Origin of the sequence: Xylophilus rhododendri (assembly GCF_009906855.1) — a bacterium.
GTDB classification, from domain to species: Bacteria; Pseudomonadota; Gammaproteobacteria; order Burkholderiales; family Burkholderiaceae_C; genus Xylophilus; species Xylophilus rhododendri.
The window spans coordinates 3,766,021-3,821,373 of record NZ_CP047650.1; the positions used below are offsets into that span (position 1 = coordinate 3,766,021).

Consider the following 55,353-nt stretch of genomic DNA (forward strand, 5'->3'; position numbering starts at 1 on the left):
CAAGGCGCCCGGCGCGCAGTGGGGGCGGGGCAAACGCAACCGGCGATTGTCGCATCGCCGGGCCCTGGCGTCACATGAGCCGTTCGATGGTGCCATCGGGGCGCGCCAGCAGGATGGCGCTCCATGCGTCGGTGTGCAGATCGAACTCCAGCGTCGACAGCGGGAGCGGCTGGTAGTAACCCGGCAAAGGCAGGAAGAAACGCAGCTGGTGCACATGGTCGCGGCTGTGGCCGCTTTTCGCCAGGAAACGCGCCACCTGCAGAGGCCGCAATGCGTGGGCTTCGAGCATGCGGCTGGGCTCGAAGGGGTTGTCGGTGTCGAGTTCCGGCAACTCCGCCGGCGCGATGGCGCCGCAGCGCGCGCGGCGGGCCACGTCCATCACCGCCGCGCCCGAAGCCGGTAAGACCGCCCCGGGCGGCTGGGTGGGCACGACCAGGATCGGCGGCGCGTTTTTGTCGCAGACATAAGGTGGGCGGCGGGCGTGCATGAGGTAGCCGAAGATCCGGCCGTCGTGCAGCAGCTTGTGGATGCGCACCTGCTTGCGATAGACCACCTTGACCCGCTGGGCTTCTTCTACGAAGGCTGCGGCCTCGATGTCGCCGGCGCTGGGCTGGGCGAAATCGATGATTGCGTGGCTCAGCTGTGTGACGAATTGCCTGTATTGCCGGTGCAAGGGCTGGTGTGCCTGGCTCGGAACGGCCGGTTCGAGCCGCGGGGCAGGGGGTGGAGCGGGCAGGCGGCGATATGCAGGCTTCAGACTGAAAAACTGAAAGGGTCCCATGGCGATGAAGGCGAGCTGAAAGGCCCATCGTGGCGGCCGGCCCGCGCGGCGCACAGGGTTTGCCGAAGCGATGTCGGCGGTGGCGTCATCTCGTCAGCAAGGCCTGGCCGTCGGGCTGAACCAGGACCACTTCATCGTAGCGGTCGTAGCGGGTCAGGCCGTCGTGGGAGGCGAGGACCAGTTCGTTTTCCATGGTCGACAGCCGCATGGGGCGGCCCGGCGCGGGCAGGAAGACATCCACCCAGTTTTTGTGCGCGGGGCTGTGGCCGGTCTGCGCCGCGAAGGCGGCGGCCTGCAGCGGCGATATGGCCCCGGCATCGAGCCAGGGATCCGGCAGCAAGGGGCCGCCGGTATGGATCAGCTCCATCTTTCCGGGCGCCGGGCCGCCGAGGCGCAGTTCCTGCGCCACATCGAGCGCATTGACCGGAGCGGCCAGGGCTCTTGTGCGGCCGGCGGCCGGAACCAGCAGCAGGGAGCCGTCGTCGCGCAGCTTGAAAGGCCGTTTGCCGGTGCTGCACACCACGCAGCCGATGACGCCTCCCCGGCCGTGGATCTTCTTGATGCGGACCTGCTTGCGGTAGAGCGACCGGGCCTGATCGATTTCTTCATTGAAGCGGGCTCTCTCCGCCTCGACGCCGACGGCGCCGGGTGCGCGGAAGTCGGTTTTGCGGTGCCGCGCCGCGCGGGGCAGATCGACACCATGCGCATGCTGGGGCGGGGCTGGCCGCGCAGGCGCCGCGGTCGGGGCTGGCTGATGAGCGCGTGGGCCGTGCGGGCGCAGGCCGAGAAAATGCAGGAGTCCCATGGCTGTGGAGGAAAGCTGAAAACTCCGATGCTCGCGAAGCCCGCATTTTCAAAAGCCGCGGCTGCGAAATCGGGAGGCCTCATCCGCAGTTTCGACCACCACATAGGCCAGGCTGCCATAGCGGCCGTCGAGCCTTCCGGTTTTCGGCGAGCTCAGCATGCGCAGCACGGCGTACAGCGCGACCTCGCCCGGCGCGGCCACGAACACCTCGACCGCGCGGCGGTGATGCAGGCTCGTGCCGGCGTGATGCACGAAACGCGCGGCATAGGCCACGCTGGGGCCCCTGGTGCCGATCAGGCGGTTGGGCAGGTCGGCCAGCAGCGGGTGGCGGGTGCAGAGCGTGAAGTCGAACTCCTCGCGGCGGATATGGCGTGCCAGGTCGATGGCGTCGTACTCGGCTTCGGCGCACACCGCAGCCGGCACCAGCAGGCAGGGCAGCGGGCTTTCGAACTTCGGCCGGTCGGGGCTGCTGCGTTCGCCACCGGCGATCAGCAGCACCGGTTTTCTTTTCTGCTGCCGCATCTGCGTGCGATGGGCGGGCGAGGAAAGCAGGCAGCCGAGCAGGCCGTCGGCGTCGCGCACCACGGTGAGACAGACGCGTGTGCCGAATTTCTCCGACGCCGACTCGACCTGCGCCAGGAAATGCGCCTGCGCCTCGGCCGGGGTCGGCACCGCCTGGCATTCCTCGGTCTGGCTGCCGGTGCTGCTGCGTGGGACGGGATCCGTCTGGGTGGCGGCGTCGGCCCGGCGGGGCAGGCTGTTCAGGCTGGCCGACGAGGTCGGCTCGCCAGGCGCGGCCGGCAGGCTCGCCAGCGTGGCGGCCGGCAGCGCCAACGATCGGCCGGGGCGTCCGAGCATCGCATGCAAAAGATCGCTGAAACCCATGGTGAAGTCATCGTGAAATCACCAGCTTCCCCCTTCCGGCATGCGGCTGCGCGACGGGTGCGCAAGCGCTGGCGTTATCGCGAAGCCCGTATATCGCGCAGCGGTCTCAGGCCGTCCGGGCCAGCACGACGCCGGCGTACCTGCCGGGCTGCTCGCGTTCGAGGGTGGACAGGTGCACGCTGGCATGCGGTGCCGAAATGAAGAAGGCCATCGGTTGTCCGCCTTTCTCGGCGCCTTTCATGGCGAGCCGGGCGCAGGCCTCGATCGACAGGCCGTGCGAGCCGAGTCTCAGGTTCTCGACGAGTTGTTCGCCACCGGCCGGCGGCAGTCCGATCCGGCCCGCGCGCACGGCCTTGGCGCATCCGACGATGCCGGAGGGCCCTGCCGCCGGCAGCCAGCGCATGGGCGTCCGGGTGGTCACCACCGGCTTTTCGGGGCTGGCGCTGCCGTTGGCGCTGGCGAACAGGACCGGGCGCACGCCTGCGCGCTGGCGGTCTTCGTCCAGCTTGGAGGTCACCGTGAAGCCGACGATCGTGCCGTCCCCGAGAGCCACGGGCTCGAAGCTCACCGCGTGGCCGAACTTGTGTTCGGCCGCGAGGATGCGGGCATCGAAGGCGCGGTTGTCTTTGGCCATGGCCGCGCGTTGCCGCGGGCTGGGGAACGAGCCGGCACGGTGGTGGCCGGCCGTGGGCGATGCGCTGAACTGGTTGCGCCAGGACTCGCCACCGAGTTCATGCAAGGCCTGGTGCCCATGCAGCAAGGGCGAAGCACCGCCGGGATCGGGCCGCTGCGGCCCGGAATGCCGATGCGGATGCACCAGCGCCTGGATGTGATGGCGCAGGCGGGAAATCAGGTGTTTGGGAAAGTGCGAAGACATGGCGGAGAGACGAAACGGTGGAAGCCGCAGATCGTCTGTTTCGCACCGGCTTCGTGTTTACGCCAACACGAAGCCCTGCGCGGGATGCCGAATTCTTCAGCCGCCCTTCGGGAAGCCTTGGCCGACAGGGGTGCGAACCCCTGTCGTTTGCGGCGAAGCGGACTGTCAGCCGGCGCAGACGACGTCGCCGTATTTGCGCCAGGCCAGTTCCTCCTGCAGATCCGACAGCGAGGCGTTCGAGCCTGGCGCCGCCACGAAGATTTCCACCTTCCGTCCGGGGCTCAGCAGTTTTGCGCGCCTGGCCAGCATCCGGGCCGCGTCCTCCGGCCCGAGCGCCTGGGAGCTGATGCGCATGTCGGGCAGGCATTCGGCCTGGCCCGGGGCCGTGCGCGGCACCGGCCTGGCCAGCTTGCCGCGGCGCAACAGGAGCGTGAGATCGAGCAGGCCGTTGGGTGTGGCCGGGACGTTGTGGAAGTTCACCGGCACGTCCGTCCAGATGGCGGGCCGTGCCGCCATGCCCCGGCTGGCGGCCACCAGCAGGGTGGGCCGCTCCGCCCAGGCGCGCGGGACATGGTTGCTGATGGGGGCCATCAGGTAGCCGAGGATTCTGCCTTGCTGGTTCGTGACCTCCTCGAATTGCACCCGGTCGCCGTACAGCTCCACGGCGTTGTCGATGCCGTTGCGGAATTCCTCTTTGGCCCTGAACAATTCGTGGCGCGCGTGTTGTGCCGCCGGCGGCAGGAGTTTCGGATGGACATTGGCAGGCGCCAGAGGCTGGCCGAACATCTGCCCTTGCGCGGGTGGAAGACCGACGCCAGGCAAGGGGCCTTGCATGGGCAAGGGGCCGAGACCGTACAAAGGATTCGGCGCGAACGGATAGCCGATCAGCTGGGGCGGCGGCATCTGGGCTTGCGGCGGAAACGGCGCCATGCCGGCAGGCGCGTAAGGCGCCTGGGCGACGGGGTAGGCAGACGGGAAGGGGATGGAAGGACTGAACATTGCTATTACCTGGTGGAGGGGAATCGGAGATAGGCGATGGCGCCCGCCGCGGGTTTCAGCCGGCGTTGCAGGGCGGAGATATGCACGGCCAGGTCGGGCACCGGCAGGAAGATGCGCACCGGCTGGCGCTCCTTGGGCCCGTCCGCGTCGAGCACGCAGGCGGCCTGATCGGGCGTGATGGCGCTGGAGCACAGCTGCAGGTTGGGGCCGTAGTCCAGCGGGCCCGGCCTCAGCGATTCGTGCGCCGGCAGCTCGCGCGCCTGGCGCACGAAATCTTCCGCCGCGTCGGGGCCCCTGGCGCACACCGAGAGCACCCGGGTGTTGAACAGCACATGGGAGCGCTGCGGATCGATCTGACCGGTTCCCGCGACCAGCACGATCGGTCGTTTGCCGTCCTTCAGCGAGGCTTCGTCGGATTCCGCGCTCACGCAGTAGCCGATGCGCCTGCCGTCCTCGTGCAAGACCTCCTCGAAGTTCACGGCGCCCGCATAACGCTCCTGCGCCGCTTGAATCGCTGCTTCGAATTGCTGCCTGGCCTGCTCGTGGCTCGGAGGGGCGAAGCTGACCGGTGCCTGTGCCGGAATTTGTGCCGGAATCTGCCCGGGCTGGCCTTGGACAGCGCCGGCCCACCAGGGCACGGCGAAGCCCTGCACGAAGGGCTGTGCCTGCTGCTGCGGCGGCCGGAAGCAGCCCGGTACCGGGGGAGCACCGTAGGCGGTGGGCAGGGCCGGCCCCATCGGAACGTTCGCCAGGTTCTGAAGAACCTGCGGGCCCGGCGGGTAGCCCATGGGGCCCGGCAGGGGCGGCTGATGGAAGGGCGGCACCGACCCAGCTTTGGGTGGCAGATAGGCGCGCGGCTGAAACTGCGCTTGCGGCCAGGAATTCCAGGGAAAGGTCATGGCGATGCACAAAGTGGAATGGACCGCCATGGTCTGCGCCCACCCCTGCGCCTGCAGGGTGGAACACGAATGCTCGCCGCAGGCACCGAAGCCGGTATCTCTATAATCGCGGTCTTTTCCGAGGAGCGTTGCAGCGCCATCAGGCGTGAGGCTCGGAATTCATCCCCCGCAACGACGCTCGCCCACCGGTTCCGTCGGCGAGCGAGTTCTCAAGAGACTTGTTCACGACGCCGTCCGGTGGCTGATCCACCTGCACATCGGAGTCATCCATGAACGCTTCTCTGCCGAAAACCTCCCCGGTCGACACCGCCATCGCCGACATCTCCCTGGCCGCCTGGGGCCACCGCGAAATCCGCATCGCCGAGACCGAAATGCCCGGCCTGATGGCGATCCGCGAAGAGTTCGCCAAGAGCCAGCCCCTGAAGGGCGCCCGCATCACCGGCTCGCTGCACATGACCATCCAGACGGCCGTGCTGATCGAGACCCTGCAGGCCCTGGGCGCCACCGTGCGCTGGGCTTCGTGCAACATCTTCTCCACCCAGGACCATGCCGCCGCGGCCATCGCCGACAGCGGCACCCCGGTGTTCGCCATCAAGGGCGAATCGCTGGAAGACTACTGGGACTACACCCACCGCATCTTCGACTTCGGCCCCAAGGGCTCGGCCGGCGAAGGCCCGAACATGATCCTGGACGACGGCGGCGATGCCACGCTGCTGATGCATCTGGGCCAGAAGGCCGAGAAGGACCTGTCGGTGCTGGACAACCCCACCAGCGACGAGGAACGCATCCTCTACGCCGCCATCAAGGCCAAGGTCGCCGAAGACGGCACCTGGTACACCCGCAAGGCCGCCGAGATCCTGGGCGTGACCGAGGAAACCACCACCGGCGTGCACCGCCTGAACGAGATGTCGGCCAAGGGCACGCTGCTGTTCCGCGCCATCAACGTCAACGACTCGGTCACCAAGAGCAAGTTCGACAACCTCTACGGCTGCCGCGAATCCCTGGTGGACGGCATCAAGCGCGCCACCGACGTGATGATCGCCGGCAAGGTCGCGCTGGTCGCCGGCTACGGCGACGTGGGCAAGGGCTCGGCCCAGGCCCTTCGTGCCCTGTCGGCCCAGGTCTGGGTCACGGAAATCGACCCGATCAACGCCCTGCAGGCCGCCATGGAAGGCTACCGTGTGGTGACCATGGAGTACGCCGCCGACAAGGCCGACATCTTCGTGACCACCACCGGCAACAAGGACGTGATCCGCCACGAGCACATGCTGGCCATGAAGGATCAGGCCATCGTCTGCAACATCGGCCACTTCGACAACGAGATCGAGGTCGCCTCGCTCGAAAAGTACCAGTGGGAAGAGATCAAGCCCCAGGTCGACCACATCATCTTCCCGGACGGCAAGCGCATCATCCTGCTGGCCAAGGGCCGCCTGGTGAACCTGGGCTGCGGCACCGGCCACCCCAGCTACGTGATGAGCTCCTCCTTCGCCAACCAGACCCTGGCGCAGATCGAACTCTTCGCCAAGTCCGGCGAGTACGAAGCCGGCAAGGTCTATGTGCTGCCCAAGCACCTAGACGAGAAAGTGGCGCGCCTGCAGCTGTCCAAGCTCAACGCCCAGCTGTCGGTGCTGACCGATGCCCAAGCCGCGTATATCGGCGTGGACAAGAACGGCCCCTACAAGCCGGACACGTACCGCTACTGATCGCGCGCAAGCGTCGCCTGGCCGATGCGGGCTGACCAGATCCTCGTCGAGCGCGGCATCGCCGCCTCCCGTTCGCAGGCCCAGCGGCTGATCGCCGCCGGCCTGCGCTGGCGCCTGGGCGCCGGGCCGTGGAAGGCGGTCGCCAAGAACGGCGACGAGATCGCCGAGGGCGCCGAGCTGGAGTTGGCCGATGCGGCCGAGGCGCGTTATGTGTCGCGCGGCGGTCTCAAGCTGGAGGCCGCCTTGCGTGACGCCGCCGTGAGCGCAGAAGGACTCGTCTGCCTGGACGTGGGCCAGTCGACCGGCGGCTTCACCGACTGCCTGCTGCGCCACGGCGCGGCCCGGGTGGTGGGTGTGGACGTGGGCCATGGCCAGCTCAACGCCGCTTTGGCGGCCGACAGCCGGGTGCGCGCCTTCGAAGGGCTCAACGCCCGTGCGCTGCAGGCGGCCGATCTGGGCGATGCAGTGCCCGACGGCGGCTTCGGCCTGATGGTGGGCGACCTGTCCTTCATCTCGCTGACCCTGGTGCTGCCGGCGCTGGTGCCGCTGCTGGCCGAGGGCGGATGGCTGTTGATGCTGGTCAAGCCCCAGTTCGAGCTGCAGCCGGGCCAGATCGGCAAGGGCGGCATCGTGCGCGATGCCTCGCTCTACACGCTGGTCGAGCAACGCATCCGCGTCGCCTGCGCCGCTGCCGGGCTGCGGGTGCGCCAGTGGTTGCCCAGCGCCATCGAGGGCGGCGACGGCAACCGCGAGTTCTTTGTATTTGCTGAAAGGTCGCCATGAGTGTTGACGTTTCCCCCGCTCGATCGGCCGCCGTGCCGGTCAGCTTCGAATTCTTTCCGCCCAAGACGCCCGAGGGCGTGGCCAAGCTGCGTGCGGTGCGCCAGGCGCTGTATGCACGCCGGCCCGAGTTCTGCTCGGTGACCTACGGCGCCGGCGGCTCCACCCAGGAAGGCACCTTCGGCACGGTGCGGGAGATCCTGGCCGAGGGCATGGATGCCGCCTCGCATTTCTCCTGCATAGGCGCGACGCGCGAATCGATACGCGGCCAGCTGCAGGAGCTGCGCGCCATGGGCGTCAAGCGCCTGGTGGCGCTGCGCGGCGACCTGCCCAGCGGCTATGGCGCCGGCGGCGAGTTCTCCTATGCCAGCGACCTGGTGGAGTTCATCCGCGCCGAGACGGGCGATGCCTTCCACATCGAGGTGGCGGCCTATCCCGAGACCCATCCCCAGGCGCGTTCGCCCGAGGCCGATCTGCAGGCCTTCGTGGCCAAGGCGAAAGCCGGTGCGGACACGGCCATCACCCAGTACTTCTACAACGCCGATGCGTATTTCCGCTTCGTCGACGATGCACGGGCGCGCGGCGTGGACATCCCGGTGGTGCCCGGCATCATGCCGATCACCAATTCGACCCAGCTGCTGCGTTTCTCCGACGCCAGCGGCGCCGAGATCCCGCGCTGGATCCGCCTGCGCCTGCAGGCTTTCGGCGACGACAGCGAAGGCATCCGCGCCTTCGGCCTGGACGTGGTGGCCGGGCTCTGCCGTCGGCTGCTCGATGGCGGCGCCCCGGGGCTGCACCTCTACACGATGAACCAGTCGGCCGCCTCGCTCGCGCTGCTGGACCGGGTGGGCCTGGGCGCATGAGGAAGGCGGCGGCCGGCGCTGCGTTGGCGGCCGGGCTCCTGGCCGTCCTGCTCGCCGGCTGTGCGGGCGAGCCCGCGCAGAAGCCCGCCGCGGTGGCCCCTCCCGCGCTGGCCGCACCGGTGCTGGCGCCCCTGCGGCCGCTGGACCGCCTGCCGCCGGTGGCCAAGTCCGATGCCGAATCCACGGTGGTGCCGGTGGTCTCCGACGGCTCCACCGATCCCGAGGAAGACGGCGCGGTGCCCGGCGTGGAGTTCGAACGCGGCGGCGCCTCCTGGTACGGCAGCCGCTTCCACGGCCGGCGCACCGCCAGCGGCGAACGCTTCGACCAGAACGATTTCACCGCGGCGCATCGGCAGCTGCCTTTCGGCAGCCTGGTCTGCATCCGCAACCTCGCCAACGACCGCACGGTGCTGGTCCGCGTCAACGACCGGGGTCCGTCCTCGCGCAAACGGGTGATCGACATCAGCCAGGCGGCGGCCGAAGAGCTGGCCATGGTGGGCATGGGCGTGCAGACGGTGGCGCTGTCGCGGCCGGTGCCGGGCCGGGATCGCTGCGAATAGGGCTTGGGCGGCGACTGTGGGAGCCGCTTCGCATGACGTGACGGAATCTCGGATTTGCCTGGGAGCAGCTCTGGCATGAATAGATGGAATGCGCATATCTCTGTTTGGTATCCGTAACCCTCCCCATCGCCGTGCTCCAAGACCTCGCGCCCATTCCCGCCTTTCCGTCCGTCCCGGCCTATGCGCCGTACGGTTATACGCAGCAGCCCGCCGTCGGCACGACACCGACGTCCGTACAGGCCCCGGCACCGACGGGTGTTCTGGCCGGGATCGTGCCCGCCGCGGGCAGCCAGGGTGGAGCGGCGGCGGCGGCTTCTGCCGCAGGGGCTTTTCAGCTGCCTCCGGCCCACCAGTCCCACACGCACTCCAAGGCCGAGCTGGCGCGCTTTCGCGGCGTTTTCAGGACCTGGCGCAACGACAACGGTCTGACCGGCGGCGAGTTCGATGCCCCTGGTTTGCCCGATGAGCTGGCATCACGGCTGCCAGCCATTCCCCAAGGCACACGAAGCATCAAGCATGCACTCAACAAGCTCTGCTTTCCCGAAGTGGAGGGCGACATCCGCAGCATCGCCACCAACCCGTCAGCACGGCGCGTCTTCCTGCAGGTCAACCGTCAGATGACGGAACTCGATCACGAAGGCCTCCTGCCGCGCGATGCGGCCGGCGGCGTGATCTTCGATGCGACTTTGCTGGCAGCGATCTGGCTCCAGGCTCGCGCGGACACCGTTGCCGATGCCACCGTCAATGTGCGGGACGAAGGCTGGGGCTCCTTTGTGCGCAACCACATGGCCAAGCTGGTGGCGACGCGTTATTACCGGGCATTCCTGAATACGGTGCAGGACCGTCAGCACGCGTTCGCGCAGCAGCTCTTCACGCGGCCGAATTCGCCCTACAGGGGCTGGGTCCTCAAGAGCGAAAACAACTTCACGCCGGCGGCCCAGCGCGGCAGCGCCACGGCCTACGGGCCGGCCGATACCTCGGAAAACCGCCTGAGCAGCCGGCTCGCCCAGCTGCTTCTGGCGTTCGCCGAGGAAGCGGGGCCGGAAATCCAGTTCCAGCCGGCCGTCGACGACTCCGGCGAGGTCGTGCTGGTGGGCGGCGCCAACACCGCCGCGAGCAACGAAGCTCTGCAACGCTACCTCGGCTTCGCTTTCGACGCGCAGGGCGTGGCCCGCCTGCCGCTGAACCAGGTGATCGAAAAGCTCAAGCAGGACTGCAGGGCGCGCTTCGAAACCATGCAGCCGCTGCAGGACAGGATGCAGGCGGCCGTGGACCGGGGCACCAGCCATCTGGACGTCCTGATGAATCCCGCCAACTACCGCAACTTCGATCAGCGCAATGCGGACCTGCTGCGCCGCATGATGCGTGTCGCCAGCTATCTCCAGCGCGGCCACGGGCGTCTGGAGATCCTGCGCAATACCCAAGGCGTTCATATCGAACAGGTGGCGCTGGCGCACGCGCAAAGGCAGGGGTATGCACTCTCCAGCCACCCCAGCGGCACCAAGGACATGTGCCAGGCCTGCATCCTGTCGATGAGCGTCACGCCGCTCAGGAACGATCCGGCGCAGCGCATGGCGACCCGGCTGTACGCCGCCGCGGGCGACGAACTGAAGGGCAACTGGCTCTACACCTCCAACGGCGCCATGCAGGGGCTGCTCAACCAGTATGTGAACCAGGATCCCAGCGTGCCCTGCGGTTTCACCTTCCGGCAGCTGATGGGCCACGGGCGGATCGGCGCGCACACGGTGCAGGGGTTCGCGGATTTTCTCGGGCGAGCGGCCTCGAATCTGGATAACCGGCTGGTGGTGACCGACCCCACGCTGCCCCCGATCACTCCCCCGGTCGCTTCGCCCCTCGCCGACGCGGTGATGCAGCGTTTCATGTTCGGTCGGGCCCCGGCGCAGATCGCCGCCGGGCCCTGAGGACGGTTCAGGCCGACGGCAGGGTCGGCCATGAACGCCGGCCACCGCCCGCTGGTTTGGCCCGTCTCGCGGCGGCCTGGCGGGCGTTCCGCAGTGCCTGCACGATCACTGCCTTCTTGAGTTCGGCGATGCGCACATCCTTGTCGAGCACGACCGCGTACTCGGCTTCCTCGGTGCTGCCGGACCTGGCGCGGGCCGCCTTGTCCCGCAGCACCCGGGCGGAGGCCTCGATCCGGCCGATCTGGGCGGCGATCCTGGGGACCTTATCGGCGAACGCGAGCCACTCGGGCCATGCGGCGGCCTCGTCCGCCGCGCGTGCATAGGCCGCGGTTTCCTCCTCCTTCAGCTCGCGTCGGGCCAGCACCAGGGCCTCGGCATAGGAGATGGGGCTGAAGAGTTCATGCGCAGGCCGACCCGACGACGGCGGGCTCCAGCCATAGCGCAGGTGCAGGCAATGGTGCACCGCATGCGCCAGCAAGGCGTAGGTCGTCATGGTTTCGATGCCGGCCATGGCCGTGCCCGGCGGGCGCCAGGTCGCGGCCTTGTGGTGGGCCGCCTTGAGCATGGCTTCGCGAAGCGCCGTCTTCGCGGCGCTGGCGACCGACTCGACCCGCCCCAGGCGCCGCAGGCGGTCGAGGTCGTCCAGGCGTGCGTGATACACATCCAGGCAGCCGGGCGGCTGGTCCCGGATCTCGTCGACCACCCGCTGGCGCAGGCAGGCGTCGGTACAGGCGGCGGCGACGAGTTCGCGGATCTTGCGGTCCCGGGCGAGCGCGCGGGGGTCCTGGCGGCCCAGCAAGACCCGGTCCATCAGCGCCAGGCGGCTCAGGAATTCGAGGAACAGCTGGTCCGGATCCGCCATGGCGAAGCCGTGCACTTCGGCGCCGGCAATGCGCGGATGCCACTGTTCCAGGCATTCGCGGTATTCCTGTTCCGCTTCCGTCTCGGCGGGCGGACGCTGCAGCACGGCCAGCTCCGACAGCGGTGAGTGGACTCTGGAAGCGCTGTTACGGGTCGGCGCCGAAGGTAGGGGTGGCGGGACGGGAGATACGGAAGGCGAGTTGGACAGGGATTTCGGAAACATGGCGGTCGGCTAGCGGTCGGTCTTCCACGCTAAGCCGGCGCCAGGGACGGGTATGTCAGGGATTGCGAAAGCCGGATCGCCAAACGAATGCACCACGCGAGGGCGGGTGAACAATCAAAGTGCATACAAAAAATGTGTACGAAGGCCTTGGTGCAATTCCGGCCGCTGTCACACAGATTTAATGGACTTGGGGCTGGCATGGGCTTTGCGTATGCTTACGAAAGTTCACACATCCCGCCTTAACCCCCCTGGAGAAGAGAGTCCATTCATGAAGAAGTCGCTTATCGCCGCCTGCGTCGGCCTGGCCTGCGTGTCCGGCGCCCATGCCCAGAGCAACGTCACCCTGACCGGCCTGGTCGACCTGTATGTCGCCTCGCAGAAGCGTCCCGGCGATTCCGGCCGCACCAATGTGCTGGACAGCGGCGGCATGACCACCTCCTGGTTCGGCATGACCGGCACCGAGGACCTGGGCGGCGGCCTCAAGGCCAACTTCAAGCTGACCTCCTTCCAGCGCGTGGACACCGGCACTCCCGGCCGCTTCACCGGCGACAACTTCTTCACCCGTGACGCCAACGTCGGCCTGTCCGGCAGCTTCGGCGCGGTGACCCTGGGCCGCGGCCTGGCGCCCAACTTCCTGCCGACCATCCTGTTCAACCCCTTCGGCGACTCGTTCAACTTCTCGCCGCTGGTGCTGCACAAGAACGTGGGCCTGTTCAACGGCACCAACTGGCCCGCGTCCACCCCGGCGGACACCGGCTGGTCCAACGAAATCATCTACACGACGCCCGATCTCGGCGGCCTGACCGTCAACCTGCACTACCAGTTCGGCGAGCAGAACAGCAGCACCAACAACGACAACCGCAAGAACGTCGGCATCAACGCTCTGTACTTCAACGGCCCGTTCGCGCTGACCGGCTACTACGAGTACGACCAGGTCAACAACTACAACGCCACCAACGGCAGCCTGATCACCACCGGCACCGCGCTGGACACCAAGAAGGACTGGCTGCTCGGCGGTACCTACGACGCCGGTGTCGTCAAGGGCTTCCTGACCTACAGCCAGACCAAGGCCGACGTCAGCACCCTGGAATTCAAGACCACCCAGGTCGGTGCCTCCGCCCCGATCGGCGCCGGCAAGCTGCTGGCCAGCGTGGCCAGCACCAAGATCGACAACGCCACCGCCACCATTCCCGGCAAGCGTCTGACCGCGACCGTGGGCTACGACTACTTCCTGTCCAAGCGCACCGATGTGTACGCCAACCTGATGTACGACAAGCTGACCGGCAACTACACCAAGGGCAACAGCGTTGCCGTCGGTATCCGCCACCGCTTCTGATTCAGGCTGGAAGGCCGGCGGCTGACGGGGGTCAGCCGCCGTTCTCGAGTGTGAACGCGGCCCTGGAGTCCTGCTCCAGGGCCGTTTTCATTTGCGGCAGGGCTTCGGACAGCAGGGCGCGCAGCGTGTGCGGCGGGTTGATCACAAACATGCCGCTGGCCGGCAGGCCCGGGCGCTTGTGGTCCACGCCCGGCAGGGCGGTGGGCGTGGGCGCCTTGCCGCCCTTGACGGTGAGCGTGGCATGCAGCCAGGGCTTTCTCGCCTGATTGGCCAGGGTCTTCAGGCGGCGCGGCAGGTCGTGCGCCTCGGCCCGGCCGATGATCGGATACCAGACGGCATAGGTGCCGGTGGCGAAACGCTTCAGGCTGTCGGCCGCCATGGTGGCGACGGCGGCGTAGTCCGACTTCATCTCGTAGCTCGGATCGCACAGCACCAGCGCGCGCCGCTGCGGCGGCGGGATGAATTTCTTCAGGCCCTCGAAACCGTCCTCGCTCAGCACGGCGATGCGGCGGCCGGCGTCGAGCTGGGCGATGTTGCCGGCCAGCGCCCGGGCGTCGGTCGGATGCAGTTCGAAAAGCTTGAGCCTGTCGTGTCCGCGCAGCAGGCGTTCGGCCACGAAGGGCGAGCCGGGGTAGACGGTGGCGCCGCTGCTCTTGTTGAACTCGGCCACCAGCGCCAGGTAGTCGGCCAGCAGCGGCGCCGGGGCGGGCGCGCCCTCGGCGGCGAAGAAGGCGCGCACCCGGGCGATGCCTTCGAGCGATTCGCCGCTCTTGGTGGCGTAGTCGCCGTCCAGCCGGTAGAGGCCGGCGCCGGCGTGGGTGTCGATCACCGTCAGCGCGGCGTCCTTCTGCACCAGGTGTTGCAGGATGCCGATGAGCGTGGCGTGCTTGAGCACATCCGCGTGGTTGCCGGCGTGGAAGGCGTGTCGGTAGCTGAACATGATGCTTCGATGGTAACCAGCCTTGCAGGACGCGCCGAATACTTTCTATAATGGAGGGCTTCGCAGCGTTTGGCAGGTCCCGCGGCGAAGGTGCCCTTTACCGGGTGCATACCGCCTAAGAGGTTTCCTTCAGAGAAACGCCGACCGCGGAAAAGGGCCGATGCCAGAACTCACTCGAAAGTCATACATGTCTACATTCAGCGCAAAGCCCGCTGACGTGGTGCACGAGTGGTTTGTGATTGACGCGACCGACAAGGTCCTCGGACGGGTAGCCAGCGAAGTTGCCCTCCGTCTGCGCGGCAAGCACAAAGCCATTTATACGCCTCACGTCGACACCGGCGATTTCATCGTCATCGTCAACGCAGCCAAGCTCAAGGTCACCGGCACCAAGTCCCTGGACAAGGTGTACTACCGTCACTCGGGCTATCCCGGCGGCATCACTGCCACCAACTTCCGCGATCTGCAAGCCAAGCACCCTGGCCGCGCACTCGAGAAGGCCGTCAAGGGCATGCTGCCCAAGGGTCCGCTCGGCTACGCCATGATCAAGAAGCTCAAGGTCTACGGCGGCGCGGAACATCCGCACACCGCCCAGCAGCCGCAAGCGCTGGAAATCTGAGGAGCCCCGAATGATTGGTGAATGGAACAATGGCACCGGCCGTCGCAAATCCAGCGTCGCCCGCGTGTTTCTGAAAAAAGGCAGCGGCAAGATCACGGTCAACGGCAAGGACGTACAGCAGTACTTCGGCCGCGAAACCTCGATCATGATCGCCAAGCAGCCGCTCATGCTGACCAACCATGCCGAAACCTTCGACATCATGGTCAACGTGCACGGCGGCGGTGAGTCCGGCCAGGCCGGCGCAACCCGCCACGGCATCACCCGCGCCCTGATCGACTGGGACGCGACCCTGAAGCCGGTTCTGTCGGCTGCAGGCTTCGTCACCCGCGACGCTCGCGAAGTGGAACGTAAGAAGGTCGGCCTGCACTCCGCACGCCGCCGCAAGCAGTTCTCCAAGCGTTAATCCGCTTTCGGAACTTCGCAAAAACCGCCCTTGTGGCGGTTTTTGTGTTTTCATGGGCGGCACCATTCGCCCTGCCGCGCGGACGGCCATCTTGTAACGCCCGGCTTGAAACCGGCCTTCTTGCTAGCATGTCCGTCTTGCGTCCCGCACATTCCCACTGGAGTTTCCCATGAGCGCTGTCGCCGAAGACATCACCACTGCTCCCACCGCCATGCCCGAGCCGATCCTGTTCACCGACAGCGCGGCCGCCAAGGTGGCCGACCTGATCGCCGAAGAGGGCAATCCCGACCTGAAGTTGCGTGTCTTCGTGCAGGGCGGCGGCTGCTCCGGCTTCCAGTACGGCTTCACCTTCGACGAGGTGGTCAACGAGGACGACACCACCATGAGCAAGAACGGTGTTTCCCTGCTGATCGACGCCATGAGCTACCAATACCTGCTCGGCGCCGAGATCGACTACAAGGAAGACCTGCAGGGCGCCCAGTTCGTGATCAAGAATCCGAACGCCCAGACCACCTGCGGTTGCGGCTCCTCCTTCTCGGTCTGATCCGTCTCCAGAAAGCGCCCCTCGCCGGGCGCTTTCTCTCTTTCGGGCCGCAAAGCCGCCGCAGGGCGGCTTTTTCGTTGCCGGCTCCTGCCTGATCCCGCCATGTCCTCCACCGCATCCGCTCCGCGCTCCAGCAGTTCCCCGCTGCTGTGGCTGGTCGCCGCCGGCTTCTTCATGCAGACGCTGGACACCACCATCGTCAACACCGCGCTGCCGGCCATGGCACGGAGCCTGGGCGAGAGCCCCCTGCGCATGCAGTCGGTGGTGGTGGCCTATTCGCTGACCATGGCGATGCTGATCCCGGCCTCGGGCTGGATCTCCGACCGCTTCGGCACCCGGCGGGTGTTCTTCACCGCCATCCTGGTGTTCGCCCTGGGCTCGCTGTGCTGCGCGCTGTCGCGCAACTTGGCCGAACTGGTGGGCGCGCGCATCCTGCAGGGCATGGGCGGCGCACTGCTGCTGCCGGTGGGGCGGGCGGCGGTGCTGCGCGGCGTGCCGCGTTCGCAGTTCCTGCAAGCCATGAGTTTCGTGGCCGTGCCGGGGCTGATCGGGCCGCTGCTGGGTCCCACGCTGGGCGGCTGGCTGGTGCAGTACACCAGCTGGCACTGGATCTTCCTCATCAACCTGCCGGTCGGCCTGATCGGCTGCGCCGCCACGCTGGTCTACATGCCCGACGGCCGGGCGGCCCAGCCGGGCCGTTTCGATCTCGTCGGCTACGGCTGGCTGGCTTTCGGCATGGTGGCGGTATCGCTGGCGCTGGACGGCCTGGCCGAACTGGGCCTGCCGCAGGTCACGGTGGTGCTGCTGGTGGTGTTCGGCCTGGCGAGCCTCGCGGCCTACTGGCTGCATGCGCTGCGGCGGCCCGACCCGCTGTTTTCGCCGGCCATGTTCTCGGTGCAGTCCTTGCGGGTGGGGCTGATCGGCAATCTGTTCGCACGCGTCGGCAACAGCGCCATGCCCTATCTGGTGCCGCTGCTGCTGCAGGTCGGGCTCGATTTCACGCCGCTGCACGCCGGCATGATGCTGCTGCCGGCCGCCGCGGCCGGCATGGCGGCCAAGCCGGTGGCGGCGCGGCTGATCGCACGTTTCGGGTACCGGCAGGTGCTGGTGGGCAACACCATGCTGGTGGGCCTGACCATCGTTTCCTACGCGCTGATCGGGCCGGAGCAGCCGCTGTGGGTGCGGCTGCTGCAGTTCGCGGTGTTCGGCGCGGTCAATTCCATGCAGTTCACCGCGATGAACACGGTCACGCTCAAGGACATGGCCGGCCCGCTGGCCAGCAGCGGCAGCAGCCTGCTGTCCATGGTGCAGATGCTGGCCATGGGCATGGGAGTGGCCTGCGCGGGCGCGGTGCTGGCGGGCTTCAACACCTACTTCGGCGCGGCGGGGCTGGCGAGCGGCCACAGCCTGCGCGCCTTCCATGCCACCTTCGTCACCATGGGCCTGATCACGATGGCGTCGGCCTGGATCTTCTGGCAGCTGGAGCCCGATACCGCGGCGACCACCGAAGAGGTCAAGGCCGTGGACGCCGACACGGTCGACCACGCCTGAGGCTGCGGGCGCCGCGGGCATGGCGCTTGTCGTTCAGGCCGGGTAGATGGCGCCCAGCACCCGCGGCCCTGCGGCGCCAGTCGCGGCGGGCAGGTTGCCTGGCAGGCGCTCCACGCAGCGGCGCGCCAGCCAGGCGAAGGCGGCGGCCTCCACCTGTTGCGGCGGCAGGCCCAGCGCCTCCGTCGATGCCACCTCGATGCCCGGCAGGGCCTGCGCCAGTCCCTGCATCAACGCGCCGTTGAGGGTGCCGCCGCCGCACACATACAGCGCCTGCGTGCCGGGTGCAGCGCCTAGCAAGGCCTGCGCGGCAGCCTGCACCGTCAGGGCGGCCAGCGTGGCCTGCACATCGACCGGCGCCGCATCCATGAAGCTGCCCAGCCGTGCATCGAGCCAGCCGGGATTGAACAGATCCCGGCCGGTGCTCTTGGGCGCCGGCTGGCTGAAAAACGGCTCCTGCAGCAGCGACTCCAGCAGTGCCGGAACGATCCGGCCGCCGGCGCCCCATGCGCCGTCCGCGTCGTAGTTCCGGCCGGTATGGCGCTGGCACCAGTGGTCGAGCAGCGCATTGGCCGGCCCGCAGTCGAAGCCCGATGCGCCGCCGCCCGCCGGCAGCAGGCTCAGGTTGCCGATGCCGCCCAGGTTCAGCAGGGCGATGTCGCGTCCGCTGCCGCCGAACCAGTCGAGGTGGAAGGCCGGCACCAGCGGCGCGCCCTGGCCGCCGGCGGCCACATCGCGGCTGCGGAAATCCGCCACCACCTCGATGCCGGTGCGCTCGGCCAGCAGGGCCGGGTTCTGCAGCTGCAAGGTGTAGCCGGTGCCGTCGAAAGCGCCCGGCCGGTGGCGCACCGTCTGGCCATGGGCGCCGATGGCGCGGATGTCGGCTCGGGCCAGTCCGCCTTGCGAAAGCAGGGCTTGCACCACCTGGGCATACACACGCGACAAGGCATTGGCGGCCAGGGCCGCGCGGTGCAGTTCGTTGTCGCCCGGCGTGTTGAGCGCCAGCAGTTCGGCGCGCAGGCTGGCGGGGAAATCCAGGCTGGCGAAGGCCGTCACCCGGTGCGGCCGATCCTGCGAGAACTCGCAGATCACCCCATCGACACCGTCGAGCGAGGTGCCCGACATCAGCCCGATATAGCGACTGGCCGTGCCTGTGCTCATGGGGCCTCGGTCGAGGCCCTTAACGGGCGCTGGCGACGGACGCCTGCAGCCCGGCTTCCAGCTGCATGCGGGTCGCGCTGGCCAGCTTGTCGAAGGCCGGCTTGTCGGCGGCGCCCAGTTGCACCGCCTCGCTCTGGCGCGCCATCAGCAGCGGATCCTGCTGCACGCCGCCGACGCGGAATTCGAAATGCAGGTGCGGACCGGTGGCCCAGCCCGTCTGGCCGACCAGGCCGATGTTCTGGCCCTGGCTGACCTTCTGGCCGCGGGTCACGTTGATCTTGCTCAGGTGGGCATACACGGTGAGGTCGTTGCCACGGTGCTTGACCATGACCACGTTGCCGTAGCCGTTCTGCACGCCCGCGAAATCGACCACGCCGTCGCCGATGGTGCGCACCGGCGTGCCGCTGGGCGCGGCGAAGTCGGTGCCCAGGTGCATGCGCCACTGCTGCAGGATGGGGTGGAAGCGGTTGGAGAAGCCGCTGGAGACACGGCTGAACTCCAGCGGCGCGCTCAGATAGGCGCGGGTGGAGCTCTTGCCGTCCAGGCTGAAGTAGCTGCCCTTCTGGCCCTTGGGTTCGTACCAGAGGGCGCCGTAGGCCTTGCCGTCGTTGACGAATTCGGCGCTCAGCACTCGGCCGGCGCGGACCATCTCGCCGTCTGCCTCCACCGTTTCGTAGACCACCGAGAAGCGGTCGCCCTTGCGCAGGCTGCGGCGGAAGTCGATGTCGTTGGAGAAGATCTCGGCGACCTGGCTGGCCACCGTGTCGGGAATGCCGGCCTCGTCGGTCGATGCGAAGAGCGAGCTGCTGATGGTGGCGCTGGCCAGGCGGCTGGAAACCGTGGTCGGCACCGCCGCGATGCTGGTCGAAAAGCCCTTGTCCGCCTCGGCGGATTTCTCGATCACCAGCTTCTGGATCTGCTGGGCATCGTCCCCGCCCCAGCGCACCGTCAGGCGCAGCAGGCGGTTGTCTTCGGAGGCCTCGGCCGACACCAGCCGGCCGGAGCGGCCGAACAGGCCCTGGCGGGCCTGCGGATCGTTGCGCAGGAAGGCGACGGCCGCGGCATCGGAAATGCCCAGGCGGCGCAGCAGGGTCTCGGCCGAATCGCTGGAACGGGTGGTTTCGCTGCGGTAGAGCCGCATCGGCGCGCGTTCCACATCGGCCAGGTCGCCCTTGAAGGCGAGCGGGGTGACCGAATGCAGGACTTCTCTGACAGGGAGATCGGATGCGTCGGGACCGTAGCTGGCCACGGCGAAGGCGCCGCCGCCACCACACAGCAGCACGGCACCGAGGGCGGCGCCGATGCGCCGGGGATGTTGCTGGATACCTTGGGCGGCGCGCTGCAGGAGGGCCTGCGCGGCGGCCTGAAAACCGTTGTTCAAAGGAGCTATCCTCGAGAGAGATACGCTGAAGCACCTGCCGCGCCCGCGTGTGCGGCGCGGGCTTCATGTCATGGCGGTGAGCGGTGAGGAGGTGTTCTTTGCCATCCCCGGACCGTGCGTCCGGGCGCAAAAACCGGGCCACATAAAATGCTGGTCAGCCGGCTGCGGCGAAGTATAGCGACGCTCACTTCCGCAGCCTCCTAGAAAACCCTTATGAATCAACCTTCCGTTACAGCAGCACCCCTTTCGGATAGTGTAGGACGAGCGCTCGAAGTCTCCCTGCGCGGCGCTGACGAACTGCTTCCGCGCGCCGAGTGGGTGCAGAAACTGCAGCAATCCGAAGCCAGCGGCGTGCCGCTGCGCATCAAGCTGGGGCTGGACCCGACTGCGCCGGACATCCACTTCGGCCACACCGTGGTGCTCAACAAGATGCGCCAGCTGCAGGACCTGGGCCATACGGTCATCTTCCTGATCGGCGACTTCACCAGCACCATCGGCGACCCCTCCGGCCGCAACAGCACCCGCCCGCCGCTCACGCGCGAGCAGATCGAGGCCAACGCCCAGACCTACTACCGCCAGGCCAGCCTGGTGCTGGACCCGGCGCGCACCGAGGTCCGCTACAACAGCGAATGGTGCGACGCGCTGGGCTCGCGCGGCATGATCCAGCTGGCCGCCAAATACACGGTGGCGCGCATGATGGAGCGCGACGACTTCAGCAAGCGCTTCGCCGCCGGCCAGTCGATCTCGGTGCACGAGTTCCTCTACCCGCTGATGCAGGGCTACGACTCGGTGGCGCTGAAGTCCGACCTGGAACTCGGCGGCACCGACCAGAAGTTCAACCTGCTGATGGGCCGCCACCTGCAGGCCGAGTACGGCCAGCCGCCGCAATGCGTGCTGACCATGCCGCTGCTCGAAGGCCTGGACGGCGTGGACAAGATGTCCAAGAGCAAGAACAACTACATCGGCATCTCGGAAGAGCCCAACACCATGTTCGCCAAGGTGCTGTCCATCTCCGACACCCTGATGTGGCGCTGGTACACCCTGCTGAGCTTCCGCACGATCGCCGAGATCGAGGCCCTGCAGGCCGAGGTGGCCGCCGGCCGCAATCCCAAGGACGCCAAGGTGGCGCTGGCCAAGGAGCTCACCACGCGTTTCCACAGTGCCGCCGCGGCCGATGCGGCCGAGCTGGATTTCCAGCAGCGCAGCAAGGGCGGTGTGCCCGACGAGATTCCCGAAGTGACGCTCTCCGGCGCGCCGCTGGGCATCGGCCAGCTGCTCAAGCAGGCGGGCCTGGCGCCATCGACCTCGGAAGCCAACCGCCTGCTCGACGGCGGCGGCGTGCGTGTCGACTCGGCCGTGGTCAGCGACAAGGGCCTGAAACTGCCCGCCGGCACGTACGTGGTGCAGGTCGGCAAACGCAAGTTCGCCAAGGTGACGCTGGGCTGAGCGATCAGTCCGGCTGGTCGAGCGTGTCGGGGTCGGGCTCGTCGCCGATGGTGCGGCGGGTGAGGGCGGCCTCGGTGCGCAGCCAGTCGCAGAAGGCCTTCACGTCCGGGCGCTGGGCGCTGCGCGGGCCGATCACCAGCCAGTAGGCCAGCGCCGAATCCAGGCGGCGCCCGGGCAGCGCCTCGACCAGGTCGCCGGCCGCCAGGCTGTCGGCCACCAGCGGCAGTCGGGCCAGCGCCACGCCCTGGCCGGCCAGCGCCGCCTGGGCGATCTGCGAGGCGTAGTTGAAATACAGCCAGCGGCGCGGCTCCACCGGTGTTGCATGCGACTGGAACCAGCGCTGCCAGCTCAGCGCGGCCAGCTGCGGCGAATGGTGGGTGTCGCCCGCCTCGATCAGCGTGAAGGCCGCCAGGTCCGCAGGCCGGCTCAAGCCCGGCGACGATTTCAGGAGCCAGGGGCTGGCCACCACCGCCAGGCTTTCGCCGAACAGGCGCTCGGCCCGCATGGGGGCCCGTGCCGGGGTGGTGTAGCGCAGCGCCAAGTCGATGTCGGCGGTTTCCAGGTCGACCGGCGTGTCGGTCGCATCGATGCGGATGTCGATATTGGGATGGGCGCGCTGGAAGGCCTCCAGCCGCGGGATCAGCCACAGCGAGGCGAAGGAGGCCCAGGTGCTGATCGACACGGTGCGCCGCCCCATCTCGTTGCGCAGCTGTCGCACCGTGCTGTCGATGGCCGTCAGCCCGGGGCTCACCACCCGCAGCAGGCGGGCGCCGGCGCCGGTCAACTCCACCGCCCGGGTATGGCGCAGGAACAGCGGCATGCCGACATCGTCCTCCAGCCCCTGGATCTGCCGGCTGACGGCCGACTGCGTGAGCGACAGCTCCTCGGCCGCCAGCCGGAAGTTCAGGTGTCGCGCCACCGCCTCGAAGGCGCGCAGATGGCCGGCGCCGATGGGGCGGGTACGCAGGGCGGGGCGGTTCGTGGCCATGGCAAAAGCAGGTGGACGGCTGTGTCGGCGGACATTGATGCGGGATGGGCATGAATCGCGGGGACGGATTTCATTGGCCCGCCCGGCGGCGTCCGGGGATCATCAGCATATCCCGCCACTGCCTGGGAGCCCTCCATGCCATCGCCATTCGTACCAAGTCCGCAACAATCCACGCTGCCCGCGGGAACCGCCGCCACCTGGCGTTTCGACCGGGCCGTAGTGCTGGTCGTGCAGCGCGGGCGCATCTGGCTGACCCTGGAGCGCATGCCGATGGAGGCCGGCACCGACCCCGCCGTGCCGCGCGGTGCGGACTGGTTCCTCGATGCCGGAGCGCTTTTCCGGCTGCCGGCGCGCCAGGCGGTGGTGCTGGAGGCATCGGGCCGGCCGGGCGAGGCCGCCGTGCTGTCCGTGCATGCCGAAGCGGTCGCCCTGCTGCGGCCGCAGGCCTGGCTGGCAGCCCTGGCGCGACGCTGCAGGGACGGCCTGCATGCATTGCAAGGCCTCGGTGCTACAAGATGTGAAAAGACATGAGCAGGGCTTCTAGAATCGGCGGCCTTGAAACCCGCCGCCCCCACCCTCGACTGCCCGCCCGAATGCCAGCGCTGCGAACTGCGCAACTCGGGCGCCTTCCTGGAATTTTCCGCTGAGAAGGTCGATTACGTGCACCGCTTCCGGCAGAGCACCATGGAGGTGGCGGCCGGCCGGCAGATCATCGCCGAGCACCGCTCCAGCACCCGCCTGTTCACGCTCTACAAGGGCTGGGCCTTCCGCTACAAGACCCTGTCGGACGGCCGGCGGCAGATCCTCAATTTCCTGGTCGCCGGCGACTTCATCGGCCTGCAGGAAGAGTTCGCCGACGGCGCCACCCATGGCGTGGAGGCCCTGACCGACGTCAGCCTGTGCGTGTTCCCGCGCGACAGCCTGTGGCAGCTGTTCCGCGACGATCCGCAACTGGGCTACGACATCACCTGGCTGGCTTCGCGCGAGGAAAGCATGGTCGACGAAGGCCTGGTCACCGCCGGCCGCCGCACGGCCATGGAGCGGGTCGCCATGCTGCTGGTGCACCTGTACCGCCGGGCCGAGCGCATCGGCCTGGCCCGCGATGGCAGCATCGCCTTCCCCTTCAACCAGCAGCACATCGCCGATGCGCTGGGCCTGTCCCTGGTGCACACCAACAAGACCCTGCGCCGCCTGAGCCGCATGGGCCTGCATTCGCTGCAGGAAGGCCGCCTGGTCATGCACGACCCCAAGGGCCTGGAGAGCGTGGCCGACTACTACGACCGGCCGTTGCGCAAACCGCCGCTGATCTGAGCGCATCCGCGCCCCCGGTTCGCCCTATGTAGGCGACCGCCGACATGGCTGGAACAACGCAGACGACAGTCCGCGTGGCGTCGCTTTTCTATGCTGGAGGCAGCCCCTAGAACAAGCATTCGACGCCATCCCGGAGACAGCATGTCCATCCATTCCTTTGCGCCCAAGCCGGCCGCACGCAAGCACGTGCAGCGCCAGCAGCAGCCCGCGCGCTTCTGGCTCAACCGCCAGCAACAGCAGCAGGGCTACAGCGAGTACCAGCACGGCCAGGTCGCCCCGGCCCGCGCATCCGCGCCCGAATTTTTTGAGACCCCAACTGGAGCACAGAATGAAAAAAGCGGACCAACTCTCTGAAGGCATGCAGAAGGTCGTCGACCTGATCGACGGCATCGGCGCCGGCATGCTCACCACGCCCGACAGCAGCGGCGTGCTGACCAGCCGGCCGATGATGCCGCTGGAGGTCGATGCCAACGGCTCCATCTGGTTTTTCACCAAACCTTCCTCCGACAAGCAGGCCCCGGCCGGCAAGGTGAACCTGGCCTTCGCCGAGCCTTCGGACGGCAAGTACGTCTCTCTCAGCGGCGGTTCCACCCTGATCTACGACCGCAACAAGATCGAAGAACTGTGGAGCGCCGCCGCCAAACCCTGGTTCCCGCAAGGCAAGGAAGACCCGTCACTCGCCCTGCTGCGGGTGGATGTGGACGACGCCGAGTACTGGGATTCGAACTCCAGCCGCATGGTGCGCATGCTGGCGATGGCGGCATCGGCCGTCAGCGGCAAGCCGGTGGGCATGGGCGAGAACCGCACGGTGCACAACCCGGTGGCGCCTTCGCCGGCAGCCTGAGCCGGCGGCCCGCGAAGGGCCTCGCCAAGATCAAAGGCCGCTCGAAAGCGGCCTTTTTTTACGTCCTCAGGACTTGGCGGCCAGCTGCGCCGCATCGCTGCGGTACTTCTGCAGCTCCTTGACCGCATGCGCCCGCTGCGTGTCGCTGGCGCTGTTCTGCACCTCGGCCATGGCCTCGCATCCGGCGCGGCGCACGGCCTCCTGGTGTTGATGCACGGCGGGATCGGGCGAGTCGAAACCCCGGTCTATCAGCCCCGCGATCGCCTTGCGGGCATCGGCCGGCGAGGCATTGGGCGTGGCCTGCAGCTTCTCCAGCGTGGCCAGCACATCCTTCTGCTGCTGCAGCCGCAGCTTGTTGTCGAAGACCGGATCGAAGCCGCCGCTGTCCACATACTTGTGGATGGCCGCGCGCTGGGCATCGCTGAGCTTGCCGTAGAGGTCGTCGGCATAGCCGGCGATCTTCTTGTAGCGCTTGGCATCGCGTTTCTCGGCCGACACCTCGATCCACTCCTTGCGGTACTCGTTGTTGTTCTTGTCGTAGCGTTTGCGCAGGGCCTGCAGCTGCTCGGGCTTGAGCGCCAGTGCGAGCGCGGCGGCCGGCGGCTCCGCCTGGGTGCCCACCGCATGCAGGCGCTGGCGCACCGAGGCGGCCAGGCCGCACATCTGCTCGGGCGTCACATCCTTCACCGCCAGCAGGCTGGCCTGGTCCAGCAAATCGGCGATCTGCGGCAGCTCGGTCTTGCGGTGCCAGCGCTGCAGCGCGGCCAGCTCGTCCTTGACCTGGTCCTTCTGCTCGGCGGTGAAAGCCAGGTAGTTGTCGAGCCACCAATAGCTCACTTCGGGCAGGGCCTGGTAGCCCATCTGCACGGCGCCGCAGGCCTGCAAAACCACGGCGGTGGCGGCGACCCCGATAATCCTCAACCATGGGCGCTTGGCCCTCGGCGGAATCAATAACGGAGCAACCAGCTTGCGATCGGGAGTGGACGGGATGTTGGATGTGGTGGTCATGGCCGCGGGCAAGGGTACGCGGATGAAGAGCAGCCGGCCGAAAGTGTTACATCGCCTTGCGGGCAGGCCCCTGCTGCGCCATGTGCTCGATACCGTCGCCTCGCTGGATACACGCCGCGTCGTCGTCGTGACCGGCCATGGCGCCGAGGCCGTCGAACAGTCGCCCATGCCCCCGGCCCTGGCCGCGCAGCTCGCCTTCGTGCGCCAGGAGCCCCAGCGCGGCACCGGCGACGCGGTGCGCCACGCGCTGCCGCAGCTGGCCGGCGACGGCGTGGTGCTGGTGCTCAACGGCGACGTTCCCCTGATCGCCGCGCCCACCCTGCGGGCCCTGGCCGCTGCCGCCCGACCCGATGCCCTGGCCCTGCTCACCGTGGTGCTGGACGACCCCACCGGCTACGGCCGCATCGTGCGTGACGCCTCCGGCGCGGTGCAGGGCATCGTCGAGCAGAAGGACGCCAGCGATGCCCAGCGCACCATCCGCGAGACCTACACCGGCGTGATGGCCGTGCCCGGCGCCCGCCTGGCCGGCTGGCTGGCCCGCCTGTCCGACGACAACGCCCAGGGCGAGTTCTACCTGACCGACCTGGTCGCCCTGGCGGTGGCCGACGGCGTGCCGGTGCAGGCCGTCGCCACGCAAGACGAAGTGGAAGTGGCCGGTGTCAACAGCCCCGTGCAGCTGGCCGAACTGGAACGCGGCTTCCAGCGCCGCCAGGCCCATGCGCTGCTCGAAGCCGGCGTGCGCCTGGCCGACCCGGCGCGTTTCGACCTGCGCGGCCAGCTCGAATGCGGCCCGGATGTGGAGATCGACATCGGCTGCATCTTCGAAGGCCGCGTCAGCCTGGGCGAGGGCGTGCGCATCGGCGCCCACTGCGTCATCGCCGACGCGAGCATCGCCGCCGGCACCGTCATCCACCCCTTCAGCCACATCCAGGGCGAGGCGGCCGGCGTGCAGGTGGGAGCCGACGCCCGCATCGGCCCCTTCGCCCGCCTGCGCCCCGGCGCCCGCCTGGGCGACGAGGTGCACATCGGCAACTTCGTCGAAGTCAAGAACTCCACCCTGGCCGCCGGCGCCAAGGCCAACCACCTGGCCTACCTGGGCGATGCCACCGTGGGCGAGCGCGTCAACTTCGGCGCCGGCAGCATCACCGCCAACTACGACGGGGTGAACAAGCACCGCACCACCATCGGCGCGGACGCCTCCATCGGCAGCAACTGCGTGCTGGTGGCACCGGTCGTCATCGGCGAGCGCGCCACCGTGGCCGGCGGTTCCACCATCAGCCGGGAAGCGCCCGCCGACCAGCTCACCGTGGCCCGCGCCAGGCAGCTCAGCATCGAAAGATGGAAGCGCCCGGCCAAAAAGGCGTCAGAATAGATGCGCGTATGAACACGAGTCCATTCTCCGCCGCGCCACCGCCAGCCGTTGTCACCGAGCGCCGCGACCGCCGCAATCCGCGGGCCGACCTCGACGACCTGTTCCGCGCCATCTCCCACGACCTGCGTGCCCCCGTGCGCCACCTCGGCGCCTTCGGCCTGATGCTGCGCGAACGCCTGGGCGAGCTGGGCGGCGACGGCGAGGCCCTGTCCTGCCTCGACGCCATGGACGAGGCCACGCAGAACCTCGGCCGCATGATCGACGGCGTGCTGGAACTCTCCCGCATCGCCCGTGCGCCGCTGCTGCGCCAGCCGATGAACGTCGGTGAGGTGGTGGACGAAGTGCGCGGCCAGCTCAGCGAGCACCTGGGCTCGCGCATCGTGGAATGGCATATCGCCGACCACTGGCCCGACTGCCAGGCCGACGTCGCCCTGGTGCGCCAGCTCTTCGAGCGCCTGCTGGCCAACGCCGTCAAGTTCACCCGCCGGCGCGAGGTGGCGATGATCGCCGTCGGCTGGCATCTGCTGCCCGACAACCGCATCGAATACTTCGTGCGCGACAACGGCGCAGGCTTCAACCAGGCCTCGGCCGAAGGCCTGTTCGGCATCTTCAAGCGGCTGCACACCCAGTCCGACTTCGACGGCCTGGGCGTGGGCCTGGCCGGCGCCAGGCAGATCGTGGAGCGCCACGGCGGCCGCATCGGCGCCGATGCCACGCTGGACGTGGGCTGCACCGTGCGTTTCACCCTCGGCTGAGGCTCTGCGCCTTCAGGGCTGCAATGGCAGGGCGGTCTCGAACTTCGAGCGCTTCACGCTGAAGAAGGCCTTCACGTTGCGCACATTGGCATCGGCATGGAACAGCCGCCGCCCCAGCGCCAGGTAATCCGGCATGTCCCGGCAGCGCAGCACCAGCACGAAATCCGGCCCCGGCGACACCCGGTAACACTGCTGCACCGCGTCCTCCGCGCCGGCGCGCAACTCGAAGGCATCGAGCCGCTCGCTGTCCTGACGGTCCAGCGACACCTCGGCGATCACGCTCAGCCCGTGGCCCAGCAGCGGCGCCAGCCGGTCGCTGTCGAGCAAGGCCACCTGCCGGCTGACGATGCCCGATTCCACCAGCCGTTTCACCCGCCGCAGGCAGGTGGCCGGCGACATCCCGGCCGCTTCCGCCAGCGCCTGGTTGCTACGCGAAGCATCCTGCTGCAGCAAACGCAGCAGCTGCCAGTCTGCCGAATCGATGGATATTTCGTTCATATGTGGAGGTTTGGTGAATGAACATTCCACATGGGGTGGAGATTGAAATTTTCCCCCAAAACCAGCTGCATAAATGCACGTTCATTTTTGTCACGCAGCCGTAGCATCCGATCCGCCTTTTCTCCATCTTCCATTGGGCTGATCCATATGTGCGGCATCGTCGGCGCGGTCTCCACCCGCAACATCGTCCCTATCCTCGTCCAGGGCCTGCAGCGCCTGGAGTACCGGGGCTATGACTCCTGCGGCGTGGCCGTGTACGACACCGACGCCATCGCCACCCAGGAAGGCCCGCTGCGCCGCGCCCGCAGCACCTCGCGCGTGGCCGAGCTGCTGAGCCAGGTGCAGGCCGACAAGGTCGTCGGCACCACCGGCATCGCCCACACCCGCTGGGCCACCCACGGCGCGCCGGCGGTACACAACGCCCACCCGCACTTCAGCCACGGCCCGCACACCATCGACGGCCTGACCCACCGCCCCGGCCGCATCGCCCTGGTGCACAACGGCATCATCGAGAACCACGACCAGCTGCGCGCCGAACTCGAAGCCAAAGGCTACGTCTTCGCCAGCCAGACCGACACCGAAGTCATCGCCCACCTGATCGACAGCGTGTACGACGGCGACCTGTTCGAAGCCGTGCAGCAGACCGTGGTGCGCCTGCACGGCGCCTACGCCATCGCCGTGTTCTGCCGCGACGAGCCGCACCGCGTGGTGGGCGCCCGCGCCGGCTCCCCGCTGATCCTGGGCGTGGGCACCCATGCCGCCGCTGGCGGCGAACTGTTCCTGGCCAGCGACGCCATGGCCCTGGCCGGCGTGACCGACCAGATCGTCTACCTGGAAGAGGGCGACGTGGTCGACCTGCAGCTGGGCCGCTACTGGATCACCAACCGCCCCGCCGAAGGCGGCGAACACGTCCGCATCGAACCGGCCCAGCGCCCCGTGCGCACCGTGCAGGCCCACAGCGGCGCGGCCGACCTCGGCCCCTACCGCCACTACATGCAGAAGGAAATCTTCGAGCAGCCGCGCGCCATCGCCGACACCCTCGAAGGCGTGGCCGGCATCGTGCCCGAGCTGTTCGATGGCCAGGGCCGCGACGGCGCCACCGGCGCCAGCGCCTGGCGGGTGTTCCAGGAGATCGACAACGTGCTCATCCTGGCCTGCGGCACCAGCTACTACAGCGGCTGCACCGCCAAGTACTGGCTGGAGTCCATCGCCAAGATCCCCACCCAGGTCGAGATCGCCAGCGAATACCGCTACCGCAGCTCGGTGCCCAACCCGCGCACGCTGGTGGTGACCATCAGCCAGTCCGGCGAAACCGCCGACACTCTGGCGGCCCTGCGCCACGCCCGCCGCCTGGGCATGGAGCAGACCCTGACCATCTGCAACGTCGCCACCAGCGCCATGGTGCGCGAATGCAAGCTGGCCTACATCACCCGCGCCGGCGCCGAGATCGGCGTGGCCAGCACCAAGGCCTTCACCACCCAGCTGGCCGGCCTGTTCCTGCTGACCCTGGCCCTGGCGCAGAGCCGCGGATTCCTGGACGACCAGGCCGAAGCCGAACACCTGAAGGCCATGCGCCACCTGCCCACCGCGCTGCAGGCGGTGCTGGCACTGGAGCCGCAGATCATCGCCTGGGCGCAGGAATTCGCCGCCAAGGAGAACGCCCTGTTCCTGGGCCGCGGCCTGCACTATCCGATCGCCCTGGAAGGCGCCCTGAAGCTCAAGGAGATCACCTACATCCACGCCGAGGCCTACGCCGCCGGCGAACTCAAGCACGGCCCGCTGGCCCTGGTGACCAGCGAAATGCCGGTGGTGACGGTGGCGCCCAACGACACCCTGCTGGAAAAGCTCAAGAGCAACCTGCAGGAAGTGCGGGCGCGCGGCGGCGTGCTGTACGTGCTGGCCGATGCCGACACCCGCATCGAGCGGGCCGAGGGCATGCATGTGATCCGCATGCCGGAGCACTACGGCGCGCTGAGCCCGCTGCTGCATGTGGTGCCGCTGCAGTTGCTGGCGTATCACACGGCCGTGGCGCGGGGGACGGATGTGGACAAGCCGCGGAATCTGGCCAAGAGCGTGACGGTGGAGTGAGGGGGCGTGAGGACGAGTCCTTGGTAGCGAGCCGGTAGTCTCTAGGGGTATGAACCTGTGGGCGGCGCGTCAACTTTGTGCTTTTCCTGCGTGCTCCTCCGCTAGTTGCGTATGCCCTATAGCAAGTTTGAGTGCAGCGGCGCAAGATCGGCGCCCAAATCTGACCGTTATTGTCATCTTCAGAAATTCCACTCAAGGCGCCGACGGACAGCTAAACTTCCGCGTTACCAAGTGTGTCGAACTAAGAGTCAAAAAACATGTCGGTTCCTGCTCATGTGATTTCAATCAAGCCCGAGGACGTTAGGAAGCCGGCAAGACTGCTGTTTAATGAGCTTGAGGCCAACGAGCTAATCTTTGCGGTAGTGGGTCCGGTTGGATCCGGTACGACCTTTGTCGCGGACGCGCTTGAAAACCTGGTTCGCAAGGAGCTAAACGCGACCAATATCGCCAGAATAAAAGCGAGCAATATTATCGCGGAATTTATTGGCGCTGAGGAATTGGCCAGGCTTGAGCCGAATAATAGGCTCACCCGTGCGCGAAAATTTCAGGATGCTGGTGATGAGCTACGTAAGCAAGATGAAGCTGAGCTTGCTGTAAGAATTTCAAGTTCGATTAAGGCGGCCCGTCATGGCTTTCACGGAGGGAAGGAAGCTGCGACCCCAGTAATTGATGAAAAAAAAGCGGCTCCGACGATATACATCGTCGATTCTTTAAAGCATCCTACTGAAGTAGAACTGCTTCGCGGGCTTTACCGCGAAGCTTTCTGCTTGATCGGGGTGGTTTGCGAGGAGCGCACTCGCCTCCAGCGGCTTCAAGACGAGAAATGCAAGGACTCCACCAAGTCTCAAATCTTGGAATTTATGGCGAGGGATGAGGATGAAGATTTGTCATGGGGACAAAAGGTCGCTGAAACCTTCCATTTGGCTGATTTCTTTGTTGACAACACCCCGCCTCGAGTTACACAGGATCAGGTTCCGAATCCCGACTGGGTCGTTAACGATAAGCTTGGTCGTCTTGTCGACATTCTTTCAGGGAAAAAAATCGTTCGCCCAGAGCCCAGTGAGACTGGAATGTTCCATGCCAAAGGCGCACAACTAAGAAGTTCGTGTTTGTCGCGACAAGTAGGGGCGGCTTTGACGGACGGGCGAGGCAATGTCATCGCAACGGGTACGAATGAAGTCCCAATGGCGGGCGGTGGGGTTTATGGTTCTGGGTTTGATAAGATGGATGGTGATCAGTTTGAACCGGATCATCGCTGCCATCAGACTAACCAATACTGCAGCAACTCACGGACGCAAACAAAAATAGTTGAAGAAGTTATTAAGGCAATTCCGCAGTTGGCAGCAGTCGTCGATAAGGCGGATTTGATCAAGGCGCTTAAAAAAACAGCTCTTGGTAGATTACTTGAATTCAGCCGCGCAGTACATGCTGAAATGGATGCACTTTTAACTGCCGCTAGGCAAGGTGCGTGCACTGTCGGTGCAAAGTTGTTCGTGACCACTTTTCCTTGTCACTATTGTGCTCGACATATTGTAACGGCAGGTGTAGAAGAAGTGCAGTACATTGAGCCATACCCTAAAAGTCGTGCTTTTGAATTGCATAGTGATGCCATACAGCAAATTGCGAGCGGTTGGAAATCTCCTTCGAAAAATAGAAATGGTAAAGTATTATTTCGGCTTTTCACAGGCGTTGCGCCACGGTTGTATCGTCGGGCGTTTATGAAAGATCGAAAATTGAAGAATGGGGTGGGCGACATGGAAATTGGTCGCCCAATGTGGACTACCGGGTTGCTCCGGGAAAGTTATACATCGGTTGAAAACAAATTGGAAGGATCTCCATGAAGTTTTCGAATAATGTTGTGCCTTTGTTTCCTGCTTCGCGTACCGATGTTCTCTCGGAGCCTGTTGAAGTGCTTTATCCTGATATCCAGGATGATGCAGGCCAGCTTTCTTTACTTTTTGAGGCTCCATGCATTTTGTATGTAGTCAATGAAAAATGTTTTAGAACAATAGAGAATTTTTATCATTTCTCCGTGGGAGTAAATGTGGGTGCATTGCTTGACATGCGATTGACTCCTAGGCTGGATTTTGTTGCGCCTTCCAGGCAAAGGGCGTTTCAATTGCTTAAAGAGATAAACGTGTCATATGTGGATATGCTTGGAAGATCCGGATTTGCGCCTGCTAAGGCGAATGCTGTCGAATATGTAGAACTCTTGAAGGAAGTGATTCTTGTCTCGGAAACCATTTGTTCGAAAGATGCATCCCGTTTAATGGTTTTTGACGACAAAAATTTTATGGATTCTTGCCATAATTCTTTGCGGCATTGTTTTGAAATCATTGAGGCGGCTGAAGATGTTATTGCATCGCTTGCTCATGCTCATGCTCAATTGCGCATGTAGAGTTTTTGGGTGAATAAGAATGCTGCGTTTGAGATTAGTCGAGTAGTATCGGATAATTTCTTTTAATGGGTGCCGACGTTTAACTCGTCCAAAGCATCCAATCCTCGGCGTTATTAAGCACGCCACTTTCTCCCAGTTTCCGCAGTCCAACATCGGAAGCCCAACCAATGCGGTCGAGCAAATACTGCACAATGTGCAATTGCTGCTGAAGATCATCAAGGGAGTCGCAGCTCTCGCTTCTGTCTCGCGTTATCCCAATCCCTGCGCTTGCAAGAGAACTCACGTGATGCAAGACTTGACGTAAGTCATCTATATCTTTGTGAGTGAAGCACTGCTGCAAATTGGGTGCCCTATCTACACCTTTGTTTGCAAAAGTTTTTGAACTTGGTGATTCTTTTTTCATGCTGCCTCTTTCTCGGTTGCTCAAAAAATGAGAAAACCGACGCGCATCCAGCATAAAAAGAATGGCGGCGGCCCGAACGGGTTGGCGTACCGTACATTTTTCTGGCGAAAAACCGGCAGGGCGTGAGCCCTCCCGTCCGAGCCGCCATAAAAACGGATCGAACAAGAAGGCCGCATTCCCATGCGGTCTGCGGCCTAAGCCAGAAAAATGTTCGGGACGTACATGGACGCCCCTTTGCCAAGCAAGTCAGTTGGTGGCGGCTCGATCAAGAAAAAGATTGCACCCGTACATCCGGACTTTGTGCAGCCTTTCGGACTGCGATCCCTGATGGGTTCTGCTGGTTGGTTCCCGATAGCCAATGTGCACTCGAAGTGCCTGTCCCGTAGCGGGTCTGACCAACCCCGGTCTTACCTGTCTTGCCATCACTGCCTGATTGCCCGAGCAATCGGTGGTCTAACTCCAGTTCGTCTTTGCCTGCGCAGAGTATTTGCGGCCTGCGCGTTTATATCGCCGCCGCGCCAGCGCAGTACTGCGCCTCGTACGTTCGGCCCGTCGTCAGCAAGGCCCACACGATCCGCGCGTTCTTGTTGGCCAGCGCAACCGCCGCCACATTGGGCTTCTTGCGCTCGAGCAGGCCCTTGAGCCAGTCCGTCTGCTCGGCCGACTTCTGGCGCCGGCAGATCACCGCCCGCGCGCCGTGGATGAGCAAGGTCCGCAAATACGCGTCGCCTCGCTTGCTGATGCCCAGCAGCGTCTGCTTGCCCCCGCTGGAGTGCTGGCGCGGCACCAGGCCCAGCCAGGCCGCCAGCTGCCGGCCGCTGGCGAAGCTCTTGGCGTCGGCGATGCTCGCCACCAGCGCCGTCGCCGTGATCGGGCCGATGCCCGGGATCGTCTCGAGCTGGCGGCAGGCCGGGCTCTGGCGATGCCACAGCCGGATGAGCGCTTCGGTCTCGTCGATCTGCCGCGTCAGCTCCTTCAGGTTCTGCAGCAGCCGCTCCATGAGCTGCCGGAACTGGCCCGTGAGCTCGTTGCTCGCGTCTTCGAGCAGCTCTGGCAAGTACTGCGCAACATGCCGGATGCCCTTGGGCATGATCAGTCCGAACTCCGCCATGAGACCGCGGATCTGGTTGCCCTGCGCGGTACGCGCCTTGACAAAGCCCTGGCGTACGCGGTGCAGCGCCAGCAGCGACTGCTGCTCGATGTCCTTGATCGGCACGAAGCGCATGTTCGGCCGGGCCACGGCTTCGCAGATCGCCTCGGCATCGGCCGCGTCGTTCTTGTTGGTCTTGACGTAGGGCTTGACGAACTGCGGCGCCATCAGCTTGACGGTATGGCCCAGGCTGGTGAGCTTGCGAGCCCAGTGGTGGGCACTGCCGCAAGCTTCCATGCCGATCAGGCAAGGCGGCAATTGCGCGAAGAACTCGGCCATCTGCTCACGCCTGATCTGCTTGTTCCAGACCTTGCGGCCAGCCTCGTTGACCGCGTGCACCTGGAAGACATTCTTTGCCAGGTCGATGCCTACTGTCGTAATGTTCATGGTGGACGCTCCTCTCGGTTAAGTGGAAAACAACGCTTCCACTTTGGCACTTCTGATGCCGTTTTGGGAGGGGCGTCCATCCCATTGCCAATCCCGGTCGCATCAATTAAACGCGACGTCGCACTTTAGCCGATCGAGCCTCATTGCAGGCACCCATGATCTCGTCAAGTCGGCATACGTGGCAGACGGTTGTAGATGGATGCATCGGCCGTACTCCTGACCCGAAGAGGTATTCGCGCCGACCCATTCCGCGCGATGCGCTACTGCGCACCAATCCCTAGATTCGCCGCAAAGCTCCGCGACTCTTCGCAACGCGGCGCTATCGGGCTGCCTCGCGCGCTTCGTCAGCCGCTCCGTCGCGCAGCGACAGCCCCCGACCACCCATCTCACCCACCCGAGCCCCGTCTTGCCCCTCCGCCCCCAAGCCCTGCAGGCAGCCACCATGGCCCTGGCCGCCGCCACCTGCCTGCCTGCCCACGCCCAGGACCTCATCGACCGCCTGGGCCTCGGCGGCGACTTCCGCGAGGTCTACGAGTCCTCCCGCCATCCGGTCTTCGGCCTGGACCGTCCCAGCCAGGACGACCGTTTCCTCCACCGTCTGCAGCTGCATTCCGACATCCGCTTCGGCACCACCAGCCGCGCCTATGTCGAACTCGTCAGCGGCCGCACCTCCGGCTGGGGCGGCGCGCCCGCCGGCACGCAGGACGACAGCCTGGACATCCTCCAGGCCTTCGCCGAAACCCGCTTCACCCCCGGCGGCCAGCCGCTCGACCTGCGTGCCGGCCGGCAGGAGCTGAGTTTCGGCTCCTCCCGGCTGGTGTCGGTGCGTGAAGGCCCCAATGTGCGGCGCAGCTTCGACGGCGTTCGTGGCACCTGGACACTCGCCGGCCCCATGCGCGCCGATGTCTTCGCGGTGCGCCCGGTCGCCCCGCGCGTCGGCAGCTTCAACGACCGCAGCTCCGACGCCGAAGCCTTCTGGGGCGCCTACCTCGCCGACATCCCCACCGCGCTGAGCGGCATGCGGGCCGACATCTACTACCTGGGCCTGAACCGCGCCAATGCCGGCTTCGCCGACGGCCGCGCGCAGGAGCGCCGGCACACGGTGGGCGCACGCCTGTTCGGCAAGACCGGCGCGGCCGACTGGAATTTCGAGGGCGCCTGGCAGTTCGGCCGCTTCGGCACGGCCGACATCCGCGCCTGGACGCTGTCCTCCGACAGCGGCTACACGGCCGCGGCCCTGCCGCTGCGCCCGCGCTTCGGGCTCAAGGCGGATGCGATCAGCGGCGACCGCCGTGCGGGCGACGGCCGGCTGGGCACCTTCAATGCGCTCTATCCCAAGCTGCCGTATTTCTCGGAAGCCAATGTGGCGGCGCCGGCCAACCTGCTGGATCTGCAGCCCAACATCACCGTGTCGCCCCGGTCCGACCTGCAGTTCAACCTCGGCTGGAACGGCCTGTGGAAGCAGGCCCGCGCGGACGCCTTCTACGCGCCGCCGCTGGTGGCGGTGGCCGGCACCGCCGGGCTGGGCTCGCGCTACATCGGGCAGCAGTGGGTGGTGTCGGGCTCATGGGCGGCGACGAAGCGGGTGGCGGTCGGCGCCAACTACGTGCATTTCCAGCCCGGCGCGGCCCTGCGCGGCGTGGGCGGGCGGGCCGGGGATTTCCTCAACCTCACGGTGCATGTGAAGTTCTAGCGCTCTCTCCTTGGAGCCATGCGGCCTGCGCCATTGGCGCGATGCGGCGGCGGGCGGGTTCGGGGAGGCTCTGCCGGGTCACCACCTATCCAGCGAGTTCCCCATGGCAGCATCCACCCAGCTTCTCACCCCCGACAACTGCGCCCTGGTCCTGATCGACCAGCAGGCAGGCCTGGCCTTCGGCGTCCAGTCCATGGACAAGCAGGCCCTGCTCAACAACAGCGTGGCGCTGGCCCGCACGGCCCGGGTCTTCGGCATTCCGGTGGTGATCAGCACCTCGGCCACCAAGGTCTACAGCGGCCCGCTGATGCCGGCCCTGCGCGCCGAACTGGCGGACCAGCCGGTGCTGGACCGCCGCAGCATGAATGTGTTCGAGGACGACGCGGTCCTCGCCGCCATCGCCGCCACCGGCCGCAGGAAGCTGCTGTTCTCCGGCATGCTGACCGAGGCCTGCATCAGCTTCGCCGTGCTCAGCGCCCAGGAGGCCGGCTACCAGAGCTTCGTGGTGGCCGATGCCTGCGGCGGGCTGACGGCCACCGGCCACGACATGGCCTTGCGCCGCATGGAGTCGCAAGGCGCGGTGATGACGTCCTGGCTGCAGGTGGTGCTGGAGCTGCAGCGTGACTGGACGCGCAAGGCCACCTACGACGCGGCGCGCGGCATCGTGGAGGCCAATGGGGGTGGGTATGGGATCGGGCTGAACTATGCGCGGGACATGCTGCCGCATTGAGCGAGCGAGCGAGCGAGCGGGCCGGCGCTACGGCCGCACAACCAGCACATTCCGCCGGTTCGCCAACGCCGTGTCCAGAGCGCTCAGCTGCGCCTGCCGGATCACCGGGTCGTCGGTGTGGAAGGGATTGGGCCGCCAGCCGAAGCGCTCCAGCACCCGGTACTGGCCGCCGTTCATCTGGATCTCGTGGTCGGTCTGCTGGCCGGGCAGCTGCACGTAGATCTTCGAGCCGGTGGGCGAGCTGTAGGTGCTGAAGAACCAGAACCCGCTCCATCTGCCTTCCGGGAACACCTGCAGGGCCGTGTCCAACGGGATGAAGAACAGCGTGCCGTCATAGTAGAAGCCGGTCTTGGTGATGATGAGCCCCAGTACGCCCTGGGGGTTCATAAGCTCGTCGTAGAAGTCCTTGATGGCCGCCAGGCGCTGGGTCTGCAAGGGGGTCAGGGTGGTGGTGGTGTCCCGCGGCGGCGCGGTCTGGGTGGGGGCGCGCCGTTCCAGCGCTTCGTTCAGCAGCAGGCGGGCATCTCGCGGCGTGTTGCCGTGGCGGATCGTCGCGCTGGCGCTGGCCAGAACTTCCTTGCGCGCGGCTTCGATCCCGGGCTTGTCGCGGCGCACGGTGGCCGCGTCTTCCAGGTCCAGGACGAATTTTCTGGCGGTGTCGAAGCGCTGGAAGATGTAGCGCGACGAGTCGTCCGGCAGCTCCTGGCGGGCGTAGTCCGTGACCTGGCCCAGCAGTTCCGCCGCCTCGGTGTACTGGAGGCTGGACAAGGCCGCGAGGTAGCGAGCCAGCGCCTGGCTCAAGGTGCCGCCGTCGTGCAGCACTTGCCAGCCGGGGGCGTGGACCTGCCACCGGCCCGTCAACCGGGGATGGTGGCCGCGGATGCCGGGTTCGGCCTCCGCCTGCCGCTCGTCGCGGGAGGGGTGGGCCCAGTCCGCCCGGTTCAGCAGCAGGGCGCCCAGTTGCGGATGCTGGTCCAGCAGGCTGAAAAACCGCTGGTATCCGGGGGCATGCGGGTCCACGGCCAATGTCTTCTCGTGTCGTCGGTCGTCCGCGTCGATGACCGAATTCGTGGAGATGAGCGCGGCGCCGAAGCGCGAGGGATACGCCGTCATGCTGTGGTGCGGCAGGTAAGGCAGGGAGGAGGGGAGAAGGCTCATGGCGAAGGCAGGCAGGAGTCAACGGCCTTCGAGCTTGCGGGACTTCCACCCCGGCCGCCTGTTGCATCACGAATGCATGGGCGGCCAGGAGGCGGTGGTCCCGTGTCCATTCGGCCGGGCGTGCGATGGCTGCGGATTCCGCGTCATCCGCGGCGCCGGACCTGCCCCTCAGGAGAGCGCCGACGCCTGCCTCGGCCTGCGTCTCGGTATCGTCTTGGCCTTCTCTTTCGCGTCGCGCAAGGCCTTCAGCTGTGCTTCCCGCACCACCGGGTCGTTGCAGAAGAACGGATTGGGCCGCCAGTCGTCGAAGCGGCCGAGCACCCGGTATTGGCCGTTGAGCATCTGCAGTTCGTAGTCGTTCACATCGTCGTCAGGCAGCTTCACGTAGATGCTGCTGTCCAGCGCCGGCTTGTAGCCTGACACAAAGAGGAAGCTCCACGCGCCGCCGTCCGGAAACACCTGCAGGGCCGTGTCGAGCGGCACGAAGTACAGCAGGCCGTTTTCAAAGAAGGCCTCCTGCATGACGGTGGGGGCCGTCCTTCCCTCGAGGTTCATCAGTTCGCGGTAGTAGTCCTCGATGTAGGCCAGGCGCTGCGCCACCTCGGGTCGCTGGGGCGCCTTGGTGCCGGGTTCCAGCGCGGGCCCTGCGGTGTCCGGCGGGTCGATGTCGGGAAGCGGATCGGCATCCGGCAGGGGCACTGGCTGGGGAAGCGGCACGGGCGCGGCGAGCTGACGCTGCATTTCCTCGTCCAGCAGGATGTGAGCATCCCGCGGCATGTTGCCGTTCTGGAGCACGCCGTTGGCGTTGACCAGGACTTCGCGTTGCGCATCTTCCAGCCCTGGCTGTCCCTGGCGTGCCGCAGCCGCCTTCTCCAGGTCCTGGACAAACATCTTGGCGATGTCGAACCGCTTCCGGATATAGCGGGTTGCCTGGGCCGGAAGCCGGCCATGGATGTAGTTCCAGGTAGCGGCGTGCAGATCGGCTGCCCGGCTGTATTCGTGCATGTACATGTACGAGGTAAAGCGTCCCAGCGTATCGCTGAGGGTGCTTCCATCCTTCAGCACCCGCCAGCCCGGTGCGCGCGCCCTCTGCCGTGCGGTCAGGTCATCCGGCTCCTGGGGCTCGCGCGGCTCGCGTACGACCGTCGAATCCGGCTGGTCCTCGGGAACTGCCCAGTCCACGTCTTTGAACATCTGCGGATGTTTCTCCATGAGGCTGCGCAAGCCGCGGGCCCAGGATGCATGCGGGTCCACCAGCACCTCTTCATCGATGGTCTGCCCGTCGGCATCGATGCTCGTGGTGGTGTAGGAAATGCGCGGTCCGGCGTCCCCGGACTGCGGGGCGAAGGCCCAATGGCTGTTGCCGGACGGTGCGACGTATGACGAGGGAATAAGGCTCATGGCGGCTGCTCGCTCGAAGTTCGAAGGGGAACGCAGCATCCTCAAACCGCGCCGCCACCGCCTGCGCCATTGCGAAGCCATCGATGGTTTGCGCGGCCCTCCGGCTTTCCTTATGGCGCAGCCATCATTCGGAAGCGAGCTTCCTGATCAAACGGTAGAGGAATTCCCGCCCCTTCAGCAGCTCCGCCACGCCGATGTTCTCGTTCAAGCCATGCACCCCGGTCTTCTCCGGATCCACGAACAGGCCCGACACGCCATACATCGGAATGCCCGCGGCCCGGAAGCGGCGGCTGTCGGTGGTGCTGACCCCCATGGTCGGCACCACCGGCACGCCGGGCCACATCTCGGCGGTGATCTCGTCCACCGTCTTCAGCAGGGCCGGGGCCAGCGGGGAGCCGGGGCGGGATCGTCCTGGCGCACGCGGGTCACCTTGATCTTGGGGCCGGCGATCTCCTGCATCCTGCGCTCGACGAAGGCCAGATCCTCGTCGGGCAGCGCGCGGCAGTTGATGGTGGCCTTGGCGCTCTGCGGCAGGGCGTTGGGGGCGTGGCCGGCCTGCACCATGGTGGCCACGCAGGTGGTGCGCAGCAGGCCGACGATGGAGGCGCGGTTGGACAGGCGCTCCAGCACCGCGTCCGGCGGATTGCCGCCGGCCACGGCTTCGAAGTCGGCTCTCGTGGCTTCGTCCTGCAGCGGCGCGCTGCGCGAGAAGTAGGCCCGGGCGGCGGGGTTCAGGTCCACCGGGAAGCGGTACTGCTTCAGCCGCACCAGGGCCTCGGCCAGTTCGTAGATGGTGTTGTCGGGCGTGGGGCGGGCGCTGTGGCCGCCGGGGCCGGTGGCGGCGAATTCGTACTGCACGAAGGTCTTCTCGCCGAGCTGCATCACATGGATGAAGGGCTTGCCGTTCTTCAGCTCGCCGCGGCCGCCTTCGTTGATGCCGAACTCCGCATCGATGTCCTGCCGGCGGTTCTTGATCAGCCAGGCGGCGCCGTTGGCGGGCGAGGCGCCGCGCTCCTCGTCGGCGGTCAGGGCCAGCACGATGTCGCGGTCGGGCCGGAAGCCCTCGCGCTTCAACTGCGACAGCACCGACACATAGGCCGAGGCCATGGCCTTGTCGTCGATGGCGCCACGTGCGACGTAGTGGCCGTCGATCTCCTGCAGCTTGAAGGGGTCGGTCTTCCAGTCCTCACGTTTGGCTTCGACCACGTCGATGTGGGCCACCAGCAGCAGCGGCTTCTTGCTGCCGCCCGTGCCCTTGAAGCGGCCGAGCAGGTTGCCCTTGCGGGGGAAGGGTTCGATGACCTCGAAGTCGCCATCGGCGAAGCCGGCGGCCAGCAGGCGCTGCTTCATGGCATTGGCGGCCTCGGTGGTGCTGCCGGCGGAGTCGCTGGTGTTGATCTCGATGAGCTGGCGGTAGATGTCCTTGAACTCATCCACATCGGACGGGGCTGAGTGGGCGAGCGTGGCGCCGGCCAGGGCAACGCAAAGTCCCATCGCGCGCAGCAGGGGACGAAGAATGGGAGGGCGTGAGGTCATGGGCTGCATGGGTGGAGGATTCCGGTTCGTCTTCGGGTATTGAGCGAGGAGCATCTTTCGTCGGATGCAGGGAATCGGCCATATAGGACCGATCAGCTTGGGCAAGCGGTCCGGTATGGCCGATTCAAGGCTGCCGACGAAGGCCTGCGTCGATGCGAGGAAGCTTACGACCGATAGGGTGGCGCCTTGCCTTGGTCCAGGGCATTCTGCAGGGCACTCAGCTGCGCGTAGCGCAGCATGGGGTCGTTGATGAAATAGGGGTTGGGCCGCCAGTCCAGCCGGTCGACCAGCCGGTAGCGGCCGGCGCGCATCTGCAGTTCATGGCTGCTCCGTTCGCCCGGCAGCGTCACATGGATGGTGGAGCCCAGGGGCGGTACGTAGCCCTCGAAGAACAGGAAACACCAGATGCGGCCTTCCGGCAGGACCTGCAGGGCGGTATCGAGGGGCACGTCGTGCAGTTTGCCGCCGTAGTGGAAGCCGGCCTCGGTCAGGGTGAGTCCGGCGGTTCCGCGGGTCGGCAGGCCGCGGTAGAAGTTCTCGATCAGCGCCAGGCGGCGGGACAGGACCGATTCCGTGGTGGTGCCGGTGCTGCTGGTGCCGGTGCTGGTGCTGGTGCTGGTGCTTTCCAGGGGCGTGGACGTCGTCTGCGCCTGGCGCCGCAGCGCCTCGACCAGCAGCACATGGGCATCGCGCGGCATGTTGCCGTGGCGGATCACCGCGCTGGCGCTGTCGAAGGCTTCGCCCAGGGCGGCGTCTATGCCCGGCTGCGTCCGGTGGACGGCGGCTGCGTCGTCGAGGTCCGTCACGAACTGCCTGGCGACATCGAAGCGCTGCAGGATGTATTGCCGCGCGTCGGTGGAAAAGCCGAAGCGGGTGTAGTCGCTGACCTGTCCCAGCAGTTCGGCCGCTTCGGCGTCCTGGCGCTCGGACAGGCGGGTGAGGTACCGGTCCAGCGCCTGGCCCAGGGTGGCGCCGTCTTCCAGCACCTGCCAGGCCAGCATGGCGGCTGGCTGCGGGGCGGCCGGCCGATGCAGGTTCCTGCGCTTGCGTGGCGCGCGGGGCCTGTTCGCGCGTGTGGGCTCGTCCTCGGTCTCATCCTTGCCGAAGGCCGACCAGTCGGCGGGGTCCAGGAGCAATGCGCCGAGCCGGGGATGGTTCTCCAGGATGCTGCGCAACATCGGGTGGCCGGGCGTGTAGGGATTCGCATCGACCTGCGGGGCGCTGGCGTTCGCCGGAAAAGCCAGGCTGTTGTTGTGCAGGGAATAGGCCAGGGAAGGAGACAGAAAGCTCATGGCTGCAGGAGCGGAGGCTGAAGGGACCGGCAGATTGCGGCAATTCCGGGCCATCCGCCCGCCCTCTTGCGAACGCGTGGATGCGGCAGGGCGGCCGCATCCATCTCGTCTGCCTATTCGATCAGCGCGATCGCCGTGCCACTGCTCTGGTAGCTGCCTTCCTGCACCAGCCGGCGCAGCGTGCCGCCGCGCTGGGCCAGCACCTGCATTTCCATCTTCATGGCCTCCATCACGGCGATGAGTTCGCCTTCCTGCACGGCGGCGCCGTCGGCCACTTTCCAGGCCTGCAGGTTGCCGGAGGTCGGCGCGGCGACAGTGTTGGAAGAGGCTGCTGCCGCGGCGGGCGACGGCGCTGCGGCCGCAGCAGCACCGCCGGCCGGCATGCCTTGCAGGCCCTGCAGCAGGCCGGCCTGCATGCGCACCAGCACCCGCTTGCCGTCGATCTCCATGGTGGCCTGCACCAGGCTGCCTTCGGCGGGCTTTTCCGCGCGCACGGCGGCGGCCAGGTCGTTGACGAAGTCGGTCTCGATCCAGCGGGTATGCACCTTGAAGCTGTCCGGGCTGACGAAGTCCGGGCTCTGCAGCACCGCACGGTGGAAGGGCAGCACCGAGGCCACGCCTTCGATGCGGAACTCGCGCAGCGCCCGCCGCGCCCGGGCGATGGCCTGCTGGCGGGTGGCGCCGCTGACGATGAGTTTGGCCATCAGCGAATCGAAGCTGCCGGGGATGTCCGAGCCGGATTCGATGCCGCTGTCCACCCGCACGCCGGGGCCCGAGGGCGGGGCGAAGCGCAGCACCCGGCCCGGCGCCGGCAGGAAGCCGCGGCCCACGTCCTCGGCATTGATACGGAACTCGAAGCTGTGGCCCAGCGGCGCCGGTGTCTCGGTGCTGGCCAGGCGGTGGCCGTCGGCGATGCGCAGCTGCTCCAGCACCAGGTCCATGCCGGTGGTCTGCTCGGTCACCGGGTGCTCCACTTGCAGACGGGTATTGACCTCCAGGAAGGAGATGGCGCCGCTGCCGCTGAGCAGGAACTCGACCGTGCCGGCGCTGCAGTAGCCGGCCTCGGCGCAGATGTCGCGCGCGGCGGTATGCACCCGCTGGCGCTGTTCGTCGCTGAGGAAGGGCGCGGGCGCCTCTTCCACCAGCTTCTGGTTGCGCCGCTGCAGCGAGCAGTCGCGGGTGCCCAGCACCTGCACCTGGCCGTGCCGGTCGGCCAGCACCTGCACTTCGATGTGGCGGGGGCGGTCCAGGAACTGCTCGACGAAACACTCGCCTCGGCCGAAGGCGGTGACCGCCTCGCGCACGGCCGAGGCATACAGCTCCTCGACTTCGTCCATGCGCCAGGCCACCTTCATGCCCCGGCCGCCGCCGCCGAAGGCCGCCTTGATGATGACCGGCAGGCCGTGCTGTTCGGCGAAGGCCAGCACCTCGCCCGCATCCCTGGCGGGCTCGGACATGCCGGCGACCAGCGGCGCACCGACCTTCATCGCGATCTTGCGGGCCTGCACCTTGTCGCCGAGCCGGGCGATGGCCTCGGGCGAGGGGCCGATCCAGGTCAGGCCGGCATCGATCACCGCCTGGGCGAAGGCGGCGCTCTCCGACAGGAAGCCGTAGCCGGGGTGCACCGCATCGGCGCCGCTGCGCTCCGCGACGGCCAGCAGTTTTTCGATGTTCAGGTAGGTATCGGCCGGCCGGTCGCCGCCCAGGCCGTAGGCCTCGTCGGCCATGCGGGTGTGCAGCGCTTCGAGGTCGGCATCGGCATAGACGGCGACCGATGCCACGCCGTAGTCGGCGCAGGCGCGGGCGATGCGGACGGCGATCTCGCCGCGGTTGGCTATCAGGACTTTTTTCATGGCTCAGAAGGGGAATGCGGTGGGGGAGGCGGATCAGCCCTGGGGCATCACGGCGACAGGTTCGAAATCGCCGATCGGGCGAAAACGCACCCGGGCATTGACCGGCAGCTGGCCGGCACGGTCGAGGTGGTGGCTGGCCACGGCGGCGATCACCGGATAGCCGCCGGTCAACGGATGGTCGGCCAGGAACAGCACCGGCTGGCCGCTGGGCGGCACCTGGATGGCGCCGAGCACCGTGCCTTCGCTGGGCAGTTCGCCCGCCACCGATCGCTGCAGCGCCTGCTCGCCCTGCAGGCGGATGCCGACGCGGCTGGATTGCGGGCTCACCTGCCAGGACTGGCTGGAGAACAGGGCGATGGCCTCGGGTGTGAACCAGTCGGTGCGCGGGCCCAGGACCACGTCGAGCACGACTTCCTCATGGGTGGAGGGCAGGTCTTGCGGCGGGGTTTCCTCGGCGCCCACCACCGCGCCGGCCAGCGGACCGGCGGGGCGGATGGCCAGGCGCTGGCCCGCGGCAATGGCCGGCGGGCCGACCTGGGCCAGGATATCGGTGGAGCAGCTGCCCAGCACCGGCGCGATCGCGAAGCCGCCGCGCACGGCCAAATAGCATCGGGCGCCGGCCACGGGTTCGGCGAGGCAGAGGGTGTCGCCATCGCACAGCGCCAAGGCCTGGTAGCCGGCGGCCGGCCAGGCGCGGCCATCGGCGGAGGTCAGGCTCACCGCCGCATCGGCCCCGGTGACGGCCACCACGCAATCGCCATGGCAACGCAGGCGCAGCCCACCGCCGGCGGTTTCGATGCAGGCCAGGTCGGAGGGGTTGCCGACGAGTCGGTTGGCGCTCTTCAAGGCCGACTGGTCCATGGCGCCGGAAGCCGATACGCCCTGGCCCGCCTGGCCGTGGCGGCCACGGTCCTGGAACAGGGATTGCAGGCCGGCTGACACCACCTCCAGTGCCGGGCCGCTGCTGTCGGCGAGCTGGCCCGATCCGGCAGCGGCCACCGGCGTGGCGGCATGCGCCCGCACCAGCGCATCGCGCGCCGCATCCGACAGCGTGGCCAGATCGACGAAGCGCACCCGGAAACCCGGCTGCAGCAGGGCCGGCACGGCACGCCCCAGGTCCCACATCGCGGCGGGCGTGACACCGATGATCTGCCAGCCGCCCGGGCTGGCCTGCGGATAGACACCGCTGAAGCGGCCGGCCAGCCCGACCGCGCCTGCAGGAATGCGGGTGCGGGGGGTGCTGCGGCGCGGCACGTCCAGCAGCGGATCTCCGCCGGCCAGGTAGGCGAAGCCCGGCGCGAAGCCGGTGAAGGCCACCGAATATTCGGTGGATGTATGGCGCCGCACGACTTCCTCGGCGCTGATGCCCAGCAGCCCGGCCACCTCAGCCAGGTCCTCGCCGTCGTAGTGCACCGGGATCTCGATCAGCGTGCTGCCGGCCTCGGCCAGGCGGCTCACGTCGCGCTGTGCCATGGCCTGGGCCAGGCCATGCATGGAACAGGCGGCGGGGCGGAAGCGGACCAGCACGGTGCGCGCGGCCGGCACCAGCTCCTCGATGCCGGGAATCGGCTCCTGCTGCAGCGAGGCCAGCAGCGCCAGGGTTTGGTCGAGGTTGTCCAGCTCCACCAGCAGGGCATCCAGATTGACCGGCAGAAATCGCATGTGCAGACGGACCTTCAGCGGAACATGAGGAAGTTCAACAGGAACACGTTGACCAGCAGCAGCAGCAGCGCGGTCGGCAGCTGGGCGCGGATCACCGCGTTCTTGTCCGGCAGCTCCAGCAGCGCGGCGGGCACGATGTTGAAGTTGGCGGCCATCGGCGTCATCAGCGTGCCGCAGTAGCCCGAGAGCATGCCGGCGGCGGCCATCACGGCCGGGTCGCCGTGGAACACGCCCACCAGGATGGGCACGCCCACGCCGCCGGTCATCACCGGGAAGGCCGCGAAGCCGTTGCCCATGACGACGGTGAACAGCGCCATGCCCACCACATAGACCACCACCGCCACGAAGCGGATGTCCATGTCGATGTAGCTGGTGGTGGCATAGGCCACCGCCTTGCCCACGCCGGCATCGGAGAACACCAGGCCCAGCATGCCGAGCATCTGCGGCAGCACCAGGGCCCAGCCCAGGGCGTCGGTCAGGCGGCGCGATTCGCGGATGCCCTGCACGGGCGTCTCGCGGGTCAGCCAGCAGGCCAGCGCCAGCGAGACCACGCAGCCCACGCCGAGGCTGACCAGGGTGGTGTTCTTGGGGTCCAGCAGCGCCACGCCGGCCACCTTAAGGTAGGGCGCGGCCAGGGTGCCGATCATGGTCACCACCGGAATCGCCAGCGCGGGAATGAAGAGCTTGTTGCCCAGGCGCCGGGCGCTGGCGGCGTACTGCTCGGCGCTGCGCGGCAGGTGGATGCCGGTGCCCACGCCGTTCACGCCGGCGATCAGCGCCATGACGACAGCGCCGACGCCCACGTAAACCGGGGGCAGCAGATCGCCGATCAGGAACACCAGGGCATAGAGCGCCCAGAAGAGGGCGGTGAGGTAACGCTTGGGATTGCTGCGGTCGCGCAGCGTCATGAAGGCGGTGATGCCGAGGATGGCGCCGACCAGGTAGTACAGGTGCTGGATGGTGAGGGTCATGATCAGTGGCTCCGGGCGCTCAGGACGGGGGCGGCGGCGCTCGTGGCTTCGGCCGCCGGGCGGGCCTGCTTCAATTCACGGTCCAGCCAGCGGTCCAGCCGGCGCAGGCGCCAGGCGTGGATGGCGAAGGCGCAGATGGCGGTGGGAATGCCCCACAGCGCCACATGGATCGGCTCGACCTCGATGCCGGCCTCGCGCAGGAAGGTGGTCATCAGCACCACGGCGCCGAAGGCCACGAAGATGTCCTCGCCGAAGAACAGGCCCACGTTGTCGGTGGCCGCCGAAAAGGCGCGCAGCTTGTGGCGCACACGCTCGGGCAGGCTGCCGTAGCGGGCCTCGGTGGCGCCTTCGGCCATGGGGGCCAGCAGCGGCCGCACCATCTGCGGATGGCCGCCCAGGCTGGTCAGGCCGACCGCCGCGGTGAGCTGGCGCGCGGCCAGGTAGACGATCAGCAGCCGGCCGGCGGTGGCCGATTTGATGCTGCCGATCCAGTTCTGCGCATGCTGTCGCAGGCCGTGGCGCTCCAGCAGGCCGATCACCGACAGCGGCAGCAGGATGATCAGCGGCAGGTTGCGGGTCTTGATGAAGCCGGTGCCTATGGTCGCCAGGATCTTGTCCGGCGAGAAACCGGCGGCGAAGGCCGTCACGATGGCGGTGACGATCACCACCAGCATCGGATTGAAGCGCAGCACGAAGCCGGCAATGATCACGGCCACTCCTATCAGGGGCCACAAGTTGGCATGACTAACCATGGGGTACTTTCGTTGGGTTCAAGAACAGGCTGCGCCGACCAAAGAGAAAAAGCTCCAGCCCGCGCGACGACCTGGGGGTTGTCGCAAATAGCATGCCCATTGGTAAACACCTGGACATAGATTGTTGAACACTTTTACGCACATGTTTGGGATATGGGCGCCATATTGCTCAGCGATGGTGCGGAGTTTGCCCGCGGATAGTGCGTGAGGACACCCGGTGGAACCCGGGGGCGCCGGGCCCGTTCGGCGTGCGTGCCACAATTGCAGACCACTCACGCCCGCCCCCTTTGAGCACCGAATCCCCCTCGAACGCGCCCACCCTGAACGACCGCATGGCCGAGCTGATCCGCCAGAAGATCATCCAGGGCGAGTTCTCCCCGGGCCAGCGCCTGTCGGAGGCCGCGTTGAGCGAGAGCCTGGAGATTTCCCGCAACACCTTGCGCGAGGTGTTCCGCATCCTCACCAAGGAAGGCCTGGTGCGCCATGCGCCCAACCGCGGGGTGTCGGTGGCCATTCCCAGCATCGCCACCATCATCGACATCTACCGGGTGCGCCGGCTGATCGAATGCCAGGCGCTGGCCCAGGCCTATCCCCAGCATCCCGCCCGCAAGCACATGCGCCAGGCGGTGGAGACGGCGGCGCGCTGCCGGCAGACCCACGACTGGACCGGCGCTGGCACCGCCAACATGGAGTTCCACATGGCGGTGGTGGAGCTGGCCGACAGCGAGCGGCTCAACATCATGTTCGCCCAGGTGCTGGCCGAACTGCGCCTGGCCTTCGGCCTGCTCAAGGACCCGGAATTCCTGCACGCGCCCTTCGTCGACATGAACGGCCAGATCCTGGAGCTGTTCGAGGCCGGCAAGCTGCAGGAAAGCGCCACGCGGCTGGGCGAGTACCTGGTGAATTCCGAGCGCATCGTGCTGGCCGTGTATGCGCGGCGCATCTCGGACTCCGGCGGCTTCGACAAATAGGCCGCCTCCCGAAGCCCTGCAGCGGGCGGCGATTCGTCCGACAATCGCCGGATTTTTGGCGGCGGGCGCTCATGGAACAGAAAAATTTCGATGTCCTGGTCATCGGCAGCGGCCTGGCCGGCTTGTCCGCGGCGCTGATGCTGGCGCCGACCCACCGGGTGGCGGTGCTCACCAAGGGCGAGCTGTCCGAAGGCGCCAGCGGCTGGGCGCAGGGCGGCATCGCGGCGGTGCTGGCCGAGGGCGACAGCTTCGACGACCATGTGGCCGACACCCTGGTGGCCGGCGCCGGCCTGTGCGACCTGGCGGCCACCCGCCAGGTGGTCGAGGGCTCGCCGGGTGCCATCGCCTGGCTGCAGTCCCTGGGCGTGGCCTTCTCGCTGGATGGCGAGGCGGGCCAGGGCACGGCGCTGCACCTCACCCGCGAAGGCGGCCACAGCGCGCGGCGCATCGTGCATGCGGCCGATGCCACCGGCGCGGCGGTGCAGAAGACGCTGCTGGCGCGGGTGCGGGCCACGCCGGCGATCAGCCTGTTCGAGAACCATGTGCTGGTCGACCTGATCCACGCCGCGCCGCAGCCGGGCCGGCAGGAGGCCTGCGGCGGCGCCCATGCGCTCGATGCCCGCTCCGGCGAGGTGCTGGCCTTTTGCGCGGCCCACACCATCCTGGCCACCGGCGGCGCCGGGCAGGTCTACCTGAACACCACCAACCCGGCCACCTCCACCGGCGACGGCATCGCCGCGGCCTGGCGCGCGGGCTGCCGGGTGTCGAACATGGAGTTCGTGCAGTTCCATCCCACGGCGCTGTTCCATCCCGAAGCCCAGGGCTATCTCATCAGCGAGGCGGTGCGCGGCGAAGGCGGGCGCCTGCTGCTGGCCGACGGCACCCGTTTCATGCCGGCCCACGACGAGCGCGGCGAGCTGGCCCCGCGCGACGTGGTGGCCCGGGCGATCGACGCCGAGATGAAGCGGCACGGCGCGGACTGCGTCTACCTCGACATCTCGCACCGCAGCCCCGAATTCCTGCACGAGCATTTCCCCAACATCCTGGCGCGCTGCCGGGAACTGGGCATCGACATCACCCGCCAGCCCATCCCCGTGGCGCCCGCGGCCCACTACACCTGCGGCGGCGTGCAGACCGACCTGAGCGGCCGCACCGACATGGCGAGGCTCTACGCCATCGGCGAGACGGCCTGCACCGGCCTGCATGGTGCGAACCGCCTGGCCAGCAATTCGCTGGTGGAGTGCATGGTGTTCGCCCGGGCGGCGGTGGATGCGATCCGGGCCGAGCCGGCGCCCGTCGCCCTGCATGCCGCGCCCTGGACCGCCAAGGCCGCCATCGATGCCGACGAGTCGGTGCTGCTGGCCCGCAGCCGCGAGGAGCTGCGGCGTTTCATGTGGGAGTACGTGGGCATCGTGCGCACCGACAAACGCCTGGACCGCGCCGCGCATCGCATCGCCCTGCTGGCTGCGGAGCTGCGCGAGTTCTACGGCGATGCGGCGCCCAGCCGCGCGCTGCTGGAGCTGCGCAACCTGGTGGACGTGGCCGGCCTCATCGTGCGTTCGGCCCGTGCGCGGCGCGAGAGCCGCGGCCTGCACTACAGCCGCGACTGCCCGCAGATGGATGCGCTGGCCGTGCCTTCGGTGCTGCAGGCGGACGTGCCCGCCTGAGCCCGCGGCGCCGCCTCAGGCGGCGCCGAAATGCGGCACCAGGCTGCCGGGCGCCAGGCCGCGTTTCAGGCCGGCGGTGAAGTCCAGCATGCGGTCTATCGGCAGGCGGGCGCGTTCGATCACGGCTGCATCGACCTGGATCGTGTTGGCCACGGTCTCCAGCACCCGCGCCACGTCGGCCAGCCCGTTCATCGCCATCCAGGGGCAGTGCGCGCAGCTCTTGCAGGTGGCGCTGTTGCCGGCGGTGGGGGCTTCATGGAAGGTCTTGCCGGGGTTCTGCAGGCGCAGGTGGTGCATCAGGCCGTTGTCGGTGGCCACGATGAATTCGCGGGCGTCCATCTCGCGCGCGGCCTTCAGGATGCCGGAGGTGGAGCCCACCGCGTCGGCCATGGCGACCACCTCGGCGGGCGATTCAGGATGCACGAGCACCTTGGCGTTCGGATGCTCGCGCTTGAGCGCTTCGAGTTCGAAGCCCTTGAACTCGTCGTGCACGATGCAGGCGCCGTTCCAGAACACCATGTCGGCGCCGGTCTCGCGCTGGATGTAGCTGCCCAGGTGCCGGTCGGGCGCCCACAGGATCTTGTGGCCCTGGGCCTTGAGGGCGCCGACCACGTCCAGCGCGCAGCTCGAGGTGACCAGCCAGTCGGCGCGCGCCTTCACGGCGGCGCTGGTGTTGGCGTAGACGACCACGGTGCGGTCAGGATGCTGGTCGCAGAAGGCGGCGAAGGCGTCGGCCGGGCAGCCCAGGTCGAGCGAGCAGGTGGCGTCGAGATCCGGCATCAGCACCGTCTTCTCGGGCGAGAGGATCTTGGAGGTCTCGCCCATGAAACGCACGCCGGACACCACCAGGGTCTGCGCCGCATGGTCGCGGCCGAAGCGGGCCATCTCCAGCGAATCGCTGACCAGGCCGCCGGTCTCCTCGGCCAGGTCCTGCAGGTCGGGGTGCACGTAGTAGTGCGACACCATCACCGCGTTGCGTTCCTTCAGCAGCCGGCGGATGCGGGCCTTGAGGGCCTGGCGCTCGTCGGGCGAAGGCTCGGGCGGGACACGGGCCCAGGCGTGCTTGGTCTCGCAGGCGGGGCCTGGGCGGTCCTGGGGCTGTTCGTACTCGACTTCGATCACGGCGCTCATGCTGCTTCCTTTCGGCTGTGCAGGCTGTCGTCGAAACGCATGGAGAAATCGGTGGCCTTGACGTCCTTGGTCAGGCCGCCGATGGAGATGCGGTCCACGCCGGTGGCGGCCAGGGCCTTCAGGCTGTCGAAGGTGACGCCGCCGGAGATCTCCAGGATGGCGGCGCCCGCGCCGGCCGCGGCGTTGATGCGCACGGCCTCGTGCAGCAGGGCCTGCGGCATGTTGTCCAGCAGCACCATGCGGGCGCCGCCGGCCAGGGCCTCGCGCAGCTGGTCCAGCGTCTCGACCTCGATCTCCACGAAGCTCGCCTGCGACGCGACCCGGGCCGCGGCCTGCAGGGCGGCGGTGACGCCGCCGGCCGCGGCGATATGGTTTTCCTTGATCAGCACCGCGTCGTACAGGCCGATGCGGTGGTTCACCCCGCCGCCGGTGCGCACCGCGTATTTCTGCGCCAGGCGCAGGCCGGGCAGGGTCTTGCGGGTGTCGACGATGGCGCAGCCGGTGCCGCGCACGGCGTCCACATAGGTGCTCGTCTTGGTGGCGACGGCGCTGAGCAGTTGCAGGAAATTGAGGGCGATGCGTTCGGCGGTGAGCAGGCCGCGGGCCTGGCCGGTGATGGTCACGACCACCTGTTCCGCTGCGCAGCGGCCGCCTTCGGCCACCTCCCATTGCAGCCGGGCCGTGGGCTCGCAGGCCCGCACCGCGGCTTCGAACCAGGGAGCGCCGCAGAGCACGGCCGGCTCGCGGGCGATCACCCGGGCCTTCACCTCCAGCCGGTCGGGCACCAGGCCCGCGGTGAGGTCGCCGCCGCCCACGTCCTCGGCCAGCGCCAGGGCCACGTTCTGGCGGGCCAGCGCCTCGATCGCGGCCTTGTCCTGGCCGTCCTGCTTGTCTCTGGTTTCAGTCATGGGCGCGGAGGATAGCCACTTTTGCGGCTGCGCGTCGGGCCAGCGCCTGCAGGGCTTCCGACGCCGTGGCCCGCAACTCGATGGAGCAGGCCAGCATCAGGTTCAGGGGCAGGCCGAAGTCCTCGACCAGCATGCCGGTGCCGGGTTCGCGCCAGGCGCCGGCCTCGTCCTGGACGCAAGCATGTCCTGCGCGAAAGCGTTCCGAATAACTGCCCGGCGGCACGCCGTAGCCCACCACCGGAATGCCGCGGGCGATGGCGAAGCCGACCTCGAAGACGGTGCCCGAATCGGGCTCGTGCCCGCGAAAGGGCGCCAGGTTGGCGATGACGGCATCGGCCGAAGACAGCATGGAGATGTTGTCGCGGTAGATGCGATGGGCCTGCTCCGCCGGGCTCTGGCCCGCGGGCCCCGGCTCGCCGTCGAGCGGCGCGACGGCGACCAGCCCCAGCCGCGAGGCCTGCTCGCGCAGGTCCTGGAACACCGCATCCACATCGGGCCGGAACACATCGAATCCCGCCAGATAAACCTTCATGAGTTTTCCTCAAAACCATTGTTTGGCCGGCCATCGTAGGCGCCCCTGGCGGTCCAGCTTGGTGCGGGTTATCAGGCATGAACTTTGCTCAAGAAAGCACTACAGTCGATTGTTCGACAATCCATGTGGACCATGACCGCACCCATCATCCGGATCACCGCGCTGGAAAAGCGCTTCGCCGACAACCACGTGCTGCGCGGCATCGACCTCGACGTGCAGAAGGGCGACCGCATCGCCATCCTGGGCTCCAGCGGCTCGGGCAAGAGCACGCTGCTGCGTTGCCTGAATTTCATGGAGATCCCCAGCGCCGGCCAGATCGAGCTGGACGGCAAGGCCGTCGGCACGCCGGGCAAGGGTCCGGGCGGCGCGCTGGCCAGGAGCTACTCGCAGGCCGAACTGGCGGCGGTGCGCCAGCGGGTGGGCATGGTGTTCCAGCAGTTCAACCTCTTCGGCCACATGACGGTGCTGGGCAATGTGATGGAGGGCCCGGTCACGGTGCTCGGCCTGAGCCGGGAAGAGGCCCGCGCCAAGGCCCTGCTCCAGCTGGAGAAGGTGGGCATGGCGCACAAGGCCGATGCCTATCCCGGCCGGCTTTCGGGCGGGCAGCAGCAGCGGGTGGCCATCGCCCGAGCGCTGGCGATGGAGCCAGAGGTGTTGCTGTTCGACGAGCCCACTTCCTCGCTGGACCCGGAACTGGTGAGCGAGGTGCTCACCGTCATCCGCGACCTGGCCAGCGAGGGCCGCACCATGCTGCTGGTCACCCACGAGCTGGGTTTCGCCTACCACTACGCCAGCCGGGTGCTGTTCCTGGCCGACGGGCAGTTCTACGAGACCGGCACGCCGGACGAGGTGCTGAAACACCCCCAGGGCGAACGCACGCAGAAATTCCTCGAGCGCTTCACCGCCTTCCACTTCTAAGCATCGCGACTCCCATGCAACTCTCTCCCCAAGCTTCCAAGACCAGTTCCCAGGCCTATGCGCCGGACGAGCGCAACGATGCGGTGCTGGTCTATGTCGACGGCGAATTCTTCCCGCGCTCCCAGGCCAAGGTCTCCGTCTTCGATGCCGGTTATGTCTGCGGCGACGGCGTGTGGGAGGGCGTGCGCCTGGTCAAGGGCCGGGTGATCTCCTTCGACGAACACATCGACCGCCTGATCGAGGGCGCCCGCTCCATCGCCATGGACCTGGGCAAGACACGCGAGGAACTCAAGGCCGTCATCACCGACACCTTCGAGAAGAACGGCATGGTCGATGGCGCCCATGCCCGGCTGATGGTGACGCGCGGCGTGAAGAAGACGCCCAACCAGGACCCGCGTTTCATCATCGGCGGCGCCACCATCGTCTGCGTGGCCGAATACAAGGTGGTGGGCTGGGAAGCCAAGCAGAAGGGCCTGAAGCTCTTCACCTCCGCCATCCGCTGCAGCGGGCCGGATGTGTTCGACCTGCGGCTCAACTCGCACAGCCGGCTCAACTTCATCCAGGCGCTGATCCAGGCGATCAACGCGGGCGCCGACGAGGCGCTGATGCTGGACCCGCACGGCTTCGTCTCCAGCTGCAACTCCACCAACTTCTTCGTGGTGAGGAAGGGCGCGCTCTGGACCTCCTCGGGCAAGTACTGCTTCAACGGCATCACCCGGGCCACCGTGCTGCGCCTGGCGCGCGAGGCCGGCATGCCGGTGCACGAGGGCGACTTCACCCTGGCCGAGATGTACAACGCCGAGGAGGCCTTCATCACCGGCACCCTGGGCGGCATCACGCCGGTCACCCAGATCGACGGCCGGCCCTACACCGTCGGCCCGCTCACCGCCCGGCTCGACCGGCTCTACCGCGACTACGCGGGCCAGGACTGATTTTTTCTTTGTTCACTGACTGGAAGAGGGACGACATGAAGCCATTCGATTTCGCACTCCGCAAACTGCTCATCGGCGGCCTGGCCGCGGTGCTGGCCTGCAGCGGCGCCCAGGCCTGGGCGCAATCGACCTTGCAGAAGGTCAAGGACGCCAAGGAGCTGAAGATCGGCGTGGCCCAGGGCGATCCCTGGTACTTCCGCGATCCGGGCACCGGCACCTGGACCGGCCTGGGCATGATGATCGGCGGCGAGATCGCCAAGGATCTCAACGTGAAGCTGACCCCGGTGGAGACCACCTACGGCAACAGCGTGGCGGCCCTGCAGTCCGGCCAGATCGACGTGATGTTCGTGCTCGACGCCACCGACGAACGCAAGAAGGCCATCGACTTCCCCACCACGCCCCTCCTCTGGTATGCCCAGGGCGTGCTGACCAAGGACAGCCTGGTCGCCCGCAACTGGGCCGACCTGGACAAGGCCGATGTGCGCCTGGGCGTGGCGCTGGGCACCGCCAC

General features: G+C 67.2%; 54 protein-coding genes and 1 riboswitch (1 of these 55 only partly in view). Of the genes, 27 read left to right on the forward strand and 27 right to left on the reverse strand.

Translation table 11 applies throughout. From position 1 onward, the window contains the following. Positions 1 to 70: 70 nt before the first annotated feature. The 6 genes from GT347_RS17405 to GT347_RS17430 form a co-directional block, all read right to left on the reverse strand. On the reverse strand, positions 71 to 673 hold the full coding sequence (locus GT347_RS17405; RefSeq protein WP_160553405.1) for a hypothetical protein: 603 nt from the start codon (positions 671 to 673) through the stop codon (positions 71 to 73). A 193-nt stretch (positions 674 to 866) separates the two neighbouring features. Next, entirely contained in the window at positions 867 to 1,586 is a 720-nt protein-coding gene (locus GT347_RS17410) for a hypothetical protein (RefSeq protein WP_160553406.1), read from the reverse strand. Positions 1,587 to 1,634: 48 nt separating this feature from the next. Continuing rightward, on the reverse strand, positions 1,635 to 2,471 hold the full coding sequence (locus GT347_RS17415; RefSeq protein ID WP_229722359.1) for a hypothetical protein: 837 nt from the start codon (positions 2,469 to 2,471) through the stop codon (positions 1,635 to 1,637). Positions 2,472 to 2,577: 106 nt separating this feature from the next. Beyond that, positions 2,578 to 3,348 carry a hypothetical protein gene (locus GT347_RS17420; RefSeq protein WP_160553408.1) on the reverse strand — a complete coding sequence of 257 codons (771 nt, stop codon included), beginning with the start codon at positions 3,346 to 3,348 and terminating at the stop codon, positions 2,578 to 2,580. Between the two features lie 165 nt (positions 3,349 to 3,513). Beyond that, positions 3,514 to 4,347 carry a hypothetical protein gene (locus GT347_RS17425; RefSeq protein WP_160553409.1) on the reverse strand — a complete coding sequence of 278 codons (834 nt, stop codon included), beginning with the start codon at positions 4,345 to 4,347 and terminating at the stop codon, positions 3,514 to 3,516. A gap of 5 nt (positions 4,348 to 4,352) precedes the next feature. Continuing rightward, the gene (locus tag GT347_RS17430) at positions 4,353 to 5,171 is read right to left on the reverse strand and encodes a hypothetical protein (protein WP_160553410.1); all 819 of its coding nucleotides are present in this window, start codon (positions 5,169 to 5,171) and stop codon (positions 4,353 to 4,355) included. 189 nt (positions 5,172 to 5,360) lie between these two features. Then, positions 5,361 to 5,433, forward strand: a riboswitch (S-adenosyl-L-homocysteine riboswitch). 82 nt (positions 5,434 to 5,515) lie between these two features. Between GT347_RS17430 and ahcY the strand changes: the two genes are divergently transcribed. From ahcY to GT347_RS17455, 5 genes are all read left to right on the forward strand, one after another. After that, on the forward strand, positions 5,516 to 6,949 hold the full coding sequence (gene ahcY, locus GT347_RS17435) for an adenosylhomocysteinase (protein ID WP_160553411.1): 1,434 nt from the start codon (positions 5,516 to 5,518) through the stop codon (positions 6,947 to 6,949). Between the two features lie 24 nt (positions 6,950 to 6,973). Beyond that, the gene (locus GT347_RS17440; RefSeq protein ID WP_160553412.1) at positions 6,974 to 7,732 is read left to right on the forward strand and encodes a TlyA family RNA methyltransferase; all 759 of its coding nucleotides are present in this window, start codon (positions 6,974 to 6,976) and stop codon (positions 7,730 to 7,732) included. Further along, entirely contained in the window at positions 7,729 to 8,592 is an 864-nt protein-coding gene (gene metF / locus GT347_RS17445; RefSeq protein ID WP_160553413.1) for a methylenetetrahydrofolate reductase [NAD(P)H], read from the forward strand. The genes GT347_RS17440 and metF overlap by 4 nt, the downstream gene beginning before the upstream one ends. Then, positions 8,589 to 9,152, forward strand: a complete 564-nt coding sequence (locus GT347_RS17450) for a septal ring lytic transglycosylase RlpA family protein (RefSeq protein ID WP_160553414.1) — start codon at positions 8,589 to 8,591, stop codon at positions 9,150 to 9,152. The genes metF and GT347_RS17450 overlap by 4 nt, the downstream gene beginning before the upstream one ends. 131 nt (positions 9,153 to 9,283) lie before the next feature. Next, on the forward strand, positions 9,284 to 11,074 hold the full coding sequence (locus GT347_RS17455; protein ID WP_160553415.1) for a hypothetical protein: 1,791 nt from the start codon (positions 9,284 to 9,286) through the stop codon (positions 11,072 to 11,074). Between the two features lie 7 nt (positions 11,075 to 11,081). On the opposite strand, the gene GT347_RS17460 is transcribed toward GT347_RS17455, so the two are convergent. Further along, positions 11,082 to 12,041, reverse strand: a complete 960-nt coding sequence (locus tag GT347_RS17460; RefSeq protein ID WP_160553416.1) for a hypothetical protein — start codon at positions 12,039 to 12,041, stop codon at positions 11,082 to 11,084. Positions 12,042 to 12,426: 385 nt separating this feature from the next. Here GT347_RS17460 and GT347_RS17465 point away from each other — a divergent pair, with 385 nt between their 5' ends. Then, complete coding sequence (locus GT347_RS17465; RefSeq protein ID WP_160553417.1) at positions 12,427 to 13,494, forward strand: porin; 1,068 nt, start codon at positions 12,427 to 12,429, stop codon at positions 13,492 to 13,494. 31 nt (positions 13,495 to 13,525) lie between these two features. On the opposite strand, the gene GT347_RS17470 is transcribed toward GT347_RS17465, so the two are convergent. Beyond that, entirely contained in the window at positions 13,526 to 14,434 is a 909-nt protein-coding gene (locus GT347_RS17470; protein ID WP_160553418.1) for a 23S rRNA (adenine(2030)-N(6))-methyltransferase RlmJ, read from the reverse strand. A 187-nt stretch (positions 14,435 to 14,621) separates the two neighbouring features. On the opposite strand from GT347_RS17470, the gene rplM reads away from it, so the two are divergent. The 4 genes from rplM (at position 14,622) to mdtD (ending at position 17,548) form a co-directional block, all read left to right on the forward strand. Beyond that, positions 14,622 to 15,050, forward strand: coding sequence for a 50S ribosomal protein L13 (gene rplM / locus GT347_RS17475; protein WP_160553419.1), 429 nt, complete (start codon positions 14,622 to 14,624; stop codon positions 15,048 to 15,050). 10 nt (positions 15,051 to 15,060) lie between these two features. After that, a complete protein-coding gene (gene rpsI / locus GT347_RS17480; RefSeq protein WP_160553420.1) occupies positions 15,061 to 15,453 on the forward strand; it encodes a 30S ribosomal protein S9 in 393 nt (130 codons plus the stop codon). 169 nt (positions 15,454 to 15,622) lie between these two features. Then, positions 15,623 to 15,997 carry an iron-sulfur cluster insertion protein ErpA gene (gene erpA / locus GT347_RS17485; RefSeq protein WP_160553421.1) on the forward strand — a complete coding sequence of 125 codons (375 nt, stop codon included), beginning with the start codon at positions 15,623 to 15,625 and terminating at the stop codon, positions 15,995 to 15,997. A gap of 102 nt (positions 15,998 to 16,099) precedes the next feature. Beyond that, complete coding sequence (gene mdtD, locus GT347_RS17490) at positions 16,100 to 17,548, forward strand: multidrug transporter subunit MdtD (RefSeq protein WP_160553422.1); 1,449 nt, start codon at positions 16,100 to 16,102, stop codon at positions 17,546 to 17,548. 33 nt (positions 17,549 to 17,581) lie between these two features. Here mdtD and GT347_RS17495 read toward each other — a convergent pair whose 3' ends face one another. Further along, entirely contained in the window at positions 17,582 to 18,706 is a 1,125-nt protein-coding gene (locus GT347_RS17495; RefSeq protein WP_160553423.1) for an anhydro-N-acetylmuramic acid kinase, read from the reverse strand. A 19-nt stretch (positions 18,707 to 18,725) separates the two neighbouring features. Continuing rightward, positions 18,726 to 20,087, reverse strand: coding sequence for a M23 family metallopeptidase (locus tag GT347_RS17500; RefSeq protein ID WP_160553424.1), 1,362 nt, complete (start codon positions 20,085 to 20,087; stop codon positions 18,726 to 18,728). 213 nt (positions 20,088 to 20,300) lie between these two features. Between GT347_RS17500 and tyrS the strand changes: the two genes are divergently transcribed. Next, the gene (tyrS, locus tag GT347_RS17505) at positions 20,301 to 21,533 is read left to right on the forward strand and encodes a tyrosine--tRNA ligase (RefSeq protein WP_160553425.1); all 1,233 of its coding nucleotides are present in this window, start codon (positions 20,301 to 20,303) and stop codon (positions 21,531 to 21,533) included. 4 nt (positions 21,534 to 21,537) lie between these two features. On the opposite strand, the gene GT347_RS17510 is transcribed toward tyrS, so the two are convergent. Continuing rightward, on the reverse strand, positions 21,538 to 22,521 hold the full coding sequence (locus GT347_RS17510; RefSeq protein ID WP_160553426.1) for a LysR substrate-binding domain-containing protein: 984 nt from the start codon (positions 22,519 to 22,521) through the stop codon (positions 21,538 to 21,540). A gap of 135 nt (positions 22,522 to 22,656) precedes the next feature. Between GT347_RS17510 and GT347_RS17515 the strand changes: the two genes are divergently transcribed. The 4 genes from GT347_RS17515 (at position 22,657) to GT347_RS17530 (ending at position 24,676) form a co-directional block, all read left to right on the forward strand. After that, positions 22,657 to 23,052, forward strand: a complete 396-nt coding sequence (locus tag GT347_RS17515) for a DUF2917 domain-containing protein (protein ID WP_160553427.1) — start codon at positions 22,657 to 22,659, stop codon at positions 23,050 to 23,052. Between the two features lie 24 nt (positions 23,053 to 23,076). Further along, the gene (locus tag GT347_RS17520; RefSeq protein ID WP_407704105.1) at positions 23,077 to 23,832 is read left to right on the forward strand and encodes a Crp/Fnr family transcriptional regulator; all 756 of its coding nucleotides are present in this window, start codon (positions 23,077 to 23,079) and stop codon (positions 23,830 to 23,832) included. 141 nt (positions 23,833 to 23,973) lie between these two features. Continuing rightward, on the forward strand, positions 23,974 to 24,186 hold the full coding sequence (locus GT347_RS17525; RefSeq protein WP_160553428.1) for a hypothetical protein: 213 nt from the start codon (positions 23,974 to 23,976) through the stop codon (positions 24,184 to 24,186). Then, the gene (locus tag GT347_RS17530; RefSeq protein WP_160553429.1) at positions 24,161 to 24,676 is read left to right on the forward strand and encodes a pyridoxamine 5'-phosphate oxidase family protein; all 516 of its coding nucleotides are present in this window, start codon (positions 24,161 to 24,163) and stop codon (positions 24,674 to 24,676) included. Before GT347_RS17525 ends, GT347_RS17530 begins: the two co-directional genes overlap by 26 nt. 66 nt (positions 24,677 to 24,742) lie before the next feature. On the opposite strand, the gene GT347_RS17535 is transcribed toward GT347_RS17530, so the two are convergent. After that, positions 24,743 to 25,567 (reverse strand): DUF6279 family lipoprotein, encoded by an 825-nt coding sequence (locus GT347_RS17535; protein WP_160553430.1) that lies wholly within the window; start codon positions 25,565 to 25,567, stop codon positions 24,743 to 24,745. Positions 25,568 to 25,664: 97 nt separating this feature from the next. Here GT347_RS17535 and glmU point away from each other — a divergent pair, with 97 nt between their 5' ends. Continuing rightward, on the forward strand, positions 25,665 to 27,056 hold the full coding sequence (glmU, locus tag GT347_RS17540; protein WP_160553431.1) for a bifunctional UDP-N-acetylglucosamine diphosphorylase/glucosamine-1-phosphate N-acetyltransferase GlmU: 1,392 nt from the start codon (positions 25,665 to 25,667) through the stop codon (positions 27,054 to 27,056). 8 nt (positions 27,057 to 27,064) lie between these two features. Then, the gene (locus GT347_RS17545) at positions 27,065 to 27,811 is read left to right on the forward strand and encodes a sensor histidine kinase (RefSeq protein ID WP_160553432.1); all 747 of its coding nucleotides are present in this window, start codon (positions 27,065 to 27,067) and stop codon (positions 27,809 to 27,811) included. Between the two features lie 12 nt (positions 27,812 to 27,823). Here the strand turns inward: GT347_RS17545 and GT347_RS17550 are convergent, their stop codons facing one another. Continuing rightward, the gene (locus GT347_RS17550; protein ID WP_160553433.1) at positions 27,824 to 28,309 is read right to left on the reverse strand and encodes an Lrp/AsnC family transcriptional regulator; all 486 of its coding nucleotides are present in this window, start codon (positions 28,307 to 28,309) and stop codon (positions 27,824 to 27,826) included. A 147-nt stretch (positions 28,310 to 28,456) separates the two neighbouring features. Between GT347_RS17550 and glmS the strand changes: the two genes are divergently transcribed. From glmS to GT347_RS17565, 3 genes are all read left to right on the forward strand, one after another. Next, entirely contained in the window at positions 28,457 to 30,397 is a 1,941-nt protein-coding gene (gene glmS / locus GT347_RS17555; RefSeq protein ID WP_160553434.1) for a glutamine--fructose-6-phosphate transaminase (isomerizing), read from the forward strand. A gap of 257 nt (positions 30,398 to 30,654) precedes the next feature. Then, positions 30,655 to 32,238: an anti-phage dCTP deaminase gene (locus GT347_RS17560; RefSeq protein WP_160553435.1), complete on the forward strand. Its 1,584-nt coding sequence runs from the start codon at positions 30,655 to 30,657 to the stop codon at positions 32,236 to 32,238. Continuing rightward, on the forward strand, positions 32,235 to 32,795 hold the full coding sequence (locus tag GT347_RS17565; RefSeq protein ID WP_160553436.1) for a hypothetical protein: 561 nt from the start codon (positions 32,235 to 32,237) through the stop codon (positions 32,793 to 32,795). The genes GT347_RS17560 and GT347_RS17565 overlap by 4 nt, the downstream gene beginning before the upstream one ends. Before the next feature lie 79 nt (positions 32,796 to 32,874). Here the strand turns inward: GT347_RS17565 and GT347_RS17570 are convergent, their stop codons facing one another. Both GT347_RS17570 and GT347_RS17575 read right to left on the reverse strand, forming a co-directional pair. Beyond that, a complete protein-coding gene (locus GT347_RS17570; RefSeq protein ID WP_160553437.1) occupies positions 32,875 to 33,363 on the reverse strand; it encodes a hypothetical protein in 489 nt (162 codons plus the stop codon). A 337-nt stretch (positions 33,364 to 33,700) separates the two neighbouring features. After that, positions 33,701 to 34,735 (reverse strand): IS110 family RNA-guided transposase, encoded by a 1,035-nt coding sequence (locus GT347_RS17575; RefSeq protein WP_160551107.1) that lies wholly within the window; start codon positions 34,733 to 34,735, stop codon positions 33,701 to 33,703. Between the two features lie 406 nt (positions 34,736 to 35,141). Between GT347_RS17575 and GT347_RS17580 the strand changes: the two genes are divergently transcribed. Then, complete coding sequence (locus GT347_RS17580) at positions 35,142 to 36,428, forward strand: DUF1302 family protein (protein WP_160553438.1); 1,287 nt, start codon at positions 35,142 to 35,144, stop codon at positions 36,426 to 36,428. Between the two features lie 103 nt (positions 36,429 to 36,531). Next, entirely contained in the window at positions 36,532 to 37,158 is a 627-nt protein-coding gene (locus tag GT347_RS17585) for a hydrolase (RefSeq protein ID WP_160553439.1), read from the forward strand. Between the two features lie 27 nt (positions 37,159 to 37,185). On the opposite strand, the gene GT347_RS17590 is transcribed toward GT347_RS17585, so the two are convergent. From GT347_RS17590 to GT347_RS17625, 9 genes are all read right to left on the reverse strand, one after another. Further along, the gene (locus GT347_RS17590; RefSeq protein ID WP_160553440.1) at positions 37,186 to 38,316 is read right to left on the reverse strand and encodes a hypothetical protein; all 1,131 of its coding nucleotides are present in this window, start codon (positions 38,314 to 38,316) and stop codon (positions 37,186 to 37,188) included. A gap of 168 nt (positions 38,317 to 38,484) precedes the next feature. Then, positions 38,485 to 39,717: a hypothetical protein gene (locus GT347_RS17595; protein ID WP_160553441.1), complete on the reverse strand. Its 1,233-nt coding sequence runs from the start codon at positions 39,715 to 39,717 to the stop codon at positions 38,485 to 38,487. A 124-nt stretch (positions 39,718 to 39,841) separates the two neighbouring features. Then, positions 39,842 to 40,081, reverse strand: a complete 240-nt coding sequence (locus tag GT347_RS27955) for a M20/M25/M40 family metallo-hydrolase (RefSeq protein WP_326830360.1) — start codon at positions 40,079 to 40,081, stop codon at positions 39,842 to 39,844. Positions 40,082 to 40,086: 5 nt separating this feature from the next. Next, the gene (locus GT347_RS17600; RefSeq protein ID WP_326830361.1) at positions 40,087 to 41,253 is read right to left on the reverse strand and encodes a M20/M25/M40 family metallo-hydrolase; all 1,167 of its coding nucleotides are present in this window, start codon (positions 41,251 to 41,253) and stop codon (positions 40,087 to 40,089) included. A gap of 164 nt (positions 41,254 to 41,417) precedes the next feature. Further along, complete coding sequence (locus tag GT347_RS17605) at positions 41,418 to 42,545, reverse strand: hypothetical protein (RefSeq protein ID WP_160553442.1); 1,128 nt, start codon at positions 42,543 to 42,545, stop codon at positions 41,418 to 41,420. A 113-nt stretch (positions 42,546 to 42,658) separates the two neighbouring features. Next, positions 42,659 to 44,398: an acetyl/propionyl/methylcrotonyl-CoA carboxylase subunit alpha gene (locus GT347_RS17610; protein WP_160553443.1), complete on the reverse strand. Its 1,740-nt coding sequence runs from the start codon at positions 44,396 to 44,398 to the stop codon at positions 42,659 to 42,661. A 33-nt stretch (positions 44,399 to 44,431) separates the two neighbouring features. Further along, positions 44,432 to 46,060, reverse strand: coding sequence for a 5-oxoprolinase subunit B/C family protein (locus tag GT347_RS17615; RefSeq protein ID WP_160553444.1), 1,629 nt, complete (start codon positions 46,058 to 46,060; stop codon positions 44,432 to 44,434). Positions 46,061 to 46,074: 14 nt separating this feature from the next. Beyond that, on the reverse strand, positions 46,075 to 47,031 hold the full coding sequence (locus tag GT347_RS17620) for a DUF979 domain-containing protein (RefSeq protein WP_160553445.1): 957 nt from the start codon (positions 47,029 to 47,031) through the stop codon (positions 46,075 to 46,077). A 2-nt stretch (positions 47,032 to 47,033) separates the two neighbouring features. Next, a complete protein-coding gene (locus tag GT347_RS17625; protein ID WP_160553446.1) occupies positions 47,034 to 47,783 on the reverse strand; it encodes a DUF969 domain-containing protein in 750 nt (249 codons plus the stop codon). A 332-nt stretch (positions 47,784 to 48,115) separates the two neighbouring features. Here GT347_RS17625 and GT347_RS17630 point away from each other — a divergent pair, with 332 nt between their 5' ends. Beyond that, the gene (locus GT347_RS17630) at positions 48,116 to 48,754 is read left to right on the forward strand and encodes a GntR family transcriptional regulator (RefSeq protein WP_160555414.1); all 639 of its coding nucleotides are present in this window, start codon (positions 48,116 to 48,118) and stop codon (positions 48,752 to 48,754) included. Between the two features lie 71 nt (positions 48,755 to 48,825). Next, on the forward strand, positions 48,826 to 50,421 hold the full coding sequence (gene nadB / locus GT347_RS17635) for an L-aspartate oxidase (RefSeq protein WP_160553447.1): 1,596 nt from the start codon (positions 48,826 to 48,828) through the stop codon (positions 50,419 to 50,421). Between the two features lie 15 nt (positions 50,422 to 50,436). On the opposite strand, the gene nadA is transcribed toward nadB, so the two are convergent. The 3 genes from nadA to GT347_RS17650 are packed head-to-tail and all read right to left on the reverse strand — an operon-like array spanning position 50,437 to position 52,992. After that, the gene (gene nadA, locus GT347_RS17640) at positions 50,437 to 51,552 is read right to left on the reverse strand and encodes a quinolinate synthase NadA (RefSeq protein WP_160553448.1); all 1,116 of its coding nucleotides are present in this window, start codon (positions 51,550 to 51,552) and stop codon (positions 50,437 to 50,439) included. Beyond that, positions 51,549 to 52,460 (reverse strand): carboxylating nicotinate-nucleotide diphosphorylase, encoded by a 912-nt coding sequence (gene nadC, locus GT347_RS17645; protein ID WP_160553449.1) that lies wholly within the window; start codon positions 52,458 to 52,460, stop codon positions 51,549 to 51,551. Before nadC ends, nadA begins: the two co-directional genes overlap by 4 nt. Beyond that, entirely contained in the window at positions 52,453 to 52,992 is a 540-nt protein-coding gene (locus tag GT347_RS17650) for a nucleoside 2-deoxyribosyltransferase (protein ID WP_160553450.1), read from the reverse strand. The genes nadC and GT347_RS17650 overlap by 8 nt, the downstream gene beginning before the upstream one ends. 132 nt (positions 52,993 to 53,124) lie before the next feature. Here GT347_RS17650 and GT347_RS17655 point away from each other — a divergent pair, with 132 nt between their 5' ends. The 3 genes in view from GT347_RS17655 to GT347_RS17665 are tightly spaced (at most 35 nt apart) and all read left to right on the forward strand, a layout consistent with a single transcriptional unit that may run on beyond the window. Beyond that, positions 53,125 to 53,910 carry an amino acid ABC transporter ATP-binding protein gene (locus GT347_RS17655; RefSeq protein WP_160553451.1) on the forward strand — a complete coding sequence of 262 codons (786 nt, stop codon included), beginning with the start codon at positions 53,125 to 53,127 and terminating at the stop codon, positions 53,908 to 53,910. Positions 53,911 to 53,924: 14 nt separating this feature from the next. Next, entirely contained in the window at positions 53,925 to 54,842 is a 918-nt protein-coding gene (locus tag GT347_RS17660; protein ID WP_160553452.1) for an aminotransferase class IV, read from the forward strand. Between the two features lie 35 nt (positions 54,843 to 54,877). Beyond that, on the forward strand, positions 54,878 to 55,353 hold the 5' portion of the coding sequence (locus GT347_RS17665) for a transporter substrate-binding domain-containing protein (protein ID WP_160553453.1). It continues 367 nt past the right edge of the window; the window shows 476 of its 843 coding nt (coding positions 1-476); its start codon is at positions 54,878 to 54,880; its stop codon lies off the right edge, out of view.

Excerpts from the sequence above, each read along its gene's own strand:
- GT347_RS17410 (WP_160553406.1), bottom strand. The coding sequence starts at position 1,586 with ATGGGACTCCTGCATTTTCTCGGCCTGCGCCCGCACGGCCCACGCGCT.
- GT347_RS17415 (WP_229722359.1), bottom strand. The coding sequence starts at position 2,471 with ATGGGTTTCAGCGATCTTTTGCATGCGATGCTCGGACGCCCCGGCCGA.
- GT347_RS17420 (WP_160553408.1), bottom strand. The coding sequence starts at position 3,348 with ATGTCTTCGCACTTTCCCAAACACCTGATTTCCCGCCTGCGCCATCAC.
- GT347_RS17425 (WP_160553409.1), bottom strand. The coding sequence starts at position 4,347 with ATGTTCAGTCCTTCCATCCCCTTCCCGTCTGCCTACCCCGTCGCCCAG.
- ahcY (WP_160553411.1), top strand. The coding sequence starts at position 5,516 with ATGAACGCTTCTCTGCCGAAAACCTCCCCGGTCGACACCGCCATCGCC.
- GT347_RS17440 (WP_160553412.1), top strand. The coding sequence starts at position 6,974 with ATGCGGGCTGACCAGATCCTCGTCGAGCGCGGCATCGCCGCCTCCCGT.
- metF (WP_160553413.1), top strand. The coding sequence starts at position 7,729 with ATGAGTGTTGACGTTTCCCCCGCTCGATCGGCCGCCGTGCCGGTCAGC.
- GT347_RS17450 (WP_160553414.1), top strand. The coding sequence starts at position 8,589 with ATGAGGAAGGCGGCGGCCGGCGCTGCGTTGGCGGCCGGGCTCCTGGCC.
- GT347_RS17465 (WP_160553417.1), top strand. The coding sequence starts at position 12,427 with ATGAAGAAGTCGCTTATCGCCGCCTGCGTCGGCCTGGCCTGCGTGTCC.
- GT347_RS17470 (WP_160553418.1), bottom strand. The coding sequence starts at position 14,434 with ATGTTCAGCTACCGACACGCCTTCCACGCCGGCAACCACGCGGATGTG.
- rplM (WP_160553419.1), top strand. The coding sequence starts at position 14,622 with ATGTCTACATTCAGCGCAAAGCCCGCTGACGTGGTGCACGAGTGGTTT.
- rpsI (WP_160553420.1), top strand. The coding sequence starts at position 15,061 with ATGATTGGTGAATGGAACAATGGCACCGGCCGTCGCAAATCCAGCGTC.
- erpA (WP_160553421.1), top strand. The coding sequence starts at position 15,623 with ATGAGCGCTGTCGCCGAAGACATCACCACTGCTCCCACCGCCATGCCC.
- mdtD (WP_160553422.1), top strand. The coding sequence starts at position 16,100 with ATGTCCTCCACCGCATCCGCTCCGCGCTCCAGCAGTTCCCCGCTGCTG.
- GT347_RS17495 (WP_160553423.1), bottom strand. The coding sequence starts at position 18,706 with ATGAGCACAGGCACGGCCAGTCGCTATATCGGGCTGATGTCGGGCACC.
- tyrS (WP_160553425.1), top strand. The coding sequence starts at position 20,301 with ATGAATCAACCTTCCGTTACAGCAGCACCCCTTTCGGATAGTGTAGGA.
- GT347_RS17510 (WP_160553426.1), bottom strand. The coding sequence starts at position 22,521 with ATGGCCACGAACCGCCCCGCCCTGCGTACCCGCCCCATCGGCGCCGGC.
- GT347_RS17515 (WP_160553427.1), top strand. The coding sequence starts at position 22,657 with ATGCCATCGCCATTCGTACCAAGTCCGCAACAATCCACGCTGCCCGCG.
- GT347_RS17525 (WP_160553428.1), top strand. The coding sequence starts at position 23,974 with ATGTCCATCCATTCCTTTGCGCCCAAGCCGGCCGCACGCAAGCACGTG.
- GT347_RS17530 (WP_160553429.1), top strand. The coding sequence starts at position 24,161 with ATGAAAAAAGCGGACCAACTCTCTGAAGGCATGCAGAAGGTCGTCGAC.
- glmU (WP_160553431.1), top strand. The coding sequence starts at position 25,665 with ATGTTGGATGTGGTGGTCATGGCCGCGGGCAAGGGTACGCGGATGAAG.
- GT347_RS17545 (WP_160553432.1), top strand. The coding sequence starts at position 27,065 with ATGAACACGAGTCCATTCTCCGCCGCGCCACCGCCAGCCGTTGTCACC.
- GT347_RS17550 (WP_160553433.1), bottom strand. The coding sequence starts at position 28,309 with ATGAACGAAATATCCATCGATTCGGCAGACTGGCAGCTGCTGCGTTTG.
- glmS (WP_160553434.1), top strand. The coding sequence starts at position 28,457 with ATGTGCGGCATCGTCGGCGCGGTCTCCACCCGCAACATCGTCCCTATC.
- GT347_RS17560 (WP_160553435.1), top strand. The coding sequence starts at position 30,655 with ATGTCGGTTCCTGCTCATGTGATTTCAATCAAGCCCGAGGACGTTAGG.
- GT347_RS17565 (WP_160553436.1), top strand. The coding sequence starts at position 32,235 with ATGAAGTTTTCGAATAATGTTGTGCCTTTGTTTCCTGCTTCGCGTACC.
- GT347_RS17575 (WP_160551107.1), bottom strand. The coding sequence starts at position 34,735 with ATGAACATTACGACAGTAGGCATCGACCTGGCAAAGAATGTCTTCCAG.
- GT347_RS17585 (WP_160553439.1), top strand. The coding sequence starts at position 36,532 with ATGGCAGCATCCACCCAGCTTCTCACCCCCGACAACTGCGCCCTGGTC.
- GT347_RS17590 (WP_160553440.1), bottom strand. The coding sequence starts at position 38,316 with ATGAGCCTTCTCCCCTCCTCCCTGCCTTACCTGCCGCACCACAGCATG.
- GT347_RS17595 (WP_160553441.1), bottom strand. The coding sequence starts at position 39,717 with ATGAGCCTTATTCCCTCGTCATACGTCGCACCGTCCGGCAACAGCCAT.
- GT347_RS17600 (WP_326830361.1), bottom strand. The coding sequence starts at position 41,253 with ATGACCTCACGCCCTCCCATTCTTCGTCCCCTGCTGCGCGCGATGGGA.
- GT347_RS17605 (WP_160553442.1), bottom strand. The coding sequence starts at position 42,545 with ATGAGCTTTCTGTCTCCTTCCCTGGCCTATTCCCTGCACAACAACAGC.
- GT347_RS17610 (WP_160553443.1), bottom strand. The coding sequence starts at position 44,398 with ATGAAAAAAGTCCTGATAGCCAACCGCGGCGAGATCGCCGTCCGCATC.
- GT347_RS17615 (WP_160553444.1), bottom strand. The coding sequence starts at position 46,060 with ATGCGATTTCTGCCGGTCAATCTGGATGCCCTGCTGGTGGAGCTGGAC.
- GT347_RS17620 (WP_160553445.1), bottom strand. The coding sequence starts at position 47,031 with ATGACCCTCACCATCCAGCACCTGTACTACCTGGTCGGCGCCATCCTC.
- GT347_RS17625 (WP_160553446.1), bottom strand. The coding sequence starts at position 47,783 with ATGGTTAGTCATGCCAACTTGTGGCCCCTGATAGGAGTGGCCGTGATC.
- GT347_RS17630 (WP_160555414.1), top strand. The coding sequence starts at position 48,116 with ATGGCCGAGCTGATCCGCCAGAAGATCATCCAGGGCGAGTTCTCCCCG.
- nadB (WP_160553447.1), top strand. The coding sequence starts at position 48,826 with ATGGAACAGAAAAATTTCGATGTCCTGGTCATCGGCAGCGGCCTGGCC.
- nadA (WP_160553448.1), bottom strand. The coding sequence starts at position 51,552 with ATGAGCGCCGTGATCGAAGTCGAGTACGAACAGCCCCAGGACCGCCCA.
- nadC (WP_160553449.1), bottom strand. The coding sequence starts at position 52,460 with ATGACTGAAACCAGAGACAAGCAGGACGGCCAGGACAAGGCCGCGATC.
- GT347_RS17650 (WP_160553450.1), bottom strand. The coding sequence starts at position 52,992 with ATGAAGGTTTATCTGGCGGGATTCGATGTGTTCCGGCCCGATGTGGAT.
- GT347_RS17655 (WP_160553451.1), top strand. The coding sequence starts at position 53,125 with ATGACCGCACCCATCATCCGGATCACCGCGCTGGAAAAGCGCTTCGCC.
- GT347_RS17660 (WP_160553452.1), top strand. The coding sequence starts at position 53,925 with ATGCAACTCTCTCCCCAAGCTTCCAAGACCAGTTCCCAGGCCTATGCG.